The organism is Parapedobacter brassicae (genome assembly GCF_051400755.1).
Classification (GTDB): domain Bacteria; phylum Bacteroidota; class Bacteroidia; order Sphingobacteriales; family Sphingobacteriaceae; genus Parapedobacter.
Genome location: NZ_JBLFFL010000006.1, coordinates 57,672 through 115,342 on the forward strand (window position 1 = coordinate 57,672; position 57,671 = coordinate 115,342).

At 51.5% G+C, this 57,671-nt stretch carries 52 protein-coding genes and 1 pseudogene (2 of these 53 cut by a window edge); 26 read left to right on the plus strand and 27 right to left on the minus strand.

The genetic code is table 11. From position 1 onward, the window contains the following. Together ACMGDE_RS15605 and ACMGDE_RS15610 are read left to right on the plus strand one after the other, a co-directional pair. Positions 1 to 3,296 carry the 3' portion of a CusA/CzcA family heavy metal efflux RND transporter gene (locus tag ACMGDE_RS15605; RefSeq protein ID WP_436833753.1) on the plus strand. The gene continues 1,078 nt to the left of window position 1, outside the view, so 3,296 of the gene's 4,374 nt are visible here — the last part of the coding sequence; its start codon lies beyond the left edge, outside the window; its stop codon occupies positions 3,294 to 3,296. Positions 3,297 to 3,304: 8 nt separating this feature from the next. After that, complete coding sequence (locus ACMGDE_RS15610) at positions 3,305 to 4,516, plus strand: efflux RND transporter periplasmic adaptor subunit (RefSeq protein ID WP_436833754.1); 1,212 nt, start codon at positions 3,305 to 3,307, stop codon at positions 4,514 to 4,516. 18 nt (positions 4,517 to 4,534) lie between these two features. On the opposite strand, the gene ACMGDE_RS15615 is transcribed toward ACMGDE_RS15610, so the two are convergent. From ACMGDE_RS15615 to purN, 3 genes are read right to left on the minus strand one after another with little or no spacing between them, the layout of a single operon-like run. Continuing rightward, positions 4,535 to 5,410: a DUF72 domain-containing protein gene (locus tag ACMGDE_RS15615; RefSeq protein WP_436833755.1), complete on the minus strand. Its 876-nt coding sequence runs from the start codon at positions 5,408 to 5,410 to the stop codon at positions 4,535 to 4,537. A gap of 8 nt (positions 5,411 to 5,418) precedes the next feature. Beyond that, positions 5,419 to 6,945, minus strand: a complete 1,527-nt coding sequence (gene purH, locus ACMGDE_RS15620) for a bifunctional phosphoribosylaminoimidazolecarboxamide formyltransferase/IMP cyclohydrolase (protein WP_436833756.1) — start codon at positions 6,943 to 6,945, stop codon at positions 5,419 to 5,421. 56 nt (positions 6,946 to 7,001) lie between these two features. Beyond that, positions 7,002 to 7,574 carry a phosphoribosylglycinamide formyltransferase gene (gene purN, locus ACMGDE_RS15625; RefSeq protein ID WP_436833757.1) on the minus strand — a complete coding sequence of 191 codons (573 nt, stop codon included), beginning with the start codon at positions 7,572 to 7,574 and terminating at the stop codon, positions 7,002 to 7,004. 220 nt (positions 7,575 to 7,794) lie between these two features. Here purN and asnB point away from each other — a divergent pair, with 220 nt between their 5' ends. After that, entirely contained in the window at positions 7,795 to 9,486 is a 1,692-nt protein-coding gene (asnB, locus tag ACMGDE_RS15630) for an asparagine synthase B (protein ID WP_436833758.1), read from the plus strand. 109 nt (positions 9,487 to 9,595) lie between these two features. On the opposite strand, the gene ACMGDE_RS15635 is transcribed toward asnB, so the two are convergent. Both ACMGDE_RS15635 and ACMGDE_RS15640 read right to left on the minus strand, forming a co-directional pair. Continuing rightward, positions 9,596 to 10,339 carry a 3-keto-disaccharide hydrolase gene (locus tag ACMGDE_RS15635; RefSeq protein ID WP_436833759.1) on the minus strand — a complete coding sequence of 248 codons (744 nt, stop codon included), beginning with the start codon at positions 10,337 to 10,339 and terminating at the stop codon, positions 9,596 to 9,598. A gap of 81 nt (positions 10,340 to 10,420) precedes the next feature. Continuing rightward, complete coding sequence (locus ACMGDE_RS15640) at positions 10,421 to 11,593, minus strand: acyl-CoA dehydrogenase family protein (protein ID WP_436833760.1); 1,173 nt, start codon at positions 11,591 to 11,593, stop codon at positions 10,421 to 10,423. Between the two features lie 193 nt (positions 11,594 to 11,786). On the opposite strand from ACMGDE_RS15640, the gene ACMGDE_RS15645 reads away from it, so the two are divergent. After that, positions 11,787 to 12,023, plus strand: coding sequence for a UPF0175 family protein (locus tag ACMGDE_RS15645; protein ID WP_436833761.1), 237 nt, complete (start codon positions 11,787 to 11,789; stop codon positions 12,021 to 12,023). Next, complete coding sequence (locus tag ACMGDE_RS15650) at positions 11,995 to 12,474, plus strand: PIN domain-containing protein (RefSeq protein ID WP_436833762.1); 480 nt, start codon at positions 11,995 to 11,997, stop codon at positions 12,472 to 12,474. The genes ACMGDE_RS15645 and ACMGDE_RS15650 overlap by 29 nt, the downstream gene beginning before the upstream one ends. Positions 12,475 to 12,608: 134 nt before the next feature. Here the strand turns inward: ACMGDE_RS15650 and ACMGDE_RS15655 are convergent, their stop codons facing one another. Continuing rightward, positions 12,609 to 13,241: a DUF6266 family protein gene (locus ACMGDE_RS15655; RefSeq protein WP_436833763.1), complete on the minus strand. Its 633-nt coding sequence runs from the start codon at positions 13,239 to 13,241 to the stop codon at positions 12,609 to 12,611. 276 nt (positions 13,242 to 13,517) lie between these two features. Here ACMGDE_RS15655 and folB point away from each other — a divergent pair, with 276 nt between their 5' ends. Next, the gene (gene folB, locus ACMGDE_RS15660; protein ID WP_436833764.1) at positions 13,518 to 13,883 is read left to right on the plus strand and encodes a dihydroneopterin aldolase; all 366 of its coding nucleotides are present in this window, start codon (positions 13,518 to 13,520) and stop codon (positions 13,881 to 13,883) included. On the opposite strand, the gene ACMGDE_RS15665 is transcribed toward folB, so the two are convergent. After that, positions 13,884 to 14,318 carry an acyl-CoA thioesterase gene (locus ACMGDE_RS15665; protein WP_436833765.1) on the minus strand — a complete coding sequence of 145 codons (435 nt, stop codon included), beginning with the start codon at positions 14,316 to 14,318 and terminating at the stop codon, positions 13,884 to 13,886. Positions 14,319 to 14,441: 123 nt separating this feature from the next. On the opposite strand from ACMGDE_RS15665, the gene ACMGDE_RS15670 reads away from it, so the two are divergent. Next, complete coding sequence (locus tag ACMGDE_RS15670; protein WP_436833766.1) at positions 14,442 to 14,879, plus strand: Hsp20/alpha crystallin family protein; 438 nt, start codon at positions 14,442 to 14,444, stop codon at positions 14,877 to 14,879. A gap of 75 nt (positions 14,880 to 14,954) precedes the next feature. Here the strand turns inward: ACMGDE_RS15670 and ACMGDE_RS15675 are convergent, their stop codons facing one another. Further along, a complete protein-coding gene (locus ACMGDE_RS15675; protein WP_436833767.1) occupies positions 14,955 to 15,395 on the minus strand; it encodes an acyl-CoA thioesterase in 441 nt (146 codons plus the stop codon). Between ACMGDE_RS15675 and ACMGDE_RS15680 the strand changes: the two genes are divergently transcribed. The 3 genes from ACMGDE_RS15680 (at position 15,394) to ACMGDE_RS15690 (ending at position 19,185) form a co-directional block, all read left to right on the plus strand. Then, the gene (locus ACMGDE_RS15680) at positions 15,394 to 17,883 is read left to right on the plus strand and encodes a ligase-associated DNA damage response DEXH box helicase (protein WP_436833768.1); all 2,490 of its coding nucleotides are present in this window, start codon (positions 15,394 to 15,396) and stop codon (positions 17,881 to 17,883) included. The genes ACMGDE_RS15675 and ACMGDE_RS15680 overlap by 2 nt on opposite strands. 4 nt (positions 17,884 to 17,887) lie before the next feature. After that, positions 17,888 to 18,541, plus strand: coding sequence for a ligase-associated DNA damage response endonuclease PdeM (gene pdeM, locus ACMGDE_RS15685; protein ID WP_436833769.1), 654 nt, complete (start codon positions 17,888 to 17,890; stop codon positions 18,539 to 18,541). Positions 18,542 to 18,621: 80 nt separating this feature from the next. Continuing rightward, on the plus strand, positions 18,622 to 19,185 hold the full coding sequence (locus tag ACMGDE_RS15690; protein ID WP_436833770.1) for a type 1 glutamine amidotransferase domain-containing protein: 564 nt from the start codon (positions 18,622 to 18,624) through the stop codon (positions 19,183 to 19,185). Between the two features lie 7 nt (positions 19,186 to 19,192). Here the strand turns inward: ACMGDE_RS15690 and ACMGDE_RS15695 are convergent, their stop codons facing one another. The 5 genes from ACMGDE_RS15695 to ACMGDE_RS15715 are packed head-to-tail and all read right to left on the minus strand — an operon-like array spanning position 19,193 to position 24,860. Next, on the minus strand, positions 19,193 to 20,074 hold the full coding sequence (locus tag ACMGDE_RS15695; RefSeq protein ID WP_436833771.1) for an SMP-30/gluconolactonase/LRE family protein: 882 nt from the start codon (positions 20,072 to 20,074) through the stop codon (positions 19,193 to 19,195). Positions 20,075 to 20,085: 11 nt separating this feature from the next. Next, complete coding sequence (locus ACMGDE_RS15700; protein WP_436833772.1) at positions 20,086 to 22,005, minus strand: OmpA family protein; 1,920 nt, start codon at positions 22,003 to 22,005, stop codon at positions 20,086 to 20,088. Further along, the gene (locus tag ACMGDE_RS15705; RefSeq protein WP_436833773.1) at positions 22,005 to 22,784 is read right to left on the minus strand and encodes an enoyl-CoA hydratase/isomerase family protein; all 780 of its coding nucleotides are present in this window, start codon (positions 22,782 to 22,784) and stop codon (positions 22,005 to 22,007) included. Before ACMGDE_RS15705 ends, ACMGDE_RS15700 begins: the two co-directional genes overlap by 1 nt. Positions 22,785 to 22,789: 5 nt before the next feature. Then, positions 22,790 to 23,872: a mannose-1-phosphate guanylyltransferase gene (locus ACMGDE_RS15710; protein ID WP_436833774.1), complete on the minus strand. Its 1,083-nt coding sequence runs from the start codon at positions 23,870 to 23,872 to the stop codon at positions 22,790 to 22,792. Between the two features lie 22 nt (positions 23,873 to 23,894). Beyond that, positions 23,895 to 24,860, minus strand: coding sequence for a KpsF/GutQ family sugar-phosphate isomerase (locus ACMGDE_RS15715; protein ID WP_436833775.1), 966 nt, complete (start codon positions 24,858 to 24,860; stop codon positions 23,895 to 23,897). Positions 24,861 to 24,958: 98 nt separating this feature from the next. Between ACMGDE_RS15715 and recQ the strand changes: the two genes are divergently transcribed. Continuing rightward, entirely contained in the window at positions 24,959 to 27,157 is a 2,199-nt protein-coding gene (gene recQ, locus ACMGDE_RS15720) for a DNA helicase RecQ (RefSeq protein ID WP_436833776.1), read from the plus strand. Positions 27,158 to 27,177: 20 nt separating this feature from the next. Then, complete coding sequence (kdsA, locus tag ACMGDE_RS15725) at positions 27,178 to 28,014, plus strand: 3-deoxy-8-phosphooctulonate synthase (protein ID WP_436833777.1); 837 nt, start codon at positions 27,178 to 27,180, stop codon at positions 28,012 to 28,014. Positions 28,015 to 28,033: 19 nt separating this feature from the next. Here kdsA and ACMGDE_RS15730 read toward each other — a convergent pair whose 3' ends face one another. From ACMGDE_RS15730 to ACMGDE_RS15745, 4 genes are read right to left on the minus strand one after another with little or no spacing between them, the layout of a single operon-like run. After that, the gene (locus ACMGDE_RS15730) at positions 28,034 to 28,795 is read right to left on the minus strand and encodes a phosphate ABC transporter ATP-binding protein (RefSeq protein ID WP_436833778.1); all 762 of its coding nucleotides are present in this window, start codon (positions 28,793 to 28,795) and stop codon (positions 28,034 to 28,036) included. Between the two features lies 1 nt (position 28,796). After that, complete coding sequence (locus ACMGDE_RS15735; protein ID WP_436833779.1) at positions 28,797 to 29,648, minus strand: PstA family ABC transporter permease; 852 nt, start codon at positions 29,646 to 29,648, stop codon at positions 28,797 to 28,799. After that, entirely contained in the window at positions 29,648 to 30,541 is an 894-nt protein-coding gene (pstC, locus tag ACMGDE_RS15740; RefSeq protein ID WP_436833780.1) for a phosphate ABC transporter permease subunit PstC, read from the minus strand. The genes ACMGDE_RS15735 and pstC overlap by 1 nt, the downstream gene beginning before the upstream one ends. A 2-nt stretch (positions 30,542 to 30,543) precedes the next feature. Further along, positions 30,544 to 31,530 (minus strand): PstS family phosphate ABC transporter substrate-binding protein, encoded by a 987-nt coding sequence (locus tag ACMGDE_RS15745; protein ID WP_436833781.1) that lies wholly within the window; start codon positions 31,528 to 31,530, stop codon positions 30,544 to 30,546. 257 nt (positions 31,531 to 31,787) lie between these two features. On the opposite strand from ACMGDE_RS15745, the gene ACMGDE_RS15750 reads away from it, so the two are divergent. The 7 genes and pseudogenes from ACMGDE_RS15750 (at position 31,788) to ACMGDE_RS15780 (ending at position 38,736) form a co-directional block, all read left to right on the plus strand. After that, positions 31,788 to 33,896, plus strand: coding sequence for a ferredoxin-like domain-containing protein (locus ACMGDE_RS15750; protein WP_436833782.1), 2,109 nt, complete (start codon positions 31,788 to 31,790; stop codon positions 33,894 to 33,896). A 47-nt stretch (positions 33,897 to 33,943) separates the two neighbouring features. Continuing rightward, the gene (cobA, locus tag ACMGDE_RS15755) at positions 33,944 to 34,702 is read left to right on the plus strand and encodes a uroporphyrinogen-III C-methyltransferase (protein ID WP_436833783.1); all 759 of its coding nucleotides are present in this window, start codon (positions 33,944 to 33,946) and stop codon (positions 34,700 to 34,702) included. Further along, entirely contained in the window at positions 34,699 to 35,313 is a 615-nt protein-coding gene (locus ACMGDE_RS15760; RefSeq protein ID WP_436833784.1) for a precorrin-2 dehydrogenase/sirohydrochlorin ferrochelatase family protein, read from the plus strand. Before cobA ends, ACMGDE_RS15760 begins: the two co-directional genes overlap by 4 nt. Beyond that, positions 35,294 to 35,995: a phosphoadenylyl-sulfate reductase gene (locus tag ACMGDE_RS15765; protein WP_436833785.1), complete on the plus strand. Its 702-nt coding sequence runs from the start codon at positions 35,294 to 35,296 to the stop codon at positions 35,993 to 35,995. The genes ACMGDE_RS15760 and ACMGDE_RS15765 overlap by 20 nt, the downstream gene beginning before the upstream one ends. 89 nt (positions 35,996 to 36,084) lie before the next feature. Beyond that, positions 36,085 to 36,978: pseudogene (gene cysD / locus ACMGDE_RS15770) on the plus strand (sulfate adenylyltransferase subunit CysD); the annotation flags it as partial. Between the two features lie 54 nt (positions 36,979 to 37,032). Further along, positions 37,033 to 38,286: a sulfate adenylyltransferase subunit 1 gene (locus tag ACMGDE_RS15775; RefSeq protein WP_436833786.1), complete on the plus strand. Its 1,254-nt coding sequence runs from the start codon at positions 37,033 to 37,035 to the stop codon at positions 38,284 to 38,286. Between the two features lie 201 nt (positions 38,287 to 38,487). After that, entirely contained in the window at positions 38,488 to 38,736 is a 249-nt protein-coding gene (locus ACMGDE_RS15780; protein WP_436833787.1) for a hypothetical protein, read from the plus strand. Between the two features lie 242 nt (positions 38,737 to 38,978). Here ACMGDE_RS15780 and ACMGDE_RS15785 read toward each other — a convergent pair whose 3' ends face one another. Then, entirely contained in the window at positions 38,979 to 39,665 is a 687-nt protein-coding gene (locus tag ACMGDE_RS15785) for an SIR2 family NAD-dependent protein deacylase (RefSeq protein ID WP_436833788.1), read from the minus strand. Between the two features lie 68 nt (positions 39,666 to 39,733). On the opposite strand from ACMGDE_RS15785, the gene rnhA reads away from it, so the two are divergent. The 5 genes from rnhA (at position 39,734) to ACMGDE_RS15810 (ending at position 42,893) form a co-directional block, all read left to right on the plus strand. After that, positions 39,734 to 40,192, plus strand: coding sequence for a ribonuclease HI (rnhA, locus tag ACMGDE_RS15790; RefSeq protein WP_436833789.1), 459 nt, complete (start codon positions 39,734 to 39,736; stop codon positions 40,190 to 40,192). Between the two features lie 83 nt (positions 40,193 to 40,275). Next, positions 40,276 to 40,782 carry a hypothetical protein gene (locus ACMGDE_RS15795; protein WP_436833790.1) on the plus strand — a complete coding sequence of 169 codons (507 nt, stop codon included), beginning with the start codon at positions 40,276 to 40,278 and terminating at the stop codon, positions 40,780 to 40,782. A gap of 27 nt (positions 40,783 to 40,809) precedes the next feature. After that, positions 40,810 to 41,463: a hypothetical protein gene (locus ACMGDE_RS15800; RefSeq protein ID WP_436833791.1), complete on the plus strand. Its 654-nt coding sequence runs from the start codon at positions 40,810 to 40,812 to the stop codon at positions 41,461 to 41,463. Positions 41,464 to 41,473: 10 nt separating this feature from the next. After that, positions 41,474 to 42,250, plus strand: coding sequence for a sensor histidine kinase (locus ACMGDE_RS15805; protein WP_436833792.1), 777 nt, complete (start codon positions 41,474 to 41,476; stop codon positions 42,248 to 42,250). Positions 42,251 to 42,272: 22 nt separating this feature from the next. Further along, a complete protein-coding gene (locus tag ACMGDE_RS15810; RefSeq protein WP_436833793.1) occupies positions 42,273 to 42,893 on the plus strand; it encodes a response regulator transcription factor in 621 nt (206 codons plus the stop codon). Between the two features lie 13 nt (positions 42,894 to 42,906). Here ACMGDE_RS15810 and lysA read toward each other — a convergent pair whose 3' ends face one another. From lysA to ACMGDE_RS15850, 8 genes are all read right to left on the minus strand, one after another. Then, complete coding sequence (gene lysA, locus ACMGDE_RS15815) at positions 42,907 to 44,091, minus strand: diaminopimelate decarboxylase (protein WP_436833794.1); 1,185 nt, start codon at positions 44,089 to 44,091, stop codon at positions 42,907 to 42,909. Between the two features lie 23 nt (positions 44,092 to 44,114). After that, a complete protein-coding gene (locus tag ACMGDE_RS15820) occupies positions 44,115 to 45,428 on the minus strand; it encodes an aspartate kinase (protein ID WP_436833795.1) in 1,314 nt (437 codons plus the stop codon). 32 nt (positions 45,429 to 45,460) lie between these two features. Continuing rightward, positions 45,461 to 46,408 carry a D-2-hydroxyacid dehydrogenase gene (locus tag ACMGDE_RS15825; RefSeq protein ID WP_436833796.1) on the minus strand — a complete coding sequence of 316 codons (948 nt, stop codon included), beginning with the start codon at positions 46,406 to 46,408 and terminating at the stop codon, positions 45,461 to 45,463. 18 nt (positions 46,409 to 46,426) lie between these two features. Beyond that, entirely contained in the window at positions 46,427 to 47,494 is a 1,068-nt protein-coding gene (gene serC, locus ACMGDE_RS15830; RefSeq protein WP_436833797.1) for a 3-phosphoserine/phosphohydroxythreonine transaminase, read from the minus strand. A gap of 112 nt (positions 47,495 to 47,606) precedes the next feature. After that, complete coding sequence (locus tag ACMGDE_RS15835) at positions 47,607 to 48,965, minus strand: sigma-54-dependent transcriptional regulator (RefSeq protein ID WP_436833798.1); 1,359 nt, start codon at positions 48,963 to 48,965, stop codon at positions 47,607 to 47,609. 31 nt (positions 48,966 to 48,996) lie between these two features. Further along, complete coding sequence (icd, locus tag ACMGDE_RS15840) at positions 48,997 to 50,283, minus strand: NADP-dependent isocitrate dehydrogenase (protein WP_436833799.1); 1,287 nt, start codon at positions 50,281 to 50,283, stop codon at positions 48,997 to 48,999. A gap of 6 nt (positions 50,284 to 50,289) precedes the next feature. Continuing rightward, positions 50,290 to 52,422: a cation:proton antiporter gene (locus tag ACMGDE_RS15845; protein WP_436833800.1), complete on the minus strand. Its 2,133-nt coding sequence runs from the start codon at positions 52,420 to 52,422 to the stop codon at positions 50,290 to 50,292. A gap of 95 nt (positions 52,423 to 52,517) precedes the next feature. Beyond that, complete coding sequence (locus tag ACMGDE_RS15850; protein ID WP_436833801.1) at positions 52,518 to 53,738, minus strand: ABC transporter permease; 1,221 nt, start codon at positions 53,736 to 53,738, stop codon at positions 52,518 to 52,520. Between the two features lie 51 nt (positions 53,739 to 53,789). On the opposite strand from ACMGDE_RS15850, the gene fmt reads away from it, so the two are divergent. Continuing rightward, positions 53,790 to 54,710, plus strand: a complete 921-nt coding sequence (gene fmt / locus ACMGDE_RS15855) for a methionyl-tRNA formyltransferase (protein WP_436833802.1) — start codon at positions 53,790 to 53,792, stop codon at positions 54,708 to 54,710. A 350-nt stretch (positions 54,711 to 55,060) separates the two neighbouring features. Next, positions 55,061 to 55,921 (plus strand): sigma-70 family RNA polymerase sigma factor, encoded by an 861-nt coding sequence (locus tag ACMGDE_RS15860; RefSeq protein WP_257667581.1) that lies wholly within the window; start codon positions 55,061 to 55,063, stop codon positions 55,919 to 55,921. Between the two features lie 68 nt (positions 55,922 to 55,989). Here ACMGDE_RS15860 and ACMGDE_RS15865 read toward each other — a convergent pair whose 3' ends face one another. Beyond that, positions 55,990 to 57,671: the 3' portion of a M16 family metallopeptidase gene (locus ACMGDE_RS15865; protein WP_436833803.1), read on the minus strand. Its footprint extends 1,159 nt past the window's final position; only the last 1,682 of its 2,841 coding nucleotides appear in the window; its start codon lies beyond the right edge, outside the window; the stop codon is at positions 55,990 to 55,992.

The window sequence follows — 57,671 nt, forward strand, 5'->3', positions numbered from 1 at the left end:
TTTTAGGGAATCTCCGGGCCGGACTGATTGTCGCCTCGGCCATCCCGCTGGCCATGCTGTTTGCATTGGGGATGATGCGTGTATTTGGGGTGAGTGCCAACCTAATGAGTCTTGGAGCCATTGATTTCGGCCTCATTGTCGACGGATCGGTCATCGTGGTGGAAGCAACCTTGCATCATTTGGGGTTGCGCAAGTCGGCGAACAGACTTACCCAGCACGAGATGGATAAGGAGGTGTATGAATCGGCCTCCAAAATCCGGACGTCTGCCGCTTTCGGCGAAATAATCATCCTGATCGTCTATATCCCGATCCTCACGCTGGTCGGCATCGAGGGAAAGATGTTCCGCCCCATGGCCATGACCGTTGGTTTTGCGATCCTCGGCGCATTGATTCTGTCAATGACGTACATACCGATGATGTGCGCCCAGTTTTTGCCAAAACAATGGAAGGATAGGGAAACATTTTCTGATCGCATGATGCGGTATTTCCACCGGGTGTACGAACCATTGCTGGAGCAGGCCATCCGGATCAAATATTGGCTTATAGCGGTTACCCTCCTCTTGTTTGGGTGTACATTGTTGATCTTTTCGCGCATGGGCGGCGAGTTTATCCCGAATCTCGAGGAAGGGGACTTTGCATTCCATTGCATTCTGCCGCAAGGTACTTCCCTGAGCCAAAGCATCGAAACGTCCATGCAGGCATCGCGTATCCTGAAAGGGTTCGAGGAGGTAAAAATGGTGGTCGGGAAAACCGGCGCGGCCGAGGTGCCAACGGACCCCATGCCGCCGGAAGCGACAGATATGATGATTATCCTCAAACCCATGGACGAGTGGTCAACAGCCAAAAGCTACGGCGAACTTGCAGAGGAGATGCTGGAAGCACTGGAAGTGATTCCGGGTGTATTTTTCGAAGCTAATCAGCCCATCCAAATGCGGTTCAACGAATTGATGACCGGTATCCGGCAGGATGTGGCGGTCAAGATCTTCGGCGAAGATCTGGATACGTTACTGGCGTATGCCGAGCAGGTGTCGGGTGTCATCCAGCAAGTGCGGGGGACCACCACTCCGCAGGTGGAGCGCATCGCGGGGCTGCCGCAGATCAATGTCGTTTATGACCGCACGCGCATGGCAAACTATGGTCTGAATGTGTCCGAGCTCAACGATATGCTGAGTACGGCATTTGCGGGTAAAAGCGCAGGGCTGGTTTTTGAAAACGAAAGGCGGTTCGACCTGGTTGTCCGCCTGGACAGTGCGCACCGGACATCTATAGCCGATGTAGGCAACCTTTGGGTGCCGCTGCCAGAAGGCGGCCAGGTACCGCTATCTCAGTTGGCTGATATTTCGTTTAAGGTCGGACCGGCGCAGATCAGCCGCGAAGAGGGAAAAAGGCGGATCGTCATCGGGTTCAATCTGGACGGCCGTGATGTAGCGAGTGTCGTTGATGAGCTCCAGGGCAAACTGGAGCAGGCAGTGAAGCTGCCTGCCGGATATTATTATACCTACGGTGGTATGTTCGAAAACCTCCAGGAAGCTTCGCAGCGCCTTATGCTGGCTGTCCCGGTTTCATTATTACTGATTTTCATGTTACTTTATTTCACGTTCCGTTCGGTCAGACAAGCGATCCTGATCTTTACCGCCATACCGATGAGCGCCATTGGCGGCGTATTTGCCTTGTTGCTGCGCGGCATGCCGTTCAGCATTTCTGCCGGAATCGGGTTCATTGCGCTGTTCGGGGTGGCTGTTTTGAATGGCATCGTACTCATCAGCACGTTCAACCAGCTGCATAAAGACGGCATGGACGATGTGGTAAAACGGGTCATGGAAGGCACCCGTATCCGCTTACGGCCAGTGCTGATGACCGCCACCGTCGCCAGCCTTGGCTTCCTGCCGATGGCCCTGAGTACTACCGCTGGGGCAGAAGTGCAGCGGCCGTTGGCCACGGTGGTCATCGGCGGCTTGGCAACTGCCACTTTTTTAACCTTATTCGTGCTGCCCCTCCTGTACTTGATTTTCCAGGACAGAAATAAAGGCAATCGGGCTAGACCGTCGGCGATCTGGACGGTTATCCTACTGCTCCCATTAGCCGGTTGGCCCGGCAAAGCAGAAGCGCAGGCGTTCGGTGACACGGTGCTCACCGAAGAACGGGCAATTGAAATGGCGTTAGCCAATAACAAGCAACTCGCGGCATCGGAGCTGCAGGTAAGGGCTGCCCAAGTGCGGAAAGGCGCTGCCTTTGAATTGCCCAAGGCCGAGGTAACAGGGCAATACGGCAACTTCAACAGCCCGGAAAGGGACAATGCACTCGAAATATCGCAGTCCATTCCCTTTCCAACCGTATTCGGTGCCCGGTCGAAGGCCTATGAAGCCCAACGGCGGGGCGCAGTCATCCAGCGAGACGTGGTACTGAACAGCCTTCGGCAGGAGGTCCGGTCGGCTTACCAGGAAATCCGATACCTCCAAGAGCGGCAAAAGCTGTTGCGCCGGCTCGACAGCCTCTATGGCCAGTTTGTTGCCGGTGCGCGCGTCCGTTACGAAGCCGGTGAAAGCGGTCAGCTGGCCATTAACGTTGCCGAAACAAAAAAGGGGGAGGTGAACCTTCTGGTGTTGGAAAATGGCACCCGTTTGCGGAATATGATGGAGCAGCTTTTTGCGCTGATGGACACTGGTAATGCTTGGGCTGTGCCGGATAATCTGCCGTTTGACCCACTGCCGTTGCAGGGTGCGCCGGATACGGCAACGGCCGGACAGCACCCGCTTGTACAGCTGTACGAACAGGAAGCCGAAATCGCACGTGCCGACAAACGGGTGGAAGCCGCCGGTACGCTACCCGATCTTTCGGTGGGATACGGCAACCAGTCGTTGGTAGGCACCTATGACATCGGAGGCATTTCCCGACGGTACGAGACTGATAAACGGTTCAGCTACCTCGCTGTCGGCATCACGGTGCCGTTGACGTTCGGTGCTTCAAATGCCCGTATCCGAAGTCTGGAATACGAGGCCGAATCTGCGAAGGCCGCGGGTGCTAACCAGCGCTTGCTGTTCCGGACGCGTGTTGAACAGGAATTGTCAACCTATGCCTTGCTGACCGAACGTTATCGTTACCTCACGGAGGAGGCCTTGCCGAACGCGACGAAACTCCTCCAGGCGGCACAGTTAGGGTATCAGACCGGTGAACTGTCGTATATCGAATACCTTAATGCGCTGCAGACAGCGACCGATACGGAGTTGTCCCACCTGGAAACGATTCATTCGGTGAACCAATCGGTCATTACCATCCAATATTATTTAAACAATTAATGTCAGTCATGAAAACCAGGATATTTATAGTCACAATATGCATCACATTGCTTGCCGCCTGCAACAGGCAGCAGGGCGGCGAAGCTGAAGAGCATGGGCACGGCGAGGGTGAATCCGAGGGCACGGTAGCCACCATCACGGAAACGCAATTGAAGACCATCGGCGTTCAAGTAGGAACCATCGAACAAAAGGCACTGACGGCTACACTGCGCGTCAATGGCAAGCTGAAGGTTCCGAATGCCAATAAAGCGGTTATCACGTCACTTTACGGCGGTGTCATCCGGCGATTGAATGTGGATGTCGGCAACCCCGTGAGGAAAGGGCAGACGGTTGCCACGTTGGTGCACCCACAGTTTATCCAATTGCAGGAAGAGTATTTGAACCTTTCAGACCAGCTGGTGCTGGCCGACCAAGAGCGGCAGCGACAAAAGACCCTTAATGCCGGAAATGTGGGTGCTCTGAAAAACCTGCAACAGGCGGAAATGGAATATAATAAGCTGAAAACCAGGCAGACCTCCCTGCGGGAGCAATTGCAATTGATGGGGCTGGATGTGGGTACCATTCATCCCGAGCAGTTCCGGAGCGAAGTAACCATCAGCAGTCCGGTAAACGGGGTGGTCAGCGAGGTGTTTGCCAAGCAGGGTAGTTTTGTAGATGTCGAATCTCCGGTCGCGGAAGTCGTGGAAAACAGCCAGCTGCACGTGGACCTGAACGTATTTGAAAAAGACCTGCCCAGCCTGAAAGTAGGGCAGCAGATCCATTTCGTGTTGACCAACAGTCCGAGCAAAACCTACAATGCCCGCATTTATGCCATCGGCTCGGCCTTTGAAAATGAAAGCAAATCTGTACCGGTACACTGTGCAGTGGATGGCGACAAAACGGGATTGATCGATGGCATGAATGTTTCTGCGCTGATCAGCTTGGATAACGCCCTGCAGACGGCCGTTCCCAATGAAGCGATCGTAGACACGGGGGGTAAAAGCTATATCTTTGTTGTCACGGATAAGGCGCCGGAAGAAGAGGACCACGGACACGGCGAGGAAGAAGACCACGGACACGCCACTAATTTCGAACGGATAGAAGTGGTGAAGGGCATCTCGGATGTTGGATATACCGCCATTACGCCTGTCATGACATTGACGGATAGTCAAAAAATCGCGGTGAAGGGTGCATTTTTCATCAATGCCATCCTCTCCGGCACAGCCGGACACGCGCATTGAGCGATTGCATCCCCGGCGTTAAAACAGCCTGCTTTCGGGTCCCCTTACACGAAGGCCGAGGGCTTTATTGAGCTGGGCAATGAAATAAGTGGATAATAGGGGGGATTCCACTTCGATATTTTGGTGTACGAAGAAATACAGCGATCGCAATCCGGCGTTATACCACTCCTCAATCCGGGCAACCCAATCATCCAGCCGGTTTTTGTCCGTCGGGTGGTTGGCACCTACGTAGCGGACAAACGCTGAGGGCGTCGTCAGGCGCATGTGCAGCATGTCGCGGCGACCGGCCGTATCCACGAGTACATTCGCCACGTTTTCGGCTTCCAGCAGACGATATAATCGCTGGCTTGCAGCCGCATCGGCAAACCATTCCGCATTGCGTACCTCCACCGCCATGGGAGCAGCCTTGGAAAATTTTTTCACAAAAGTCGCCAAGCGTTCAAAATCCCTTGGCTTGAAATTATCATGCAACTGAAGGAAACTCATGCCCAGCTTATCTTCGAACAGGGCGATCGCATCGCAGAAAGCAGTCATTTTATCGTCCACATTCAGCAACCGGCCATAATGGCTGATGGACTGCGGTACCTTGGGGAAGAACTTGAAATCAGCCGGGGTTTTGGTTTTCCACGTTTCCACCTGCTGCTTATCGGGCGAATTGTAAAACGTGCCGTTCAGCTCAATGCTGTTGAACTGCGTGGCATAGTAGGTCAGCTCGTCCTTGGTACCGCGGGGATAAAATCCCTTGAGGTCTTGCTTATTCCATTTGGCGCAACCGACGAAAACTTCCAATTGGTCAGCCTTTTTGCCCCTGCCCAGCAAGGCCAGTGTGTCAGGATGAGTAGGGGGGAGCGTGAAATCAATCACCTCCGGGTTGTCAACGCTTCCGAATTTCATGGTATTAACTAGTGTTTAAAATGCCGCACCCCGGTAATGGCCATCGCCACCCCTTTTTTGTTAGCCATGTCCACCGACTCCTGATCGCGGATAGAGCCACCAGGTTGCGCAATAGCCGTGATGCCCGCTTCGGCCGCAATCTCCACACAATCCGGGAACGGGAAGAACGCATCCGATGCCAGGACCGCTCCATGTAAGTCAAAGCCGAAGGATTTGGCTTTCAGAATGGCCTGACGCAGCGCATCCACCCGCGAGGTCTGCCCGACACCGCTCGCGGAAAGCTGACCATCCTTGGCCAATACGATGGCGTTGGACTTCGTATGCTTCACGATTTTATTGGCGAAATAGAGGTCCGCTAATTCCTTTTCGGTCGGTTCCCGATCGGTCACCGGGCGCATCTGTTCGGGGCTTTCGATCACCGCATCCTTGTCTTGTTCGATGATGCCATTCAATAGTGTCTTGAATTGTTTACCGGGCAATAGGGTAGGGTTTCTCTTTAGTATGATCCGGTTTTTCTTGGAAGCGAGCACTCGCACGGCGCCCTCGGAATAAGCAGGAGCAATCAGCACTTCAAAGAAAAGTTTATTGATCTCCGCAGCCGTATCCTCGTCGATTTCGCCGTTGCAGATGATGACGCCGCCGAATGCGGATACCGGATCACATGCCAGCGCATCCTCCCAAGCCGACCGCAGATCCGCGCGGGAAGCGACACCGCAGGCATTGGTGTGTTTCAAGATCGCGAATGTGGGCGTATCAAACTCGTCGATCAGCGCGACGGCCGCATCCACATCCACCAGATTATTGTATGACAATTCCTTTCCATTCAATTTTTCGAACAGGCTGCTCAAATCACCATAGAAGACCCCGTTCTGATGCGGGTTTTCGCCGTATCGCAGTACCTGGGCCTGCTGCTCGCTCCGCTTGAATACCTGCAAGGGTTCCTCTAGGTTAAAATAGTTGAATATGGCCGAATCATAATGGGAAGAGACATTGAACGCACGTTTCGCAAATTCCCTGCGGTGATGCAGAAAGGTATAGCCTTCGTTTTCGGTGAGGATGTCCTCCAGCGGTTTGTACGCATCCTTGGAGGCGATGATGGTCACATCATTGAAATTCTTGGCCGCCGCGCGGATCAGCGAAATCCCGCCGATGTCAATTTTTTCGATAACCTCCTGCTCCGGTGCGCCCGATGCCACGGTTTCCTCAAATGGGTAGAGGTCTACAATGACCAAGTCGATTTCAGGGATGTTGTACTCCTGCAGTTGCTGCCGGTCGGCATCCACGGGACGGCGGGATAAGATGCCGCCGAATACGTTAGGGTGAAGCGTTTTTACCCTGCCGCCCAGTATGGATGGGTAGCCCGTCAACTCCTCCACCGGGATGACGTTATAACCCAGGTCGCGGATAAAGCTCTCGGTACCACCCGTGGAATAAAAGGTGACGCCGTATTGATTCAATAAATGGATTAAGGGACCTAGGCCGTCTTTATAATAGACGGATACCAGTGCATTTTTTATTTTAACCGGGTGGCTCATGCGTTAATTAGCTGTTAGTATTTGAGCCGCAAAGATAGGGTTTTTATAGAGGAGCGTTACATCTTCTTTAGCAGATTTTCGATAATTTTAGGGTAATGCGCATGCTCCAATTGCTGCCCCTTGAATTTGACGACTTCCAGGCTGTCGTCCGGCTCGATGCGGAATCGGCCCTGGTAGATGATCTCGCCTTCGTCAAAGTGTTCATTGACAAAATGGATGGTAATACCCGATTCCTCGTCCCCGGCATCTAATATGGCTTGATGTACTCGGTCGCCATACATGCCCTTGCCGCCATATGCGGGCAGCAGCGCCGGATGGATATTGATGATCTTATTCGGAAACTTCTGCAGCAGGTTTTGCGGCACCAGCCAAAGAAATCCGGCCAATACCACCAGATCGACTTTCAGCCTGTCCAGCACATTGACCACTTCATCGGTTTCATAAAATGCATGCCGGTCAAACACATGAGTAGGCACTTCGAAGTTATCCGCGCGCTGCAACACGTAGGCGTCGGGATTATTGCTCAACACAAGCGACACTTCTCCCTGGTCATGGTGTTTGAAATATTCCATGATCTTTTGAGCGTTTGACCCTGAGCCGGAAGCGAAAATGGCGATTCGTTTTTTCACCCCGCAAAAATAGCATTTCTGCGCCAGCCTGCCAAAAGGGACGCCATGGCTTTATGTTAGAATTGTGACAGATTATTCTTGTTTTCATTAATATTATTTCTTAAAAAATCCAGTTTCATTGAAAAAATGATTAAAAAAAATAAGAATTGTTGCAAATGTCAATATTTTATTTGTTACTTTGCATCATTATTGCAACTACTTGTATTTTAAATAATAATTTATGTGTGGAATCATTGGTGCTTTTGACCTGAAAGTAAAGGCAGAAGAATTGCGCCCCCAAGTGTTGAAGATGTCGAAACGCATCCGACACCGCGGACCGGACTGGTCGGGGATATATAGCTCAGAGCGAGCTATTTTGGCGCATGAACGTTTAGCAATTGTAGATCCAAAATCCGGCCAACAGCCGTTGTATAATCCAACCCATACCATTGTACTCGCGGTGAATGGCGAGATCTATAATCACCAGCAGCTGCGGAGTCAAATGCCTGACTATGAATTTTCCACACAGTGTGATAGTGAGGTGATATTGGCATTATATGAACAAAAAGGATACGGTTTCCTGGAAGACCTGAATGGGATCTTTGCCTTTGCCTTGTACGATGCCGAGCAGGATGCTTACCTGATTGCCCGCGATCACATTGGCATCATCCCCTTGTATATCGGTTGGGATGAGCAGGGTACCTTTTACGTGGCATCGGAACTGAAAGCGCTGGAAGGCTATTGTACCCGTATCGAAACGTTCCCTCCGGGCCACTACTTATATAGCAAGGAAGGTCATGTGCCCCGCAAATGGTATGCGAGGGATTGGGAACAATACGAGCATGTGAAAGACAACGTCACCGACATTGACATCTTGCGCAGGGGCTTGGAAGATGCCGTACACAGGCAACTGATGTCTGATGTGCCGTATGGCGTATTGTTGTCCGGCGGACTGGATTCGTCGGTTATTGCAGCGGTCACCAAAAAATTTGCGTCGCGCCGTATCGAATCCAATGATCAGGAGAAAGCCTGGTACCCGCGCCTGCACTCGTTTGCCGTTGGATTGAAGGGGTCGCCTGATCTGATCGCAGCGAAGAAGGCCGCCGATCACATCGGCACGATACATCACGAAATCAACTTCACTATCCAGGAAGGGCTAGACGCCATCCGCGATGTGATCTACCATTTGGAGACCTACGACGTGACCACTATCCGGGCGTCTACTCCGATGTACCTGCTGGCCCGGGTCATCAAGTCGATGGGCATCAAGATGGTCCTGTCGGGTGAGGGTTCAGATGAGCTGTTTGGCGGCTACCTGTATTTTCACAAGGCGCCCAATGCGAAGGAATTCCACGAAGAAACCGTACGCAAGATGGGCAAACTGTACCTGTACGATTGTCTCCGAGCCAACAAGGCCCTGGCCGCTTGGGGCGTTGAAGGGCGGGTGCCGTTCCTCGACAAAGAGTTTATTGACATCGCCATGCGCATCAATCCCGAAGATAAAATGATCCGTGCGGGTCGCATGGAAAAATGGGTCGTGCGGAAAGCGTTTGAAGATTACCTGCCAGAAAGCATCGCTTGGCGGCAGAAGGAGCAATTTTCGGATGGCGTGGGCTACAGCTGGATCGATACGCTGAAAGAACAAGCTGCACAGCGCGTTAGCGACAGCGAATTAGCTGGCGCCGCCGAGCGTTTCCCCATCAACCCGCCCCAAAACAAAGAGGAATACCTGTACCGCTCCATTTTTGCGGAGCATTTTCCGTCGGACACCGCGGCACTGACCGTACCGTCGGTAAAATCGGTCGCGTGCAGCACACCTGAGGCCCTGGCCTGGGATGCTTCATTCCAGAACCTGAACGATCCGTCCGGAAGGGCGGTGGCCAGCGTGCACAACGAAAGCTACGAAAAGACCAACGTGGTTGAACCGTTATAGTGGTGGTTGGTGATGGGTGAATGGTGATGGGTGCCAGAAACAAATAAGAAAGCCGGACGTCGTTATGACATCCGGCTTTTTGTTTAGCGTGTCTGGATGTAGTACACGGTCAAAGTGGCCTGATCCAGATATTCCGGAAGCTTACCGGATTTCCGTGATCTTGCAGAACGATCGGACCCGGTCCGTGCGCTTTATATTTGGGTATACCAATATATTCCGTCGGACCATCTAATTCGACATTATTCTGCACCAACACGCCGTTGTGGATCACCGTTATGCGTGCTTTGCTGACCAGGATGCCGTCGGCGTTGAAACGCGGGGCTGTCCAGATCACATCGTATGCCTGCCATTCGCCCGGCGGCTTGGTCGCATTGACCAGCGGGATCCGTTGCTTGTAGAGACTCGCCGCCTGTCCATTGGAATACGTGCGGTTGTTATAGCTATCCAGCACCTGTAGTTCGTACAGTCCCTGCATGAAGATACCGCTGTTGCCGCGGCCCTGACCTTCGCCCACGATTTCCGTAGGCGACCGCCATTCCACATGCAATTGATAGTCGGAGAACTCCTGTTTAGTCCGGATTTCCCCTGTGCCTTTCACCACCGTGAATGCCCCGTCGGCCACTTCCCATCCGGCGGGGGAGGATCCATCCTTGCCGCTCACCCATTGGTCAAGTGAAGCGCCGTCAAATAACACGATGGCGTCCGAGGGCGCCTTGTCAGGAGCGGTTGCAACCATCCGCGGTTCCGGTTCCCATACTTCGGTCTCTTCTGGTTTCATCGTTTGTTGCTGTGCTAAGGCCGGAAGCGCCAACAAAGCGATGGCCCCAGCTGAAATTAACGTTTTACTGTTCATTTTATTGATTGTTACTTATTACTTATTATTTATGTTATTATTTGATGACTGATGATTCGTTACTTACAACCGATACCTTCGTTATCCAAATGCGTTGATTCCCGTGATGTCCATACCAGTGATCAACAGATGAATATCGTGTGTGCCCTCATAGGTCACCACGGATTCCAGGTTCATCATGTGCCGCATGATGGGGTATTCGCCCGTGATGCCCATGGCACCGAGCACCTGCCGCGCTTCGCGGGCCACATGCAGCGCGGTGTCCACGCTGTTGCGCTTGGCCATGGAGATCTGCGCCGGCGTGGCACGGTCCTCGTTTTTCAACATCGCCAGTCGCCATACCAGCAGCTGTCCCTTGGTGATCTCCGTGAGCATCTCCGCCAGTTTCTTCTGCTGCAATTGAAAACCAGCGATCGGTTTACCGAATTGTTCCCGTTCCTTCGCATAACGTACGGCCGTGTCATAGCAGTCCATCGCTGCACCAAGCGCACCCCAAGCGATACCATAGCGGGCTTGATTGAGGCAACTGAGCGGTCCACGCATGCCTGTCACGCCCGGCAAGACATGCGTTTTCGGGATACGCACGTTGTCAAAGACCAATTCGCCGGTAGCCGAAGCCCGCAGGCTCCATTTGTTATGCGTTTCAGGCGTGGCGAATCCTTCCATGTCGCGCTCCACGATGAGTCCCTGCACCTTGCCTTCCGGATTTTTGGCCCACACGATGGCGATGTCTGCAAAGGGTGCATTGGATATCCACATCTTGGCGCCGTTGAGCACGACATGATCCCCATCATCTTCAAAACGGGTCAGCATGCCTGCTGGATCGGAGCCATGGTTCGGTTCGGTGAGCCCAAAGCAACCCATCAGTTCACCGCTGGCCAACCTGGGAAGGAAGTTCTGTTTCTGCGCTTCGCTGCCGTAGGCGTATATGGGATACATCACCAGCGATCCCTGCACCGACGCCGTGGAGCGGATGCCCGAGTCTCCACGTTCGAGCTCCTGCATCATGATGCCATAGGCGAGGTAATCCAGCCCTGCGCCACCGAATTCCTCGGGTATGGTCGGGCCGAACAGCCCGAGCTGGGCCATGCCCGGAAGCAACTGACGCGGAAACGCTGCCCGCTGTGCATGATCTTCGATGATGGGAAGCAACTCCCGGTCGACCCACTGCCTGACGCTATCGCGGATCAGCAGATGCTCTTCGCCGATCAATTCGTCCAAAAGGTAATAATCCGGGGCGCTATATTGGCTCATATAAGTTTAATGGCATATAAAGACGCGTGTTGTCCGGTACAGGACAACATGCAAGTATACCAATAAAACTGATAGCCGACAATTGAATTATCGGAAAACGTATAAACTTTTAGGGATCCAACCTACTGAGATAAATACCTGCAAACACATAATCGACGAAAAATTAGTATCTTTACAAAACAATTAATAAGTTATGACTACGATAACATTATCTGTCCCAGACAGCCTTGCGGAGTATCATAATGATACGGTAAGGTTTATAGCGGCAAAATTATATGAATCAGGTAAGCTTTCACTTGGCGAAGCCGCGGATATGGCCAAATTGACCAAACGTACCTTTGCTGAGCTAATTGGTGAGTATGGCGTTTCTGTTTTTAATTACTCTGCCTCAGACTTAACGGATGAGCTTGACAGGATCTCGGGAATATAGCGTTATTATCACGGATACGAGTTGTTTTATCGCGTTAGACAAGATCGGTGCATTTGAAATATTGCATCGAGCTTTCAAAAAAGTGATTACAACTCCTGAAATATCGGAAGAGTTTGGTGGTGAATTGCCCAGCTGGATTGAAATCAGACCCGTCGTAGACAAAACACTCCAAGAAGTTCTTAAAGAGACGGTCGACCTGGGAGAGGCGAGTGCAATAGCCCTTGCACTAGAAACTTTGAATGCAATTTTAATTATTGATGATTTGAAAGGGCGCAAGCTAGCTTCAAAAATGGCGTTGACTTTTATGGGAACGCTTGGTTTGCTTGTAAAGGCCAAAGAATTTGGCGTTATTTCAAAAATTAAACCCTATATAGACAAGATTCAGGCGACAGATTTTAGGATTTCACAAGATTTGGTGAATGTAGTATTAAAGAAGACGGGTGAAAAATAATAGCTGAATGACTACTCCCTCATCAGCTAAAAACTTCATACCGCAACCGGGTAAATCTTCGCGCCTTTAAGCGCATCAGCAGCAAAAAGGCTGTGCCGCCACGACGCTGTCCTTGGATAGCCTTGAGTAAGCGGTTAAGTCACTTCAATATAGCTGCTCGGCGAAATGTCGCTGTAGTTGTATCGGGTAAATAAAGCGTAGACGTGTACGGGTGTCCCGATATGATGTGGTCTGACCGGAACAACGTCCTGTCCTTTATTGCGCGCGGCCCCGTTGTAGTGGGCTTCGCATGTTTCATGCTCCGGAAAAAACAACAGTACATTCAAACTGTCTAAACGGCTAGCGTTGCCACCAGCATCATTGGTCCAACGCAGCTCCAAACCGTCCGCTACCCAACGGGCTGTCCCGTCTTTCACGGGTGGCACGCCGCCCATGCTAACCACGGCCTTGCTGTAATCAAATACCAGATCCGGATATTCCCCGGTGATGGCTTGTTTCTTATTGTACGACATGGCCACGTTGAAGGCACTCATGACCCGCTGCTCGGCCTCGTGCTTAAACCCGAAACGGATGAAATGGATTGCCGATTTCAGGAACTCCTGCGCAAGCGTCATCTTCTGCTGATTGGCGAGCTGCGCTGGGGTGCGTGGTTTTGATGGGAAGCGCGGCAATCCCCGTATCACATCCTTGCCACGCCATTGATAGCCGACCACGCTGCCGACTTTACCGCTGAACCCGCCATTAGGGCCGTTTTTTAGTATCGCCATTATCTGTCATCTTAAATTTCATTCCAAGGTAAGGAAAAGTTATGACCAATTCCAAAAGTTATTGATTATTTCTTGATAGGTTATACAGATATGCTAGGTATTTCCCCCTATCATGTCCCTAGAAGTTTCCTATTACTTCCCTATTATTTTTCTGTAACATGGGAAGTTAGTGATACCGAGTCTGCCAGTTGGGGTAAAGCAGCCAACGCGCCACGTGCTCGCTGGAATTACCCTAATGTGATGGGTATGGCAAAAAATATCACTAGGTTTGCATCAGTGGAAAAAATTCAACAAGTCGTGGCGCTCACCGATCTGCGCTTTTATGCCTATCACGGTTATTATCCGGAGGAGCAGGTACTCGGCAACGAGTTTATCATGACCATCCGTGTGCGATTCGACCGTCAGGAAGGGGATGGGGATCAGTTGGAGCGCACGGTCAACTACGAAACATTATACCATATCGCCAAGAGTGAAATGCAGCAGCCACGGAAGCTGCTGGAGACGGTGGCTGAGAGCATGCTCAACCGTGTTCGGAAGGAATTTCCTTTTGTGGATGAAATAAAGGTCAGCATCAGCAAAAACCATCCGCCTTTCGGAGGCGATCGCGCCAAGGCATCGGTGGCCGTGGTTTGGAATCGGTAGTTACGGGTTGAGGTCGCGCTCCATCGCCTGCCGTTGAGCGGTGGGGATGCCCGTTGGCTTCTGGGTCGCGTAATCAAAGGCCACGCATACGGTCATGCCTCTTGCGGTCAGGGTTTCCGTTCCGTCTTTTGCTACCGTTACCAGGGCATACACAACATCAAAACTAGCGTTTCCTACCCGCGATGTGCGGACGTATGCCTTTGCGGTGTCGCGCACGGTGAGCTGGCGAAGGTAATCTACTTCGGCCCGGGCGATAATGATGCCCACCGACTTCCAGTCCCATTGAATAACTTCCCGCCAGTAGTGGCTTCGCGCCACTTCGAAGTAGGTCAGATACACCGCATTGTTTACATGCCCGAACGCATCCATATCGGCAAAGCGGATTTCAACGGGCGTGGCATAATTAAACGAAGCCAAGTTTTCGATATTAGACATTATGTCATTTAATTTTCAGAGGATATGTCAAAAAGTCATCAAAATAATTCCTGTTTTTGGTTGGTATATCTTTTGGACATGACCCACCAAAGTTAACACAAAAATTCATAGGAGGATTATAAAATGACATTGGTGAAATTTTCAGAAAACAAAAACAGGGGAGTGGATAACTGGGTAAATGGCTTCTTCAACCCGATTTTTAACGATTCCTTTTTATCGGACCGCTTCATTTCGCGGGTACCTGCAGTAAACGTGGCGGAGACAAACGAAGCGTATCACATCGAGCTGGCTGCGCCGGGATTGGAAAAGGGTGACTTCAAGATTAATGTAGACGGGGATGTATTGACCGTTTCCGGCGAGAAGAAGGCTGAAACCAAAGATGAGACCAAGAAGTACAGCAAGCGTGAATACAGCTATACTTCATTTGCCCGCTCATTTACGTTGCCCGACAGCATTGACCATGGTCGGATCGACGCGAATTACAAAGATGGCGTGTTGAGCATAGACATTGCCAAAAAAGAAGAAGCGAAAGCGACTTCTCGCTTGATCGAGGTAAAGTAAGTGTTTTCTAAAAAGTAAGTACTTTCCAAAAAAGCCCGCAGGATCTGGTGATTCTGCGGGCTTTCTTTTTTGGTATCAGGCCGATACTTCCTGGTAATCTTCACTTTTGGGCAGCCGTGCGACGATGGCTTGCCATTCCGGCGGCAAAACGGTAAGCTTCCGTTTTGCGATATCCATCCAGGCCCCGTCCACTGTCACCACTGCACATTTGGTGCCATCCGACCGGTAGATCTCGTGGCGGAACGAAAACCGCGAATTGGCGGTGTTGTATCTGGTCATCATCACCGTCACCTTCACCAGCTCATTGAGGTGTATCTCACGCAGATACACCAGCTCCTCCCGGAACAACACCGGACCGATGCTGATCTCGGCAATCTTATCGAGTGAAAGGCCCGTATCATTCAGCATATTGCTCCGCGCCTGGGCACACAAGTCGGCATAGGCCGAATGCCTCAAATGCCTGTTTGCATCGATCTGAGCCCATATGATCTGCCCTTCGTAGAAAACATTTTCCATGTCCAAACTTAATAACAAAAATGGAAAAGGCAAGGAACTTTGCTATCTTCGCGATATGCCTCATACCACACAGACAAACGCATTTGCCGAGGCTTGGTTTTTCAATAGCGGGTGGCAGGCACACCGTTTCCAGCGGGAAACGTGGGAGGCCATTGCGAAAGGGGAGTCGGGACTGCTAAATGCGCCGACGGGATACGGGAAGACATTCGCACTCTGGTTTGGCATCCTCCAGCAGTATTACAGCAGGGAACGGAAACGGCGCGGACTCCACTGTCTGTGGATTACGCCGCTGAGGGCGCTCTCGGCAGAGATTCTCAACGCCACGCGGGCCGTAAGCGATGGATTGGAGCTCGATTACCGCATTGGGCTCCGCACGGGCGATACCGCGGCGGCGGAACGGCAACAGCAACGGGTTGCGCCGCCCCAGGCGCTCATTACGACACCGGAAAGCATCCACCTGCTGCTGGCCTCCAGGGGATATCCTGATTACTTCAGCCAACTGGAATTTGTGGTGGTGGACGAATGGCATGAGCTACTGAGCAGCAAACGCGGTGTACTGGTGGAGCTGGCACTCAGCCGGCTGCGTGCCATTTGTCCCAACCTCCGCGTGTGGGGCATTTCGGCCACCATCGGCAACCTCGGCGAAGCGATGGAAATCCTGCTCGGCGAGCAAGCCGGTACGTTGGTGAAGGCCGACTTAAAGAAGGATATCTACATGGAAACATTGCTCCCCGACACGCTGGAGCGGTTTCCTTGGGCAGGCCATCTCGGCATTAAGATGGCCGAAAAGGTACTACCCATCATCGATGCTCACCAGTCCACACTGCTGTTTACGAATACCCGCTCGCAGGCGGAGATCTGGTATCATCAGCTCTTGGCTGCAGCACCTCACCTGGCGGGTGCCCTGGCCATCCACCACGGTTCGCTGAGCGATGAGTTGCGGCTGTGGGTGGAGGATGCCTTGCACCGCGGCACACTGAAAGCGGTGGTATGCACCAGCAGTCTAGATCTGGGGGTCGACTTTCGCCCGGTGGACTGCGTGGTGCAGATCGGATCGCCGAAAGGGGTCGCCCGGTTTATGCAGCGCGCGGGCAGGAGCGGACACCGGCCCGGTGAAACAAGCAAGATTTTTTTCTTGCCCACTCATTCGCTGGAAATCATGGAAGGGGCGGCCATACGCTATGCGGTGGATAACGGATTGCTGGAACAGCGCTTGCCCTATGTACGGTCTTTCGATGTGCTATTGCAATATATGGTGACCCTCGCGGTGTCTGACGGCTTCCGTGCGGACGAGCTTTATGAGGAGGTCAGGGCCACGCACTGCTTTTCTTCGATCAGCCGTGCGGAATTTGACGAATGCCTGCTGATGGTGACCCAAGGCGGCCGCACGCTGGACACGTATGAAGAATTCCACAAGGTGGAGGTGGAGAACGGCGTATTCCGCGTCAACAGCAGGCGGGTGGCCATGCGCCACCGGCTCAGCATCGGCGCCATCGTATCGGATACGATGATGCGCGTGAAATTCTTGACCGGCAAGTACCTGGGCTCCATCGAGGAATGGTTTATCTCCCGCCTGCAACCCGGCGACACCTTTTGGTTTTCCGGTCGGCTGCTGGAGCTCGTGCAGGTAAAAGATATCCAAGCCATTGTGCGGCCATCGACCCGGAAGAAAGGGGCCGTGCCCTCGTGGATGGGCGGACGGTTCCCGATTTCGGATAATTTCGGGTCCGCGCTGCGGCATACCTTTTCGGAGATCCAGCGAACGGACGGCCACCAACCCGTGGAACTGCAATTCCTGCAACCGTTATTCGACTTGCAACGGCAGGTATCGGCCCTGCCGGGAGCAGAGGAGCTCTTGGTGGAGTACATCCACACGCGCTATGGCTACCACCTGTTTGTATTTCCCTTTGAGGGCAAGCTGGTGCACGAGGGGATGGCTGCGGTAGTGGCATACCGGCTGAGCAGCATCCGGAAAGCATCGTTCAGCATCGCCAGCAATGAGTACGGCTTTGAGCTCCTGTGCGATGATCCGCTGCCTTTGGATGAGGCTTTGGCAGGTGGACTGTTTTCGACGGAGGGCCTGTTTGACGATATCCGCAGCGGCATCAACCTTAGGGAGATGGCCCGCCGTAAATTCAGGGATATTGCTGGCATAGCGGGACTGGTATTTCAGGGGTATCCGGGCAAGCCGATGAAGACGAAGCACCTGCAGGCAAATTCCGGCCTGTTTTTTTCGGTGTTTGAAGACTATGATCCCAACAATCTGCTCCTGCGGCAGGCGTACGACGAGGTAAATGACTTCCAGTTGGAGGCGTCGCGGATGTATAACGCCTTTGCACGCATCAGTTCGCACCGGATCATCCTGCAACGGCCGGAGACGCTTACTCCGTTTGCTTTTCCGATATTTGCAGAATCCTTCCGCGAGCGCTATAGCAATGAAGACTGGCAAGCACGGTTGGAGAAATTGAAAATGCAACTGGAGGCTTAACGATATGGGGAAAACCGTCAACTTCATGGATACCCGGGTGGTACTGCTGCCTCAAAAGGCGCTTTTACTCCCCGAACATGATACGCTGATTGTTGCCGATTGGCACCTGGGCAAGGCCGCTCATTTCCGCAAGGCGGGTATCTTCATGCCGACACCGCCTGCCGACAGCGATGCCGTGCGCCTTCAGTCGTTGCTGAATAGCCATCCCGTTCGCACTTTGGTGTTGCTGGGCGACTTGTTTCACAGCGAACTGAACAGCGAGTGGCGGACCGTTGAACAGTTGCGTGCGGCGAACCCCTCTGTCCGGTTCGTGCTGACCCGGGGCAACCATGATGTGCTGCCTGATGACCTGCTGGAAAAAACGGGAATAGCGGTGGTGACGTCTTATTCCGTCGCGCCGCATATCCATTGCACGCATCATCCCGAGGCATCCGGCTCCCTTGGCCGCTTCAACATTGCAGGCCACGTGCACCCCGGGTGTATCATCCCGGCAAAGGGGCGTCAGTCATACCGATTGCCCTGTTTCTATTACCACCGGCAGACACTGTTGCTGCCTGCCTTCGGCACGTTGACCGGCCTGCACCCGCTGCCGCCTGTACGTGATGCGCAGGTCTACCCGATCGCGGGGGATGCCGTGTGGGAGTGGAAATCAAGGTGAAGCTTATCCTAACTTTCCAAAACATTTGCAGCCGTTGTTCTGTAAGTATTAGTGAACACTTATAATAGGAGGATAAGCTTATGGCAGATGAACTAAAAGATCGGAAAGTAGCGATTTTGACAGCAGATGGATTCGAAGAAATTGAACTGACGAGTCCGCGGGATGCCATCCAACTGGCTGGCGGGATGACCCATATCGTATCGCCCAAAACGGAAGTGGTACGGGCCAAGAAGGGCGATGCATGGAGCCTCGACTTTGATGTGGATATGCCGCTGGACCAGGCAGATCCCGATGATTATGACGCATTGCTATTGCCGGGAGGCGTGGTCAATCCGGATAAACTCCGTGTAAACGATAAAGCCATTGCCTTTGTAAAGGCTTTCTTTGATGCGGGCAAGCCCGTGGCAGCGATATGCCACGGTCCACAGGTGCTGATCGATGCCGAGGTCGTGGCAGGCCGCAAAATGACCTCTGTAAAAAACATCAGCAAAGACCTGATCAACGCAGGGGCACACTGGGAAGACAGCGCCGTAGTGGTCGACCAGGGACTGGTGACCAGCCGCACGCCGGATGACCTTCCGGATTTCAACGAGAAGGTACTGGAAGAGTTTGCGGAAGGCAAACATGCCGGACAGCATGCGTAAAGAGAGGCTATTTACCTCCCTTTACGGCCATCTTGAGGGTAAACACCTTTTCACTGGCCGTGATAAACAGCATATCCCTGTCGCGGCCTCCGAAACAGACGTTGGCCGTCCAGTTCGCAGGCACGGGGATCTGTCCGATCTGTTCGCCATCGGGGTTGTATACCGTCACGCCCTTGCCTGTCAGGTACAGGTTGCCGCGTTCGTCAATGGTCATTCCATCAGAGCCCTGCGGTGCAAAAAGCTGTTTGTCAGATAACGTCCCGTCGGCTTGGATGGCATAGCGGTAAATTTTGCTGTCACCGATGTCGGCCACGTAAAGGTGTTTGCCGTCCGGTGTACCCACGATGCCATTGGGCTGTTTGAATTGATCGTCTAAACGCGTTATTTGTCCCTCACTGTACACATAAAGCGCCTGCGCCTGCATGTCAGGCGACGTGCGCTTCCAGTAATCGCGCTGGTAATAGGGATCCGTGAAATAGATCAAACCCGTAGGGGAGACCCATACGTCATTGGGACCGTTGAAGAGGGAGTCCCGGTAGTTCACTGCGAGTTTTTCAACTTGCTTATCTTTGCTGATGCGCCATAACTGGTACGCCTCATCCGCACACGCGATCAGGTAGCCCGCGTGGTCGAAATACAGGCCGTTGGACCGTCCCGCAGGTTCCATGAAGATCGACAGCGCACCATCCACGCTATATTTCCATATCCGGTTATTGGGCTGATCCGTGAAGAAAACATTTCCTTCGGCATCGGCGGCAGGTCCCTCGGTAAAACGGAATTGGTCCGCCACAAGCTGTAATTCGGCTCCCGGCGCCACCACCTGGGCGGTGCATCCGAAACCCGAGGATATCGATAGCAAAACGGCTAAAAAAAGGATGTTTTTCGGCATGTTAGGATAACTTAGTTAATAATCTTAAAATCCGTGCGTCGGTTGAGCTGTCGACCCTCTTCCGTTTCATTGGGGGCTACCGGCTGGGAGGGACCATACCCCTGGTACCGGAGACGCGATGTGGGGATGCCCGCACCGACCAGGTAATCGTATACCGCCTTGGCTCGGTTTTCCGAAAGAGCCTGGTTGTGGGCTTCGCTTCCGGTATTGTCGGTATGCCCGCCGATTTCGACGTGCACGGTGGCATTGAGGTGAAGAAAGTCAATGAGCTGATCCAAATCGCTTTTTGACTGGGGTAATAGCGCATATTGGTCCGTTTCGAAGAAAATATTCTTGAGCGTTTCCGAATGCCCTACCTTGATCCGCGAAAGGGTGATGCGTATTTCATAGGCGTCATTGATCTTGGTGCTGTCATCAAGCGGGTAATTTTCGGAAAAAAAGAGGTAGCCCGGCTGCTTGATATGCAGTGCATACGTCCTGCCAAAGGGGAGGGGTGCGAGAAACGTGCCATCTTCATAGTCGGCCTGTTCCTCATACAGCACCTCGTCGGCCACGATGTCGGTCACCCGCACTTCGGCGGATATGGGGGTTTCATTTTCGGCATCCACAATGATCCCCCGGAGGTAGGCCACGGGATGCGGCTGGGCGGCTTCCGGCAGCTCAAAGGTGTAGATGTCCAGTCCCCCCAGGGCATCCTTGCGGCGGGTGGAAAAATGGGCCTGTTTTCCATTCATGCTGACCGTCAGCGCGCTTTGCTCATGGTGGTCGTTGATGGGAAAGCCCAAATTGACCGGTGGGATCCAGTGTCCGTCCGTGTCCTGCTGGCTCTTGAAGATGTCCTTATCGCCGAATCCCGGCCATCCGTTTGACGAAAAATAAAGCGTGCGGTTGTCGGCATGGATATAGGGTGAGCTTTCATCATCAGGCGTGTTGATGGTCGGTCCCAGTTGCTCCGGCTCACCCCATTGTCCGGAACTTTCCAAGGTGGATCTCCAGATATCGTATCCCCCCTGGCCGCCGCGCCGGTTGCTGACGAAGTAAAGCGTTCGCCCATCTGCCGCCAATGCCGGCTGGGCCTCCCAGCCCTGGCTATTGATGGGGGCGCCCAGGTTATGGGGCGCACCCCAGCGGTCGCCTTCGCGCCTCGATACATAGATGTCGCAGCTACCCAAGCCTTCCGGGCGGTTGCATCCGGTAAAGAATAGGTATTTGCCATCGGGTGAGATACAGTGTGCACCCTCATTGTACTGCTCCGAATTGATATCGCCCTGCAAAAAACGCGCGGTTTCCCAGGTACCGGCGCTATCCCGGGTACTTTCGTAGAAATTCTCCTGGTTGGCCTCTTTGCGGGTGAAGATGATGGTCCGCTGGTCAGCCGTGAGCTTTGGGAAATATTCATCATGCTCGCTGTTGATGGCGGAGCCGGAATTTTCGGGATGGAAAACCGACGGATGTTTCAGCGCGGTGATGCTGAAATGGCAGTCGGCAATATATTTTTCGGTGAGCCGCTTGCCTGCCGCGTCCAACCCGGGGGTCGTCAGGTATTTTTGCAATGCAGGCAACGCCTCCTCGTAGTTACCGGTATGAAGAAGGCTCTCTCCCAAACCAAACCGGGTAAGCGCTGTCAATGCTGTATCCAATTGCAGCACACGGGCATACTGCTGCGCTGCTTTTTCATAGGTTTTCTGCCGACGGTAGATGTCACCCAATTGCTGATATGCGGCGGCAAAACCGGTATCCAGCGCGACGGCGGCTTCCAATGAAGCGATGGCCTGGTCGTACTGCTGGTTCTTCAACTGGCTGCCCGCCCGTTCAAAAGCCTGCTGTGCTTTTCGGTTGGTGGAGTATACCTGGCTGTAAGCCTGGCGGAATGCAGACAGCGCTAAGAAGATCGCGCAAAGCACCAGGGTATATAACTTCCCGCTGCCCATTACTGTTGTTTGAACGCTTTTAGTAATGCTCTGGTATCGGGACTAAGCGCCAGACGGCCGTTGATGGCGGCCTGTTCATCAAGCAGCGTTTCCCAATGCTCGGTGCCGCGCCATAAGGTCTGGCGGAGCGCCCCGAGGGCCTCCTCGCTTTTGCTGAGCAAGGGCTCGGCAAATTGCCGGATGGCTTCATCCAGCTCGGCGATGGAGGCTTTCACTGTATGGAAGAGTCCGTGTTGCCGGGCCCAGGATGCATCAAAGAATAAGGTAGGGTGGAGGGCCAGTTCTGTCAACGCCGATATGCCGATCTTGCGTTCCAGCGCAGGCGCGATGACAAAGGGGCCGATGTTGAGGCTTACTTCACTGAGCTTGACGGCCGCATGTGCTACGGCGAAACAATAATCGCAAGCCGCAAGCAGTCCCACGCCGCCGCCCACAGCCTTGCCCTGCGCCCGCCCGATGATGAACTTCGGTGATCGGCGGATGGCGTTGATGACCGTTGCGAAACCCGAAAAGAACGCTTTGCCGCTTTCGGCATCGGTCAATGCGAGTAACTCATCAAAACTGGCTCCGGCACAGAACGTGCCTGTTCCATCGCTTTGCAGCAGGATGAGCCTCGCGGCGGGATGCCCGCCAGCGGCCTGAATGTGATCGCTTAGCTGGACCAACAGGCCCGATGGCAACGAATTATGGGCCGGATGGCCGAAGGTGATCACGGCCAGCCCATTCTCCTGTATCTCGGTGTTGACGAATCCTGGGTTTATTGGCGCGCCGTGTTCCATCACTATCAAACATACCTGTTCCCGAACTTCTCCTTGACGTCAGCAACGATCTGTTTGACGCCCTGCTCCTGGTCTTTCGGACAGATCATCAGTGTATCCTCAGACTGCACTACAATGAAATTATGCAGCCCTTTGATAATGACCAGCTTGTCTTTTGGTGCATGAACCATGCAGTTGGAAGAATCGTATACGATCACGTTGTCTGACGAGGACGATACATTGCCGAGGTAATCTTTCTCCGCCAACTCGTATACCGATGCCCAGGTGCCCAGATCCGACCATCCGAAATCGGCGGGAAGCACGTACACATTGTCTGCTTTTTCCATGATCGCAAAATCGATCGAAATATTGACACAGCGCACGAATGCTCCGGAGATAAACTTCGCTTCCTCGTCTGAATTGTATACTTCGGCGCCCTCTTTGAACACCTCATTCATCTCGGTCTGATGCTTCTGGAAAGCCCGGATGATGGATTTGGCCGACCAGATGAATATTCCGGCATTCCAAAGGAAGTCGCCGCTTTGCACGAAGGTTTTGGCCAGCTCCAAGTTGGGTTTTTCGGTGAAGGTCTTTACTTTTTTGAACCCTGGGATCGTTGCGCTTTTGCCGTATTGGATATAGCCGTACCCCGTATCAGGGCGCGCCGGCTTGATTCCCAAGGTGATGAGCCAATCGTTGCTTTCTGCACATTTGAGCCCTTTGGTGATATCGCTGACAAAGACATCGGTTTCCAGGATCAGATGGTCGGCCGGCGCAATGACCACGGTCGCGTCTGGATTGAGCTGCTGGATCTTGTGGCTTGCATAGGCAATGCAGGGTGCCGTGTTCCGCATGATGGGTTCCAGTATCATTTGCTGCGACGACAGCTGCGGCAGTTGCTCACGCAACAGGTCGGCATATGACTCGTTGGTGGCGACAAAAATATTTTCTTTGGGGACGATCTTCAGGAAGCGGTCGTACGTGGTTTGGATGAGTGTTTTTCCGGTGCCCATCATGTCGATGAACTGTTTAGGCAGTTTGGTGCGGCTTACCGGCCAAAAGCGGCTTCCGATGCCTCCCGCCATGATGACGGCATAGTAGTTGTTCATTTGTGCTCGTTTTTTTGTAACCTTAAATAATTCCTTCTTTCAACAGGTCGTGCAGATGCACGATGCCGTCGTATGTCTGATTATGTAACACCAAAAGCTGGGTAATATTGTGCTCACGCATGATATTAAAGGCGTTAATGGCCAACTCATCCCGATCAATGGTCTTTGGCGAATGGCCCATGATGTGCCGCGCCGTCAGCTGATCGATCTGCGTGTGATTTTCCAGCATCCGGCGGATATCACCGTCGGTGATGATGCCGGCAAGCTGACCCTCGTCCACCACTGCCACCGCACCCAACCGATGCTTGGTGATGGCGACGATCACTTCCCTTACCGTTGCATCCGGAGGAACGTGGGGTTTGCTATTCTGGGTAGACAGGTCGGCCACCTTCAGATACAGGCGCTTGCCCAATACCCCGCCGGGGTGAAAACGGGCGAAATCGCGGTCGCTGAACTGGCGGCACTCCAGTAGGCAAACAGCCAGCGCATCGCCCATGGCTAATTGGGCAGTCGTACTGGTCGTGGGTGCCAAGTTATGCGGACAGGCCTCCTTGTCGACCGTGACATCCAACAGGTAATCGGCATGCCGCGCCAAATAGGATTGACTGTTGCCGACCATGGCGACCAATTGATTGTGCGTTTGCCGTAGCAGCGGCACCAGTACTTTTATTTCCGGGGTGTTGCCGCTTTTGGATACGGCGATGACCAGGTCATCCGCCTGAATAATACCCAGATCACCGTGTATCGCGTCTGCGGCATGCATAAATATGGCTGGTGTACCGGTGGAATTCAGCGTGGCAACGATCTTCTGGGCGATGATGGCACTCTTGCCGACCCCGGTCAGGATCACACGTCCCCGTAAGCCTAAAATGACGTTTACCACGGCAACAAAATCGTCGCCAACTCGTTCCGTTAATTTGTTCAAAGCATTCGCTTCTTGCGTTAACACGCTTCTTGCGATATTTTTGATTTCGGAATTGCTTTTCACAAATATATTTTCTAATTTTAGATACTGATATGCGCAAAAATATGTTATTTTGGGGATTCTTTGGTTATCAGTCTATCTAAAATTTTGCGAAAGACGCAATGGAAATAGAGAAAAGATTATTTGACAATTTACAGCAATTTTTTGGTTTTGATACATTTAAAGGGGATCAGGAAGCGATAATCACGAACATTCTGCAAAAAAAGGACACCTTCGTCATCATGCCTACCGGAGGAGGGAAGTCCATTTGCTATCAGCTTCCGGCGCTCATGAGCGAGGGAACGGCTATCGTTATTTCGCCGCTTATTGCCTTAATGAAAAATCAAGTCGACCAGCTCCGGTCTTTCGGCGGCGATGACAGCATCGCCCACTTCCTGAATTCATCGTTGAACAAAAGTGAGATCACCCGGGTGAGGCAAGATGTGGTCGCGGGTAAAACGAAGCTGCTCTATGTCGCGCCGGAGTCATTGGCAAAGGCGGAGAACGTGGAGTTCCTGAGGCTGATCACGGTGTCGTTTGTGGCGGTGGATGAAGCCCATTGCATATCGGAATGGGGGCATGACTTTCGGCCTGAATACCGCAAGATCCGTTCGGTTCTCAACTCCATCGGCGACGATATACCGGTCATCGCGCTGACGGCTACTGCTACACCAAAAGTGCAGTCAGACATCCGTAAGAACCTACAGATGAATGATGCAACCCTGTTCAAGTCGTCTTTCAATAGGCCGAATCTATACTATGAGGTGCGGCCGAAGCGGAATATCGTCAAGGAAATCGTCCGGTTCATCAAAAACAACGCCGGTAAGTCCGGCATCATCTATTGCCTAAGCCGAAAGAAGGTTGAAGAGATCGCCGAAGTGCTGAACATCAACGGCATCCGGGCATTGCCATACCATGCCGGATTGGATGCGAAGACCCGGGCCGATACGCAGGATCGGTTCCTCATGGAGGATGTGGAGGTCATTGTGGCCACGATCGCATTCGGCATGGGCATCGACAAACCTGACGTGCGTTATGTCATTCATCATGATATTCCCAAGAGCATGGAAGGCTATTACCAGGAAACAGGCCGGGCCGGCCGTGATGGTGGGGAGGGACTATGCCTGGCATTTTATTCGGAAAAAGATATTGAAAAGCTCACCAAGTTCATGAAGGATAAGCCTGTCTCCGAACGGGAGATCGGCACGCAGATCCTGAAGGAGGTGATCGATTATTCGGAGTCGTCGGTATGCCGCCGGAAACAGATACTCCATTATTTCGGAGAGAACTTTGACGAAACGGGGTGCAGCAGTATGTGCGACAATTGCAGTGCGCAGCAAACGCATTTCGACGCCGAAGGCTCACTGTTAAATGTACTGCGGTTTATACAAGAGCAGGGGGAGAAGTTTGATGACCATCACATCATCAACGTGTTTATGGGGCAGAATAACCAGCCCGTATCCTCGTATAAACACGATACGCACCCGATGTTCGGCACCGGAAAAGAACACGGCGTTATTTATTGGAAATCATTGATCCGGCAGGCGGTGCTGGCCAATTTCCTTGCCAAGGATATCGACCAATATGGACTGTTATTGCTGACGGAATCAGGCAAGCGTTTTATTGAAAATCCCTATGGCATCCGGTTTATTCTGAATAAACCCATGGAAGCAGCTACCGAGGATGGGGGCGAGGAGCACAATACCCAACATGGAGGAGGAGGCGCTGTAGACACGCAGTTGCTGAAAATGCTGAAAGACCTGCGCAAGAAAATCGCCAAACAAAAAGGCTTGCCGCCCTTTGTGGTTTTTCAGGACCCTTCGTTGGATGAGATGTGCACGCACTATCCCATCACCATCGATGAACTGAAGCAGATACACGGCGTCGGTGCTGGGAAAGCCCTTAAATTCGGCGCGCAGTTTGTCGAGCTCATCAAACAATATGTGACGGAAAATGAGATTGACCGCCCGCAGGATCTGATCATCAAGGGGACGGCCAACAAATCGGCATTAAAAGTATCCATCATTCAGAATATCGACCGCAAGATCGGCCTCGAAGACATTGCGCACTCAAAAGGCATCAGCTATGAAGACCTGCTGAAAGAAGTGGAATCCATCGTCAATTCGGGGACCAAGCTCAACCTGGGCTATTTCGTGGATGAGGTGATTGACGAGGATCGGCAGGACGAGGTATTCGATTATTTCCGCAGCGCGGAAGTGGACTCCATTGATCAGGCGCTCCGGGATTTGGGGTCGGATGATTATACCTATGAAGAGATCCAACTGATGCGTATCAAGTTTATGTCCGAATTGGGAAATTGATTTTAGACAGGAGACCTCAGATGTCAGACAACAGCATTTTCGCGCTACAACGTATCCTGCCGGGTATCAAACATGCTGATTCCGGCAATTTCTTGCTGATGGCCGGTCCGTGTGCCATTGAAGGGGAAGACATGGCATTGCGTATCGCCGAGCGTGTATCGATCCTTGCCGATCGGTTGAATATCCCTTATGTATACAAAGGCTCTTACCGGAAGGCCAATCGTTCGCGCGGGGATTCATTCTCGGGTATCGGGGATGAAAAGGCCCTGAAGATCCTGCGCAAAGTCGGGGAGACCTTCGGCGTGCCTACGGTGACCGATATCCATGAAAGCGATGAGGCGGAAATGGCCGCCGAGTATGTGGATGTCTTGCAGATCCCGGCATTTCTCTGCCGCCAGACGGAATTGCTTGCCGCCGCTGCCATGACGGGCAAGGCAGTGAACATCAAAAAAGGACAGTTCCTGTCAGCCGGGGCGATGCGTTTCGCGGTCGATAAAGTGGTCGATTCGGGCAATGACCGGGTGATCTTGACAGACCGGGGCAACACCTTCGGGTATCAGGACCTCGTGGTCGATTTCAGGGGCATCCCGGAGATGAGGAGCTTCGGCGTGCCGGTGGTGATGGATTGCACGCATTCCCTGCAACAGCCGAACCAGGTTTCGGGTGTCACCGGGGGTAAACCGGCCCTCATCGAGACCATCGCCAAAGCGGCGATTGCTGTGGGGGCGGATGGCCTGTTCATCGAGACACACCCTGACCCGGCCAATGCCAAATCCGATGGCGCGAATATGCTGCATTTGGATCTGCTGGAAGGGCTGCTGGAGAAGCTGGTCAGGCTGCGGGAAGCCGTCATATAGGTTGGCCGGACCTGCCGAATCAGCTAATAAATCCTTTTACATATTGCTTGGTGAGCTCTTCCCGTGGGTTGAGCAATACTTCGTCTGTCGGTCCGAATTCAACGATTTCGCCCATATACACAAAAATGATGTAGTCCGAGATCCGGCGTGCCTGCCGCAGAATGTGGGTGACCAGTACGATGGTGTATTTTTCTTTCAAGCGCACGAAAAGGTCCTCGATCGTATGCGTGGATACCGGATCGAGTGCCGACGTCGATTCGTCACCCAGAATGATCTCAGGCTCCACGGCGAGCCCCCTAGCTAAACACAGCCGTTGCTGCTGACCGATAGAAAGCTTGGCCGCCGGGCCGTGAAGGCGGTCTTTCACTTCCTCCCAGAGACCGGTATCTTTCAATTGGGTCTCCACGATGGCATCCAGTTCACTTTTCTTCCGAATACCATGTATCCTCGGTCCATAGGCGACATTATCGTAGATGGACATGGGCAGGGGATAGGGGCGCTGCGAGAGCAGTCCCATCTTTTTGCGGATGTGGGTCACTTCGGCGTGGGGGGCATAGATGTCTTCATCATCCACCAGCACGCTTCCGGACACATCGACATTGGCCGTATCGTCCAACAACCGGTTGAAGGTTTTCAGCAAGGTTGTTTTGCCGCATCCCGACGGACCGATAATGGAGGTTACGCTCTTATCGGGTATGTTGATATTAATGTCCTTCAGGATATGCTGTCCGTCGATACGCACATTAAGATTTTTTACACTGATCAGTGGGTGCTGGGTCATATTATGAGTTACGTTTCGTGTGTTTGTTCGAAAGAAAATGAGAGATGAAGACAATGACCAGGATGATGATGGTCAGGATAAGCGCAGAAGCGTAAGCCCTTCCCTGTACTTCGGGGATGGGGCTGCCCAATTGAAAGAAGATCGCCAGCGGCAGCGTGGCAGCAGGCTCATCGATGTATTTCGGAATATTGTCGCTGAAACCGGCCGTAAACAGTACCCCGGCTACATCGCCGATGCCACGCCCAAAAGCCAATAAGATAGCCGTATAGATGCCCGGACGGATTTGCCGAAGCACCACCTGAGCCGCTTCCCATCGGGTAGCCCCCAATGACAGGGCGGCGTCTTTCAATTCCTTCGGAACCGTTGCGATGACCTCGTCCAGTGTGCGGACCAATATGGGTATGATCAGCAGGGTCACGGCGATGACCCCTCCGAGCAATGAGGCACGCACGCCCAACCAGACCATGATGCTGAATGCAAAGGCGCCATATACGATCGATGGAATGCCGAACAAGACATCATAGGCCAACTTAGCCGACTTGCTGAGGAAGCTTCCGTTTTTCAGATAAACATTGAGGTATATCGAAATGGGAATGCTGATGAGCAGTCCCAATACCGTGGCGCCGCCGGCAAGATACAGGGAACCGATGATCGCGTTGAGCACGCCGCCTTCTTTGCCGATATAAAAACCACCTTGCGGCACCTTGGACACCATGTCCCAGGTCAGATAGGGCAGTCCCTTGACCACGATGGTGCCAACGATCAGAAACAGGCTGGAACTGACCAATATGCAGGCGCCCACCATCAATGCTTTAAAAATTGCCTCTTCCGCTTTTCTTGTCTTCACGCTCATCAGGAACTGTATTTGTGTTCAATTCGATTAAGAATAATACGGGATATCAGGTTGAACAGGAAAATGATGACAAACAGCAGTAACGCCGCGAACATCAAGGCCGAATCGTATAGGGGGATGGACATCATTTCGCCAAAGTTGTTGGCAATAAGTGCCGGTAGCGGATACCCCCGATCAAACACAGATGTGGGTGCCACCGGTACGTTGCCACACACCATTAACACGGCGATGGTTTCGCCGAATGCCCGCGATACGGCCAACACTGTTGCCGCCACAATACCGGGCAATGCACGTTTGAGCACCACCTTCTTAACGGTCTCCCATTTGGTGGCGCCCAGTGATAGGGAAGCATCTTTCAACTCCTTGGGAATGGTCCGCAAGACCTCCGAAAGGATGCTCACCATGATGGGAAAAATCATCACCGCCAGCACCACACCACCGGTCAGCACGGTGTATCCACTGGACGATTCGGTAAACAGCGGCGCCAGGTATTCGCGGACAATGGGAACCACGAAGAAAATCCCCCACACCCCATAGATCACCGGCGGGATACCGGCTAAAATATTCACCAGCGGAAGAATAATGGCGCGAATGGTGGACTTGGCGTATTCGGTGAGGTAGATGGCCGTAAGGAGGCAAAGCGGCAGCGCCACCAAGATGGCAATCAGGGTGACCCATAAGGTACCCATGACAAAGGGATAGAACCCGAATTTGCCGCTAGACGGTGCCCATTCACTCATGCGGAACAAAGACCATATGGAATGCTCTTCGAACAGCGGCGCTGAACGCCAATATAAGCCGATGCTGATCAGCAGCACCAGCGAAATCGATGCCACGGAAAGGAGAAGCATGGCATTGCCGATCATTTTATCTTTTATGACTCTCCAGTTCAAGATCAATCCAGTTTAGCGAGTTCTTCTTTCAACGATTCTTCATTCAATGGAATGTATCCATTTTCCAATAAAATGCCCTGTGATTCTTTGGTGAGCACGAATTTGATAAATTCAATCAACACGATGTCGTCCGGTTTCCCCTTCATCAAAAAAGAAAGATTCCGTGAGGGAGGCGAGGGATAGTTACCCACGGCTATCGCCTGCGCCAGGCTGTCGATGCTGCCGTAAAAATCCTCTTTCGGCGAGATCAAATTGTCGTTGTCCAAATCAAGGGGGATGGCCCGGATGCCTTCGGCTTGCCTCCGTGTCTTGAGATCATATACGTAGTTGATGTTATTGAACCCGATCGCGAGCGCGTTTTTCTGTATGGCCTGTGCGATGCCCGGATCACCGAAAATCCCCACGCCTTTGAGGTGCTCCTGTGATTTGCCTAAAAATGATGCCCACGTTTCCGCGGCTCCCGCGGCATCCGAACGGACGTAAACATGCAGATCGTCCGCAGAAAAGGAGGGATCGATCTGATTCCATTTCGATATGCCGCCTTCCACAAAAATGCGCCGCAGCTCGTCTTGCTTGATGCCCCGGTCCAAAATCGCGTCCAGGTTCGGGTTCTGGCTGCTGACCGTGCCCACCACGGCATCCTTGGCTACATGGATCACATAGGCACCTTGGTCGTATTCCTGCGGATGAACATCCCGTGATACCAGTCCAACGTCTACCATTCCGTTCAACGCGTCGGCAATGCCTTTTCCAGCGCCTCCCGCTGAAATATTGAACCGGACATTGGGGTGGATTTCCCGGAACTGTTCACTCCAGAGAACGGCCAGCGGATACAGTGCAAAGGCGCCAGAAAAACTGATCATGCCCTGCAGTCCGTTTTCTTTATCCCACCGGGATGAATTTTCGGGTGCGCATCCCCATTGGGTGCATAAAAAAACGAATGCTAAAATTGACTTGGTGGATACATGCCTCAAATACTCAATCCTCATAAACCTCCATTGTTGAGCCGACAAATATATATAAAATAGGTAGACTTAATGTGGCCGTCGGAGTTTTTGCAAAATTAATTCTACTATTTCTATATGCATTCCGTATATTTGTTGCATGAAACAAACGATCATTATGACACAGTGTTGCATGGCCGGCAGGTGAGGGTGGCTGTTAGGTAGTGTGTCCGTACATCATAACGCATAACAGCCTCCACTAAAATTTAGGGGAGGTTTTTTTATTATAGCTAAACAACATCATGCAGAGTTTTAGGACCGAACTGGAAAATCCAGTTGTTGAAAAAGAAATTATCGATCTCGAACGCAAAATCAGGGAATACCAAGAGGGGAAGATTGCGGAGGAGAAATTTCGGAGCTTGCGGCTTGCCCGCGGCGTGTACGGCCAACGGCAGCCGGGGGTGCAAATGGTCCGGATCAAACTGCCGTTTGGCAAAGTGACCTTCAAGCAATTGCTCCGCATAGCGGATATATCAGATGAATATGCCATCCGCAACCTGCATCTCACCACGCGTCAGGATATCCAGATCCATTACGTAAGCCTTGACAGGACGCCCGAATTATGGGCTAAGTTGGCCCAAGACGATATCACCCTGCGCGAGGCTTGCGGCAATACCGTACGTAACGTAACGGCATCGCCCAACGCAGGCATCGATCCGGAGGAACCGTTTGATGTATCGCCATACGCCCATGCGCTGTTTTCGTATTTCCTCCGCAATCCGATCTGCCAGGAAATGGGGCGCAAGTTTAAGTTTGCCTTTTCGTCAAGTGTGCGTGATACCGCGTTTTCCTATGCCCATGACCTGGGATTCATCCCCAAAATACGGACGGTGGATGGACGTGAAGAACGTGGCTTCAAAGTGATGCTGGGTGGTGGATTAGGCGCACAGCCGATGATCGCCCATGTGGTGCATGAGTTTTTGCCCGAAGACCAACTGATTCCCTATTCCGAAAGCGTCATCCGCGTTTTTGACCGTTATGGAGAACGCAATAACCGGAATAAAGCACGGTTCAAATTCCTCATCCAGAAAATAGGACTGGAAGAAGTGCTTCGGTTGATCGACGAGGAACGCATGGCCAACAAGGTGAAGTCGTTTGCGGTGGACCGCGATGCGGTGCCGCAACCGGAGCCGCCTGCCGAACAGGAATCGGCGGCATCGCCCATAGCCGACCCGCTTGCATATACGCTGTGGGAAAAGACCAATGTCTATCCGCAGAAACAGGAGGGGTTTTATTCGGTATATATGAAGGTGCCTACCGGCGACCTGTCTACGGCAAATGCCCGAAAGCTGGTGGATGGCGTGCGCGGACACATTGCTGATGAGATCCGCATCACACAAAATCAGGGACTGCTGCTCAAGTTCGTCCGGAAAGAGTCGTTGCCGCATGTGTTCAACGTATTGCATGAGATTGGACTTTCGGCCCCGGGTTTTGACAGCGTTGCCGATGTGACCACGTGTCCCGGCACCGATACCTGCAACCTGGGCATTTCAAACAGCACGGAGATGGCCAGGGTGATCGAAGATTTTATTTATCAGGAATATGCAGACCTCGTCTACAACCGTGAACTCAAAATCAAGATCAGCGGTTGCATGAACTCCTGCGGGCAGCATGGATTGGCACACATCGGTTTCCACGGCAGTTCACTGAAAGCTGCGGGCAAGGTGGTTCCCGCCGCACAGGTCATGTTGGGCGGCGGTACGCTGGGCGATGGGCTTGGCCGGGCGGCGGACCGCGTGGTGAAGGTGCCATCCAAGCGGGTGATCGGTGTGTTGCGACTGATCCTCGATGACTATGCGGAGCATGCGGCAGCGGGCGAACTTTTCCATGATTATTATGACCGCCAGACCAAAGACTATTTTTATCGCTTGCTCAAGCCATTGGCCGACCTTGCGACCTTAACGGAAGATGAGTTTGTCGATTGGGGCCATGAGGAGACCTTCCAAACGGCGATCGGTGTCGGTGAATGCGCTGGGGTGATCATTGATTTGGTGGCGACCTTGCTTTTCGAGGCGGAAGAAAAATTGAGCTGGGCAAACGAGTCTTATCGGGAAGGCGCATATGCCGACGCGATCTACCATGCCTATAGCGTGTTTATCAGCGCGGCAAAGGCGTTATTGCTGGATAAAGGCATCAATAGCAGCTCGCAGCATGGCATTATCAAAGATTTTGACACTAATTTTGTAGAAACAGGGGAAATTGCCATCTTCGGCGGCTTTGGCGAGCAGGTCCTGCAGATCAATAGGCACGACCCCTCCGAGGCATTCGCCAAGCAATATTTGGCTTCGGCGATCGGCTTCTACGAGACAGTAAAAGCCAAGCGGGAAGTAAGGGACGCGGTGAACGCATAAGAGCGGAAAGACAAGCGGGATTTTTTTAGCACAAGCAAACTATGACAATGAACCCATATCCCAAAATAACGTTGGTGGGGGCTGGACCGGGAGATGCCGATTTGATAAGCCTCAAAGGCTTAAAGGCATTATCAACCGCCGATGTGGTGCTCTATGATGCATTGGTCAACGACGCACTGTTGGAATACGCCCGCGAGGATTCGCTGCGCGTATTTGTCGGCAAAAGGGCAGGCCACCATGCGCACAGCCAGCAGGAAATCAATGAGATGGCGGTCGCCTATGCCCGCTCACATGGCCATGTGGTACGGCTTAAGGGCGGCGACCCCTTTATATTCGGCAGGGGGGGAGAGGAACTTGAATATGCCGCCGAACACGGTATTCCCACTGCCGTGGTGCCGGGCATCTCCAGCTCCACGGCATTGGCCGGACTGCAAGGCATCCCGCTGACATACCGGGGCGTGAGCGAAAGTTTCTGGGTAATCACGGGGTCGACGACCACCGGTATGGTATCGAAAGACATCCATGCCGCGGCGAAAACCGATGCGACGGTAGTGGTGCTGATGGGACTGAATAAATTGGCTGAGATTGTGCGGATCTATCAGCAGGAGGGAAGGGGCAAGCTTCCGATTGCGGTGATCCAAAACGGTTCATTGACAAACGAAAAACTTGCCTTGGGTACCATTGACACGATTGTATCGGTAGCCGGGGAGCAGCATATCGGCGCGCCGGCAGTGATTGTCATCGGCGAGGTGGTGGCCAAGCATGAACATTTCGCGATGTTCCATCATAATTGTATAGCGGTATGAGTTCGGCCAGCGACAACCAACTGTTCCCCGTGTTCCTGCAATTGAACCAATTGCATACCCTGGTCGTGGGGGGAGGTCCCGTTGCGCTGGAAAAGCTTACCGCCCTGCTTGGGAATTGCCCCCGGGCGACGGTCACCCTGGTGGCCAAGGAAATCAGTGCTGCCGTCCGTTCGTATGTACATGATTACCCCCGTGTGCAATTGCTTGAACGTGCTTTTGAACACTCGGACCTAGCAGGCAAAGATCTGGTCGTGGTGGCATCGAACAATGCGGAACTGAATACACAGATCCGTCAGGAAAGCCGTAAGCGGCATATCCTGATCAACGTGGCGGACAAGCCGGACTTATGTGATTTTTACCTCGGTTCGGTGGTCAAGAAAGGCAACCTGAAACTGGGTATATCCACCAATGGCAAGTCGCCCACGATCGCGAAACGCATCAAGGAATTACTGAACGAAGCCCTGCCCGAAGAAATTGATGAGACCCTTCAGTATATGAGTGAACTACGGGATTTATTGAAGGGCAATTTTACCGATAAGGTAAGGGAATTGAACGCGCATACGGCTTCGCTCCTGATATCGAAGAATACAGATGAACGCATTGACAACTGAAATAACGGCGCTGGTAGCCGATAAAGCAATACCCGAGGCGTTGGGGGCATTAGCCAACAGGTTTCCGGGTAAAATCGTATTTTCGACCAGTTTCGGCATAGAAGACCAGGTGATTACACACCTCATTTTCAGCAACGATCTGCCCATCCGGGTATTTACGCTGGAAACCGGTCGGTTGTTTCCGGAGACCTACTATGTGTGGAACCGTACACTGGAGATTTATCAGAAAGATATCGAGGCCTATTTTCCGGATACCCATGCGGTGGAGCAGCTCATCAGCCAAAAAGGCCCGTCGAGTTTCTATGAATCTGTCGAAAACAGAAAGGAATGCTGCCGGATACGCAAGATCGAACCCCTGCATCGTGCGCTGGAAGGCGCGGAATGCTGGATTACGGGCATCCGGGCCGAGCAGTCTGACAATAGACAGGGCATGGCACAGGTGGAGTGGGACGAAGGTAATCAGCTGGTGAAGTTCCATCCGCTGTACCAATGGTCGCTTGACGAGGTGTGGGCGTATGCAAAAAAACATCACATCCCATACAACCCGCTGCATGACAAAGGATTCCCCAGCATCGGCTGTGCGCCCTGTACGCGGGCGGTAAGGGAAGGGGAGGACTTCCGGGCCGGACGCTGGTGGTGGGAGGATACCAGCAAAAAAGAATGTGGACTGCATGCTACATAAAACGTCGGAATACATCGATAAGATAAACTAAGGTATACAGCTGAAACTGATGGCTGATAGCGAATAGCTGAAAAAAAACACAAACAACAAACATGGATTATTTAGACCATTTAGAGGCCGAGGCGATACACATCCTGCGGGAAGTGGCGGGGCAGTTTGAAAAGCCGGCCTTGCTGTTTTCCGGCGGAAAAGATTCGATCACGCTGGTGCATCTGGCCGAAAAGGCTTTCCGGCCGGGTAAGTTTCCGTTTCCATTGGTTCACATCGATACGGGGCACAATTTTCCGGAAACGATCGCCTACCGGGATGAGCTGATTGAGCGATTGGGCGAGAAACTGATCATCGGATACGTGCAGGACAGTATCGATGCCGGGAAAGTAATGGAGCAAACCGGCAAGCACGCCAGCCGGAATGCCCTCCAGACCGTGACACTGCTGGATACCATCGCCGCCCATGGTTTTGACGCCTGCATCGGCGGTGCCCGGAGAGACGAGGAAAAAGCACGGGCCAAGGAACGGATTTTCTCGGTACGTGATGAATTTGGGCAATGGGACCCCAAAAGGCAGCGTCCGGAGCTGTGGAATAGCTATAACGGGCGCATCCATAAGGGCGAGAACGTCCGTGTGTTTCCCATCAGCAACTGGACGGAACTGGATGTGTGGAACTACATCCGGCGGGAAAACATCCAATTGCCATCCATTTATTTTTCGCATGAGCGGGATGTCATTACCCGCAATGGACAACTGATGGCCGCTGCCGAATTTCTGAATATCGACCATGAAGATGTAGTGGAATACCGCAGGGTGCGGTTCCGCACGGTGGGGGACATGACCTGCACCGCGGCGATACTGTCGGAAGCTTTCCACATCGATGACATCATCGAAGAAATCCGGCAATCAAACATCAGCGAACGGGGCGCCCGCATGGACGACAAGGTGTCGGAAGCGGCCATGGAAGACCGTAAGAAAAGCGGGTATTTCTGATGAAACAGCGTAAATCGAACATCGCAAATCTAACATCGTAAATCATAAATCCACATGGATCTATTAAAATTTATCACTGCAGGCAGCGTAGACGACGGCAAGAGTACCCTGATCGGGCGGCTACTGTATGACACCAACTCCGTATTGGACGATCAGCTGGAGGCCATACAACGCACTAACCGTAAAAATAACGACGGCACATTGGATTTGGCCATATTGACCGATGGGCTCAAGGCCGAGCGTGAACAGGGCATTACCATCGATGTAGCCTACAAATATTTCCAGACGGAAAAACGCAAATTCATCATTGCGGACGCACCTGGGCATATCCAATACACCCGCAATATGGTAACAGGGGCGTCCAATGCCGATCTGGCCATCATCCTGATCGACGCCAGAAAAGGTGTCATCGAACAGACACGGCGCCACTCGTTTCTGGTTTCGCTGCTGGCGATCCCGAATGTGTTGGTTTGCGTGAACAAGATGGATATGGTCGACTACGACCAGGCAGTATTCAGCAAAATAAAAGCGGATTATGATCACCTGGTTGAAAATTTGACCATCCAGCAAGTCGACTATATCCCGGTAAGCGCATTGAAGGGGGATAACATCGTGGCGCCGTCGGTCAACATGCCCTGGTATGCCGGTAAGCCATTGCTTGACTTCCTGGAAACGGTGGATGTACACCGGCAAGTGGATGTAAAACCGGGGCGTTTCCCGGTGCAATGGGTCATCAGGCCGCAAACGGAAACCCTGCACGATTACCGGGGCTATGCCGGCCGGGTGGTTAGCGGTTCTTTCAACGTCGGCGATGAGGTGACGGCGCTGCCTTCCGGATTCAGCAGTACCATCAGCCGGATTGAACTGGCATCAAAAGAGTTGACCACGGCAGAAGAATTGGCGTCTGTGGTCATCCATTTGGCTGACGAAATTGATATCAGCCGGGGAGACGTATTGGTCAAACGACATGAACAACCGCCGGTAGCGCAGCAATTCGAAGCAGAGATCTGCTGGATGGATACGAAACCCCTGGACATGAGTCAAGTTTATTTGCTCCAGCACCACGGAAAGATAACCAAAATAAAGGTGCAGGATGTGATCTACCGGGTCGATATTGAAACGCTTGAGAAAAAACAAGCCGACGAGCAACTTGGCCTGAATGACATTGGCAAGATCCAATTTAAATCGGCGGACCGGTTAGCATTCGATCGGTACGTATCCAATAAAGCGAATGGCGGCGCTATTCTGATCGATGCGCGGAATAATCTTACCGTAGCGGCGTTGATGATTACGAAATTCGAGGACTGACTAAGCCCGAAGACCGATAGCCGGTAAACGTATCAGGGGAATCAGGGTTTTGAAAGGCATTGCGAAGGTGACTGGGGAGGGAATGCATAAATTCTATTTAACATAACGTCAATTATAGTAATAATATCGGATTATTTTTAATATTGAACCTCGGGACTTTTTGGTTTATTTGATGTTGTAAATATACAAATTTTTTTCTTCATGAGAACAATCGCCGAATTGCCGCATCCTGATTTCAAGATCAGTATTTTTTCAATGAACCAAAAGTTCATCATTAAATTCGAGCAAGGAACGCTTGAGCAGGTTTATAAAATTGCCGAAATCGATGTCGTTGATGGCGTCAATGGCGTATTCCAGCTGATCGATGATACCTTTAAGGCGACCGTTTCCAAACGGTTCACGGAAATGCGCCAGTCCTTCATTGAGGCCTATAAAAGGCATGATCATTAGTTTACTTATTTTATATAACTATCTTATTAATAATATCTTATAATATTATATAATGGTATACAGAATATCATTTGGTGTAACGCCTTGCTCGCCTGCTGACCGGCAGATTACAATGGCTATCATTACTTTAGTTATTTAAATTAATGATCTGAAATACAGTATATTATTAATGTAAACAAAATAATATTTGGCGGAAAAAACCAGCCAAATAATTGCAAAGTACTCGCCTTGAAGTGTCGCTATCAGTCTTGAAGCAATTGTGAGACAATCCACGGCACGGCGATGCCCGCCTGTTCGTCCACGCAAATAACATCCGGGTGTTTCGACAATCGTGAAGCCTGGGGATCTGCAAAATACTTGACAGCGTCGGCCGGCACTTCGTCCAGCAATCCAGCTGCGGGATAGACTTGCAGCGAGGTGCCCACAACGATAAAAATGTCGGCGAGTTGACAGACACGTATGGCCTCTCCCATGGCCGGAACCGGCTCTCCGAACCATACAACGTGCGGCCGCAGCTGGCTGCCCAGTTCGCATCGCTCACCCATCCTGATTTCATGCCCGTTAATCGGATAAGTCAATTTCGGATCAAGGCTCGATTGCGACCGCGTGATCAGTCCGTGCAGATGCAGCACGTTGCTCGAGCCTGCCCGCTCATGCAGGTCATCGATATTCTGGGTGACGACAGTCACCTGAAACTGTTTTTCTAAGGCTACCAATGCCAGGTGTGCCGCATTGGGCGCCGCGTCCAGCACCGCCTTGCGGCGGACATTGTAAAAGTGCTGCACCAGCTGCGGGTCCCTCGACCAAGCCTCTGGCGTGGCGACATCTTCCACCCGATACCCTTCCCACAGGCCATCATCGCCTCTAAATGTTTTGAGTCCGCTTTCCGCAGAAATTCCCGCGCCGGTAAATACTACAATTCGCTCCATACGCACAAAATAAATAATTTCCATTCATATACAGACGATTCCAGCGCGATGGCTTACCTTTGTTGCCCATGATTGAACTGTATACCGACGGCGCATCAAGCGGCAATCCGGGTCCGGGCGGATACGGCGTTATCCTGCGGTCCGGTTCCCATTATAAAGAACTATCCGAAGGTTTCCGCAAAACGACCAATAACCGGATGGAGCTGCTGGCCGTCATCAAGGGGCTCGAAGCCCTCAGGAAGCCCGGACAGGAAGTTGCCATTTACTCCGATTCAAAATATGTCATTGATGCCATCGAAAAAGGATGGGTACATGGCTGGCTCCGGAAGGGGTTTGCAGGCAAGAAAAACAAGGATCTCTGGCTACGTTTTCTCGCCATCCACAAGCAGCATAAGGTACGTTTCATTTGGGTGAAAGGGCACGCGGGGCATCCGGAAAACGAGCGCTGCGACCAACTCGCTGTACAAGCTTCGCTCAACTCGGCCAACTGGCAAATAGACAGCGTGTTTGAGTGCGGAAACTATTAAAATACCCATTTTGGTGTATTGTGTTTTTGGGCCGCTTTTGCCAGTTTAGCAAAAAGTTTTTAACCCATTAAACCCGTACTCCAATGAAAGATTCAACCAATCAAAAGAAAAGCAGATTGAACCTGATTCCGATTGAATTGGCCCAGCAAATGGTTAATGCATATGACAAGCAACGGCGGGTGCCCGCTGCAAAAAAACGAAGCAAGGAGCTTGGGCGAAACGTAGAAGAACCGCGATCGTTTTGGGTATGCAAAGATGCGCTGTTGGAACTGCTGGAATTGAACAAAGCAGACGGCATCCGATTTTACTATGCCGTTGCCGATGATTACCCAGGGTTCACGCTCAAAAAGCCCGATCACAAGAAGGCGCATACGGTCGTCATGGTGGCCACCAAATCGGATGATCCGGATAACGTGACGATGGAAAACAGCGTCGATTGCCTGAACATGCCCAGCAAAGCCGCCACCGGAACAGGAAATAACGGAAAAATAGGTCCAGTGGTGTTGCCGATTGCGCCGTCAAGAGCGGGCATGCCGGCCGACGATATCGATATGTGCCCTCCCCCATCACCTACCGGCCAACTGCTCTGATGGGCGGTGCGTCGTAACCATCTACCTATGAATTTCATTACGTTCTTTTTGCTGGGTCTCATGCTGATAAGTGCCTTGACTGGACTCTATCAGCGGAAAAATCTCGGATCCTGGGTATTGAAATTCTTTCCTTATTTTCTGTTATTTCAATTTTTTTATCAATTGGCGGCGTCCTTATACTCCTTTGTGCTGACCGATCATGCATCCAATCATTTTATTTTTAACTGGTCGCTGCCAATAAACATTCTATGTTTTGGCCTATTGTTTTACGGCATCATCAAAGATACCGGCAAACGAAAACTGATTCTATTCGGCTCCCTGCTGAATATCCTGTTTTTTTTCGTCAATTGGGGTTTCATACAGGGAATGTCTTTTTTGATGACGTATTCCCGCACGGCCATGGCAGTTTCGCTGATTTTATATGGGCTGTTGTATTTCCATGAAATCATTACGTCGGACGATGAATACGAAATCAATCCGGCGCGGAATGCAACGTTTTGGATTGTCACCGGCATTTTTTTCTTCTATCTCAGCAGCACACTGACCATTATTTTTTGGAGTTATTTTGTCGTAAATGACGAGTATTTCGGTTCGGTAATGCTGCGTATTTTCGCGTTTGTATTATACGCCATGTATATCGCCGGCTTCTTATTGCACAAACCCAAAACAACAACTGATTGAGTATAATGTGATGCAAATCGAGGACTCAATAGACGCCTCAGGTGACGAAGTGGTAGTCGCCATCCTATTCGGAAGCCTGGTGCTTGCGCTGATCGGCGCATTTATCTTCGGTATGGTCATTTTTTATCAGAAGCGGAAAATCAAGAATATCCGGGAACAGCAGCGGCTCATCGTTCAATATGAACAGGCGGTGCTAAAAGCCAAGGTGGAAATGCGGGAAGCGACGTTGAAATACGTGGGACAAGAACTGCATGATAATGTCGGTCAGGTATTGTCGTTGATCAAACTCTACCTTTCTCACCCGAGTACACAAGAGAAAAAGGATGTCCGGCCGCTCATCGATCAGGCCATCATGGATATCCGGTCGCTCTCGCAGGACCTGAATATCAACCGTGTTGAGCAGTATTCCCTGGTTGATTTCATCGAACAGGAGCTTAATAAAGTGCAGAAAGCCGGCATCGTGAAGGCATCTTTTGAGAAAAAAGGTGACTGCGGACCGTCCAATACGCATAACCGCGTGATGGTCAGCCGAATTTTTCAGGAATGCATTAACAATATTTTGAAACATGCCGAAGCGAAGCATATATTTGTTAAGTTAGAAACGGAGAACCATCACTGTAAGCTGTCAATCGCAGACGACGGTGTAGGTTTTGAAACCGATGCAATTCGTAGGGGATCAGGACTGATTAATATGTATGACCGCGTGAAACTGATTGGCGGCGAGATTCGCGTGCACTCTACCTTGGGCAGCGGTACCCGGATTGAGCTTTGTATTCCGGATAGTTGATCCTATTCTTTGATGTAAACCGATGATAACGATTGCTATAGCCGATGATCATAAATTGATGTCTGAAGGCATCGCATCCATCCTGCAGTCCGATCCGGACCTGGCAGTGGCCAAGATCTGTACCAATGGCAAGGAGTTGATCGAATACCTCAAAACGAAACGCGTAGATGTGGTATTGGTCGACCTGAATATGCCGATCCTGAACGGGCCGGATACCATCCGGATCTTAAGAAACCATCAAATAGCCAGTAAAATTATCGTATTGAGCATGTATGCCGACGAACACGTGTATGCCAAATGCAGGGAAATGGACATCAACGGTTATTTGCTGAAAGACTCCGATGCCCAGCATTTGATCGATTCGATCAAGACCATACATGAAGGCAAAAACCGGTATGATTATGACCAAAGTCCGAAATCGGGTGACACCTTGTTTGAAGATAAATTCCTGAATAAATTTAAACTCTCCCGGCGGGAACTGGAGATCATCGGATTGGTGCGCAATGGACACACCAATCAGGAGATAGCGGACACGCTATTCTTATCCATCCATACGGTGATGACGCACCGTAAAAACATCCTCCACAAGTTGGGTGTACGCAACACAGCCGAAATGCTTGCGTTGGTGGTGAAGGTTGACTAAGGGCGGATTCGCATCAGCGTTTGCCTGCGATCTGATCGCTATACACATAACGGATCTCATCACGGAGGTTATAATGGGAAGCCATGACTTCGCCATAGGCACCAGCAGAACGGATGGCAATGAGGTCGCCACGTTCCGACCGCGGCAGCGGTACTTCTTTGCCAAAGCAGTCGCTGCTTTCGCACACGGGTCCGACGACATCATAATTCAACTGATCTCCCCCGGCCTCTCCTACCGGGCCTGCGCCAAGCCGTTCGATCTGATGGTATGCTTGGTATAATGCCGGACGCATCAATTCCGTCATGCCTGCATCCAGGATGAGGAAATTTTTCTTGATACCGTGCTTGACGTACAACACGCGGCTGACCAGGTTTCCGCACTGCGACACCAGCGCGCGCCCTAATTCGAAATGGACTTGCTGTCCCGGTTTGCGTTCGAGGAAATCGGCGAATACGGTAAAATAGGATTTGAAATCGGGGATTGGGTTAGCGTCCGGACGGTGGTAATCGACCCCCAAGCCACCCCCTACATTGAGCACCCGCAGACGGAAGCCCCGTTCGTCAAACCAATTATTCAGCTCATTCACCTTGATGCACAGACTTTTGAATACATTGAGGTCGGTTATTTGCGAACCGATATGGACGTGTATACCGATCAGTTCGATGTGCTGGCATTGGCGCAGGGTCTCGATCGCATCGCTTAATTCCCAGTGTGCGATACCGAATTTATTCTCATCCAGTCCGGTCGTGATATAATGGTGCGTCTGGGCGTCCACGTTCGGGTTGATCCGGAGCGCTACCTTCGCATTCTTCCCTTGGGCAGCAGCCAGTCGGTCGATGATTTGCAACTCCTGCACGGACTCGACATTAAAGGCAAAAATGTCACGGCTCAGCGCGTAGTTGATCTCCTTGTCCGATTTGCCTACACCGGCAAACACAATGTCGCCAGGAGCAAAACCCGATTCCAGGGCCTTTTTTACCTCATTGCCGCTGACGCAATCGGCACCGAACCCCGCATCCCGGATGCAACCGAGTACCCGGTCATTGAAATTAGCTTTCAGCGCATAGTGCACATGGAAGCCGTGTGAGGCCGAAGCCTGCTTTGCTGCTTCCAGGGTTCGTTGCAACAGTGCTAAGTCATAATAATAAAACGGGGTTTCCTGTTGAGCGAGTGCGGCGGTGAGTCGTGCATCAAACATGTTCGGTCTCTTGCGTTGGTGATTTAAAAAAGTCTGTTGTGCAATGACCGTAGGGCCTCCACTTTATGTGCCGTCTGCATGAGCATGGATATGTTATAGTCACTTCCGCCGTAGGAGATCATGCGGATCGGTATATGCTTCACGGCATCCAGCACACGTGCAGCATAGCCATGCGTATCCAATCCGAAATCACCTACCACGCACACAATCGTTTGATCCCGATCGATCTCTACCGAACCGAAATCGTTCAGCTCACCTTCAATTTCGGCCAGGTACCTGGTGTCATCTATGGTCAGCGAAATAGCGACTTCTGACGTGGTGATCATATCGATCGGTGTCTTGTAGCGTTCAAAAACTTCAAAGACCCTGCGTAAAAAACCATAAGCCAGCAGCATCCGCGAGGAATGAATGCGTATGGCCGTAATACCGTCTTTTGCAGCAATAGACCGTACCACGCCTTTTGCGGCCCCTCCTTTGCTGATCAATGTGCCCGGTGCTTGCGGTTCCATGGTATTAAGCAAACGTACCGGAACGTTGTACCGCTGCGCCGGAAAAACGCTTTGCGGATGCAGGATTTTGGCACCGAAATAGGCTAATTCAGCCGCCTCATCAAAACTCAGGTTTGCGATGGGTTTCGTGTCCTTGACGACGCGGGGATCATTGTTATGCATACCATCGATATCCGTCCATATCTGAATTTCATCTGCCCCGATGGCTGCACCGATGAGCGACGCGGTATAGTCGCTCCCTCCTCTCCGGAGATTATCAATTTCGCCGAATGCATTTCGGCATATATAACCTTGGGTAATAAAGAGATTGTGATCGTTTGACTGAAGCAGCAATTCATTCAGGTTTTCTTGAATGAACGGAACGATCGGCTCGTTGTCTTCGTCGATCTTCATAAAATCAAGGGCAGGCAACAACTTGGACCGGATACCGAGTTCCGTGAGGTAAAAATGGAACAGGGTCGTCGAAATCAATTCACCCTGCGCCAAAATGATCTTTTCCTCGATGGGGGTAAACAAGTGGTTGGAGAAAGAATCAATCAGGCCGAAATGATAATCAATCAGCTCTTTGCCATTTTGAAGTCCCTCGTCTGTTGTGAACAGGTCGGCGATCAACACATTATATTGACCACGGAGCGATGCAATGAGGGCAGATGCTTTATCCCGATGCCCTGCAACGAACGCTTGGGAAATTTCGACCAGCGCATTGGTCGTGCCTGCTACGGCAGACAACACCACGATTTGACGTTCCCGGGTGTCGATGATGTCCAATAATGCTTTGACACGTTCGGCACTGCCTACGGATGTTCCTCCAAATTTTAGTACTTTCATGGATGGTATGCTGATAAAGGGCACAAAGATAATTATTTCGTCAGGTGCTCAATAATCAAATTGGCCAATTCTTCTCCGATCCGTTCCTGCGCTTCGTCAGTGGCGGCGCCGATATGCGGCGTCAGGGAGACCTTCGGATGGGTCAGCAATGCTTTCCGCGGAGTGGGTTCGTTATCGAAAACGTCCAATCCTGCGAATGCAACCTTGCCGCTATCCAGTGCGTCGATAAGCGCCAGCTCGTCGATGACACCGCCCCGTGAGGCGTTGACAAGACCCACGCCGGGTTTCAGCAACTCGAACTCCGCCTTGCCGATAATCGGTTTGTCGGTAAACGGTACGTGCAGGGAAATAAAATCTGCCCGTTGCAACAGTTCAGAAAGCGCTACCTGTTGAATCGGCACATCAACTGTAATGCCGCCGGAAAGCGCCAACGGCAGGCTTTTCGGCGCCTCAAAGAGGTCGCTGACGATCACATCCATCCCCAGGCCCAGGCCTACTTTGGCCGTTTCGCGGCCAATCCGGCCGATGCCGATCACGCCAAGGGTTTTCCCCCGCAATTCAGTCCCCTTCGCATACGCCTTTTTGAGTCCGCCGAAATTCGTATCGCCTTCTACAGGCATTTTGCGCTGGGCATCATACAGAAAGCGAACCCCTCCCAACAGGTGGGCGAACACCAGCTCGGCAACCGACAACGAAGAGGCGGCGGGAGTGTTGACCACCACGACCCCTTTGGATTTGGCATATTCCACGTCAATGTTGTCCATGCCTACCCCACCCCTTCCGATCAATTTCAGGTTTGGACATACGTCAATCAGTCCTTGACGGACCTTGGTGGCGCTGCGCACGGTGATGGCATCGTACGCCTGCAGGCGGTCGGGCAGTTCATCTTGGGGTATATGCGTTGTATCTACGGTAAATCCAGCGTTTTCAAGCAATTGCTTGCCCAGTGGATCTATTCCATCATTGGCTAATATCTTCATTTTTCGTAAGTCTCCGTGCTAAGCGTGTCTTTCTTTAAATTCTTGCATGGCATCAACCAATGCATTCACACCGGTAATACTCAATGCATTGTAGATGGATGCCCGGAAGCCCCCCACACTTCTGTGGCCTTTGAGCCCCACCAATCCGCGCTCCTTTGCCAGTTCCAGAAAGGCCGCTTCGTGGGCCTTGTCCTCGGTGACAAAGGTGACATTCATCCGGGAGCGATCTTCCGGTGCCGCTGTCCCCTTAAATAAGGGATTCCGGTCAATCTCATCATACAGTGAGCGCGCCTTGATGACGTTTTCCTGTTCGATCACCTCGACCCCGCCTTTTGCTTTCAGCCAGCGGAGGTTGAGCATCGACACGTAGATCGAAAATACAGGAGGCGTATTGTACATGGATGCCGCTGCGATATGCGGCTGGTAATCAAAGATGGTAGGCAGTGTGCGTCCGGTCTTTCCGAGCAGTTCATCTTTTACGATGACCACGGTTACCCCGGCAGGTCCCATGTTTTTCTGGGCTCCCGCGTAGATCAGTCCAAAATCAGCCACATTGATCCTGCGGCTGAGTATATCGGATGACATGTCCGACACCAGGGGCACGGCGGTCCTGGGTGCATCAAAAAGTTCCGTCCCGAAAATGGTATTGTTTGAAGTATAGTGAAAATATGCGGCATCCGCGGGGATTTCATAATCCTTCGGGATATAGGTATAGTTCGCTTCGGCCGAGGAGGCCACTACCGCCACTTCCCCGATCTTCTTTGCCTCCTTGATGGCTTTGCTTGCCCAGGTTCCTGTATCCAGGTAGGCCGCTTTGCCGCCCGTCGGCAGTAAATTCAGCGGCACCATGGCAAATTGTGTACTCGCGCCCCCCTGTAAGAAAAGGATCGAATAATCGCGGGGTACTGAGAGTAAATCGCGCACCAGCTGTTCGGTCTCTGCCATGACAGCCTCAAACTCCTTGCTCCGATGGGAAATTTCCAGGATGGATAATCCCGTATCATTGAAATTGATGACCGCCTGAGAAGCTTCCTGAAAAACCTCCTGTGGCAATATACACGGCCCAGCTCCAAAATTATGCTTCATGTTAATTGATCTGAAAGAATATACTTCGTTAAATTGGCTGCAAAAATAACAATTACTTATTGAAATTCATTCAAGCTTTTCAATAATTTATTGCGAATAATTCAACAAAGAATCATTCAATCCCGTATTTCTCCATTTTGTTGTACAAGGTCTTGCGGTCAATATTGAGCATCTGTGCGGCCTTACTCTTGTTATATTTTGCTTTTTGCAAAACATCCAGAATCAGCTTGCGCTCATGCGCTTCGCTGTGAAGCCGCAGATCGGGATTATCGGTGGTTGGAATAGGTTCATCAGTCAATGGGTTTTTAATCGCAAAGACCATTTCTTCGGGCAAAGCCGATGCTTCCGCGCTGCTGTTTGGCGAGAGCAGCACCATGCGTTTGACGACATTTTTCAGCTCCCTAAGATTTCCCGGCCAATCATAGGCATTAAAGATCTCCCATACCTCGTCGGATAATTCCTGCACATCACGCCCGAGCTCCACGTTGGCTTTCCTGACAAAGAAATCGACAAATTGACGGAAGTCCGTCCGCCGGTCCCGGAGCGCCGGGACGATAATCTCAAACTCATTGATGCGATGATACAGGTCTTCGCGGAATTTACCCGAGTTCAACAGATCCTCGTTAGTCGCGGCGATGACGCGTACGTCGACATTAATGGTCTTGTTGGCCCCCACAGGCTGGATCACTTTTTCTTGCAGCGCCCTGAGCAACTTGACTTGCACATCATACGAGAGGTTGCCTATCTCGTCTAAAAACAACGTGCCGCCGGATGCTTCGACGAACTGACCGGTCTTATCGTTCAGTGCACCGGTAAATGAACCTTTGATGTGGCCGAAGAGTTCGCTTGAGGCCAGCTCCTTGGAAAGCGTACCGCAATCAATCGAGACAAACGGCTGATTTGATCGCTTGCTCATCTGGTGAATCGATCGGGCTACGTACTCCTTGCCCGTGCCGCTTTCGCCGCGGATCAGCACCGACATATCAGTAGGTGCCACCAGTGCGATATACTCATGCAACTTATGAGCCGCTGTACTGCTGCCTTCCACAAAGTCTGGGTCTGAGGCGTCTACATCAGTCTTCCGGATACGCGATACGGTACTTTCGGTAGACTTACCCTCCAGCGCTTCATTGACCACCATGAGCAATTCATCTGGATTAACCGGCTTGGTGATGTAGTCAAATACACCCTGGCGGATGGCTTTGACAGCCGTCCGGACGTCATTGAAACTGGTCATAATGATCGAGGGGATCACCTTGTCCTGCACGCGGAGTGCTTCCACGATATCCAAGCCGATGCCATCTCCCAATCGGTAGTCCAACAGCACCAGGTGGAAGGTGTTGTTATTAAGTGCCGCTATACCGCTCTTCACACTGTTTTTCACTTCCACTTCAAATCCCTTTTTTTTCAGGAAGTTTTCCAGTATTGCAGCAAATGTGCTGTCATCTTCTACCAACAAGATATTGGCCATGGAGTATTGATTAAAAAGTTGAATGTCTGCTTTATATCGAACGGTCAAAGCCCGATTTTATTTTATCGATAATGGCCGAGGCAAATTCGCTTGTTTTCAGCAATTTTCCATCGTCCATTTGATTATAAAAATCAACGGTGACCGTTTTCGCTAAGATGGTTTGCTGCAGCGCTTCGATAATCAGCGAGGCGGCCTCCTGCCATCCGATGTATTCCAATAACATGACACCGCTGAGGATCACCGACGAAGGGTTCATGCTATCGGTGTCGGCAAACCTCGGAGCTGTGCCATGGGTTGCTTCGAAGACCGCATGTCCGGTACGGTAGTTGATATTCGCCCCCGGAGCGATGCCGATGCCGCCCACGATGGCTGCCAGCGCATCCGAAATATAATCACCATTCAGGTTCAGTGTGGCAATCACGGAATAATCCCGCGGGTTTAACAGGATCTGCTGCAGGAAATTGTCGGCAATGACATCCTTGATGATTACTTTTCCGTTAGCCTCCGCTTCTTTCAGCTCCTCATTGGCCTGCTGCTCACCCTGGCTCGTCTTGGTCTCTTCCCACTGGGCCCAGGTATAGGTAGCGGACTTAAACTCGCGATCGGCGACTTCATATCCCCAGTCCTTAAACGCACCCTCGGTATATTTCATGATATTTCCTTTGTGCACCAGGGTGACCGATGGGCGCTTATGGCGGATGGCGTATTCGATCGCGGCACGGACCAGTCGCTTGGATCCCTGTTCAGAAACGGTCTTGATGCCGATTGCTGTATCGGCGGTAAAGGCAAAATCTACCCCCACCTCGTGTTGGAGAAAGGTCTTTACCCGTGCGCCGTCCGCCGAATCCGCCGGAAACTCGATGCCGGTATAGATGTCTTCGGTATTTTCCCTGAACATGACCATATCGACATATTCTGGGTGCTTTACAGGAGAAGGCACCCCCGTAAACCAACGGGTGGGCCGTTGGCACACATACAGATCGAGCGCTGCTCGTATCGCGACGTTGAGGGAGCGAATACCGCCCCCGATGGGCGTGGTCAACGGACCCTTGATCCCGACCACGTGTTCCCGTATGGTATCCAGTGTCTCGGCTGGCAACCATTCGCCCGTAAGCTGAAAAGCCTTTTCGCCTGCAAGCACCTCTTTCCAATTCACCTTGCGCGTACCGCCGTATGCGGTTTCTATGGCGGCATCAAATACCCTCACCGATGCGCGCCAGATGTCTGGACCGATACCGTCGCCGATGATAAACGGGATATCCACCTGATCGGGCACATGCAGGCTGCCCGCGGAATCCTTTGTGATCTTTGTTGTCATGCGATATTACTGTTTGTCTTTGTTAAACATGTTGCCGATACCCCTCCCGATCCGCTGCAAGATCGGAGCGGCCGATACATCTTCATATTCATCTAATGAATGTCCACCTCTCCTACTCGGGAATATCAGTATGCGGTTATGCTGTGCATATACTTTGCCAAGTTTCTTCGGGATGCCATCAAACGAATGACGATAGGATACTTCGCCTTGCCTTGCCGAGAAAAAAACGATCAGGTCATTATCCTTCACTAACTGATGCAACGTCGCGAGGTTGTCCCACTCGGTGTGATTGGAAAATAACAAGCGGGTGCCGTTCTTGTTTCGCGCGATGTATTCATTGATCGCCCGTTTGCTGCGCATATCGCAAACAAATAAAATGGGAAGGGTCAATTCCTGTGAAAGGCGGAATATTTTCTCCATGCAGTAATCAAAGCCCAGTGCTGATTCGGTGAGCGAAGGGCAGAATACGACGATGCGCTTTTGCATGATCAGCGGCTTATCCACATGACACATAAATAAGCTGGCATCTGTCTGGTTGAGGATGCTCTCGGTCTTCTCACCTACCATTTTTTCAATGATGCCGGGTTTACTGGGCCAGCCCAGCAAAATGCCATCTGCACCGACTTCGCGGGCGGCTCTGCTGATGCCGCTGGCAATGTTATGATCAATGGTTGCCACGATGCTCACAGCCGTTTCACTGCCGGATGCATATTTGGCAGTGGAGTCCAAGTTCTTACGGGCACGTTGCAGGTTTTGCTCCGCCATTTCGTTATTCGGCACCACCGTCAGCACCGCAATGGGATGTGGCGAGTAGTTGCTCTTAATGAGCGTAGCGAAATCCAATAAAGATTCCATGTTGTTCAAGTTGGCAATGGGCAGCATCAATTGCTCTTCCCGCGCGACATTCTTTTCGCTGATGATCTCATCCTGATCGCCCGCCAATATCACCTTCTTAGAGGCCGATTCAGTAGCCAGTGATGCGACGATACAGGTAACGAGGATGAGCACAATCGTGCCATTGAGTACATTTTCGTCAATGATCCCGTATCGGAATCCGACCATGATGACGGCCAACGTTGCGGCGGCATGTGCGCTGCTTAAGCCGAAGATCACCTGTCGCTGAGCGGATGAATAACCGTACGTAAGTTGTGTAAACCAAGCAGCTATCCACTTGCTGAAAATGGCAACGATGGTCAGGGTAGCGGCAATGAGCAAAGCCATCGGCCCATTTAGCAGCACGCTGACGTCTACAATCATCCCCACACTGATTAAAAAAAAGGGGATGAATATGGCATTGCCGATGAATTCGATCCGGTTCATCAGCGCGGACGAATGCGGGATCAGCTTGTTCAATGCCAGTCCCGCAACGAAGGCTCCGATGATGGGCTCCAAACCGGCGATCTCCGCTAAAAAGGCGGCGAAGAAGACCACGGATAGCACGAAGATGTAGTGCGCGGTTTTTTCACCTTCAACCTTCTGGAAAAACCATTTGGCAATTCGCGGGATGATGCCGAACATGATCAGCAGAAAGACCACAAACGAAACACCGAGGGTCGTCCAAAACGCTTGGTCCAATTGACCTTGAGAGGCTCCGATAATAATGGCCAGGATAATCAAGACGGCCGTATCCGTGAGGATGGTACCGCCGATGGTAATGGCCACGGCCTCATTTTTCGATATGCCGTAGCTGTTGACCACCGGATAGGCCACCAACGTGTGGGTTGCAAACATGCTGGATATCATAATGCTGGCCAGCGTGTCATATTCAAGGATATAACGACACACCGGATAGCCGATGACGATGGGGATGATAAAGGTAAAGAAGCCGAACAAGACACTTTTATGCCGCGTCTTCCTGAATTCATTCATGTCCAGCTCCAGTCCGGCGATAAACATGATATACAACAGGCCAATGGTGGAAAATAGGTCTACCGCTGAACTTTTTTCAAGCAGATTGAACCCATATGGACCGATGACTACACCGGAAAGAATGAGGCCAATGATCCCCGGAATCTTGATTCGGCGGAGCAATATAGGGGACAACAGAATGATAAAGAGAATAAGGGCAAAAATGAGCACGGGGTTGCTCAAAGGCGTTTCAAATGCATCGCTTAAATGGTCGAAAATGCTTTTGGCCATAAAATGACAGTATATACGTCCAATTTTTTCACTTCGGTTGAACCTGCCTCAAAGATAACTAAAATAAGCCGTTTCTGCGTGACAGGCCTGCAAGTTTATTGGAATTGGATGGCCTTGATGGGACTGATCCGGCTGATCAGGTATGACGGGAGCAACAAGATCGCCAACGTGATCAGGACCACTCCTGCATTCAGCATCACGACGTCCAACACAGTGATGTCGACCGGGACATACGATACGTAATATGATGCTTCATCCAATTTGAAGAAATGCGTCTGTTGCTGAAAAAAATAAAAGCCCAAGCCCAGGGCATTGCCGATCAGCAGTCCGAGACCGACCAAATAAATCGCCTGGTAGAGAAATACTTTCCGGATATCCACATCCGTATCGCCAAGGGCCTTTAGTATGCCGATCATGGAGGTCCGCTCCAGAATAATAATCAACAGGGCAGATACCATGTTTACGACTGCCACGACCATCATTAAAATGAGAATGATCACCGTGTTGACGTCTAAGAGGTCTAACCACTGGAAAATTTCAGGCAGCTGATCCCGCACGCTAATTGCATCCACCTGTATGGGCAATACATCCTGTATTTCAGCGGTCACCTGATTCAGCCGATCGAAATGGCTGATGGAGATTTCATAGCCACCGACCTCCTCTTCGCTCCAGTCGTTTAACCGTCTCACCAGAGAAAGCGCGCCGACGACATACGTCTTATCCAGTTCCTCAACTCCGGTATGAAAGATACCCGCAATTTGAAACTTACGCTTCCTTACGGGCTGCTGCACGAAATACATAATGAAGTCATCACCCACCGAAAGGCGCAGCCGACTGGCCGTATATTGAGAGATCAAGATCTGACTGATAGCTTTTGTACTGTCCGTAAAATCAATGGGATGTCCATCTACCAGCACATCCGTTAGGAAACGCTGGTCGTATGTGGTATCGATCCCTTTGAACAGGACGCCCTCTACTTCATCATTGACGTTGATGATGCCAGCTTTCGTGGCGTAATATTGAATAGATGACACCCCGGATACGGCGGTCAATTGCTGAACTTCCGCTTCCTTCAGTGCAAATGGGGAAGATTCGTAGGAAGCGTTGAGATCATATTTATTAAGGGTGATATCACCGAAGAAGCCGCGCTGCTTAGCGGTTACTTCGCCCTTAAAACCTTTCAAGACGGCCACAGACAGCATCATGGCTGCCACCCCCAGCGCGATCGCCCCGATGGCTACGCGTATGATGAGCCCGGAGAATGTCCGCTTGCCGTTGATGGCTACCCGCTTTGCGATGAAGTAAGGAAAATTCAAGCTGCCCGATATATTTTGTAACTTCGCAAAGTTAACAGGAATTGCCGAATTATGCGTATCGTATTCATGGGGACACCCGAATTTGCAGTAGCTTCGCTGAAGGCGTTGCTCGAAGCCGGCGAACAGGTGGTGGCTGTGGTGACTGCGCCGGACAAGCCGGCTGGCCGCGGACAAAAGCTGCAGCAGTCGCCCGTAAAGCAATATGCCATTGCCAATGGCCTACCGGTGCTCCAACCTGAGAAGCTGCGGAATGCGGACTTTTTGGCCGAATTGAAATCAATTGGCGCCGACTTGCAGGTGGTGGTCGCCTTCCGGATGCTGCCCGAAGCGGTTTGGAGCATGCCTCCCCGCGGGACGGTCAACCTGCATGCCTCCCTCCTGCCCCAATACCGTGGCGCTGCGCCCATCAATCATGCGATCATCAATGGCGAATCCGAAACCGGAGTCAGTACGTTCCTCTTGCAGCATGAGATCGACACCGGTCATATCCTGTTTTCGGATACCGTATCCATCGCACCCGATGATACCGCGGGGGAGCTGCACGACCGGCTGATGTCGGTGGGTGCTAACCTATTGGTTAAAACCGTAAAAGCCATCGCCAGCAGCACTATTGCCCCCATTCCGCAAGAACGTTTGGCTGCTGGGACTGAGCTCAAGCATGCGCCGAAAATCTTTAAGGAAGATTGCGTGATCGACTGGAACAAGCCGGTTGCGCAGGTATACAACCTGGTGAGGGGACTGAGCCCCTATCCTACTGCATATACGCTGTTGGATGGAAAAACCTTAAAGCTTTTCAAGGCCGACTACGTGGAAACAGCGCCCCGGCATGCGCCGGGCACCTATGACACCGATGGCAAAAGTTTCCTGAGATTTGCTTGTCCTGATGGCTATCTTGCTGTAAAGGAACTGCAGCTCGAAGGCAAAAGACGGATGGATGTCACCGAGTTTCTAAAGGGTTATCGCTTTGCATAGGTGGCAGACCTGCTCCTAATTGGCATTAGTGATTAATTATCAGCACATTAGCATAAATCAGTTAAACAGGTTTCGTCACAATTATCTCACAATTTGGCCATGAAATAATGGTTTTTTTGTTAAAAATAAAGATTTATCGATTGAAATACAGTTATTTACAGTCACACCCACCATCAACCCCCTATTAACTAGTTGGTATATTTTGGAACACTTTTTGAGGGTTAATTTCCTGCAAAAACACCGGATAATTTCCTCTAAATCAGGCAACTTTTTCCAAAAAAAACAGTTAATATAAATTAGAAGTCGTATTTTTGCACACTTTTTAGAAAGGAAGGCACTTAATAGGTTAAATGAGACAGCTCAAAATCACACAATCCATTACCAATCGGGAGTCGCAATCGTTAGACAAATACTTGCATGAGATTGGTAAAGTAGACTTAATCACTGCCGAAGAAGAAGTTATACTCGCCCAGAAGATCCGGGAGGGAGATCAAGCAGCATTGGAACGGTTGACGAAGACGAATTTACGTTTCGTGGTATCCGTGGCCAAGCAATACCAAAATCAAGGACTGACCCTTGGCGACTTGATCAACGAGGGCAACCTTGGTCTGATAAAAGCGGCAAAACGCTTTGATGAGACAAAAGGGTTTAAATTCATCTCTTATGCGGTTTGGTGGATTCGGCAGTCTATCCTACAAGCCATTGCAGAGCAATCCCGTATCGTACGTCTTCCATTGAATCAGGTCGGTTCGTTAAGCAAAATCAGTAAAGCCTTCTCCAAATTGGAGCAGGAATATGAACGGGAACCTTCACCTGAAGAATTGGCAGATATTCTGGAAACCACGGTTGATAAGGTGTCCGATACCTTGAGCAATTCAGGGCGTCACGTATCCATGGACGCACCTTTTGTGCAAGGCGAGGAAAATACGTTATTGGACGTGTTGGAAAACAGCGATCCGGATACAGACAGCTCGCTGATCGACGAATCGCTCTCCGAGGAAATCAAGCGCTCGCTTGCGACGTTGACCGAACGGGAGCGGGAGATCATCGTATTGTTCTTTGGACTCGGCTCCAACCACCAATTGTCGTTGGAAGAGATCGGTGAGAAATTTAACCTCACCCGTGAACGGGTCAGACAGATCAAGGACAAAGCGTTGCAGCGGCTCCGCCATACCTCGCGCAGCCGGATCCTGAAATCTTATTTAGGCTGATGTAATTTTCAAGGCTATAAAAAAACGCCCCGCATCAATCGGGGCGTTTTTTTTGGATGCCATCCTCATTACTGTGCTTCCGGCATCAGGATAAATTTAAATAGCCGCTCCTCTACGAGGTATTTGTTTGCCACGGCTTTTACGCTTTCAGCCGTGACGTTTTTCAATTCATCGACGTAGTGTAAGATATAAGCCGGATCTTCCCCGTTTTGATAAGCATTGGATAAGTGTCCCAACCAAAATCCATTTTCCCTGAGCTGTACTTCCAATAGCCGCTTCTGTTCACTGACAAATTTATCAATATCCGTCTGTTGGGGACCCTGTTGCTTGATCTTGTTGATTTCATCAAATGCCGACTCCATCAGGGGTTCTACTTTGTCAGGAGTCGTTCCATAGGCCACGCTGAACGAATACCGGTGGCGCGGAGATTTCGAATACGACGCACCGGCCGACACACCGTATACACCGCTTTCTGCCTCCCGCAACCGTTCCAATAGCTTGATGTTCAAGATACTCTCCAATGCATCCAGTTGCAAGTTTTCGTCTTCCGAATAATCATAGTCGCCGAAATAATACAGCCGTACGCTCGATTTTTGCTCCTTTCCGCGGGATACCGTACGTTGAAGCCCTTTTTCCGGAGGGTAGATGCCCAGATCCGGGGCTTGTTCTTCCCTACCCTTCTTAGGCAATCCACCCAGGTATTGCGCGATCAGCGGCAGGACCTCCTCTTCGGTAAAACTGCCCACGATGGTCACCGTGAAGTCCGACGCGTCCGCAAACCGCTCCTTATAAATCTCATAGGCCCGTTGCGGGTTGATGAGATCAGCCTGCTCTACCGTCATGCTGGTCCGGCGGATGTTATTGTTATATAGCACCGCGTTGATGGTATCCGAAAACACCGCATCAGGATCATCCAGGCGATTGGCCAACGACGCCTTTATCCGCTGCATGTAGCCCTGGAATACCTCCATATCCAATCGCGGCACGGTGAAATAAGCATACACCAGCTCGAAAGCTGTCTTTAAGTCCTTCTTGCCGCTGGAAGCATTGAATCCTTCAGCGCGCTCCGCAATGTACGGGCGCACGGATACCTTCTTGCCGCTCAGGAATTTGGTCAGCTGCGTGGCGTCGTAGGGGCCGAGACCGCTTCCGCCCACGATGGTCGCCGCGTACGCCGCCGAGAGAAAGTCGTCATCATCATACAGCGCCGTCCCTCCCGGACTGAATGCCGCCATGCTGATTTCATCGTTTTTGAAATCCGTCGGTTTCAGCACGACCTTTACGCCGTTGCTCAGCGTCAGTTCAGTCACCTCAAGTTCGGATGTTTCCACCCGGTCTGTCACCGTTCCGGCTTCGGGTTGTTTCTCCAACAATGGCGCATCCTGTACATTGTCGTCATAAGGTGCGATATCCTGCTCCTCAATGGCCTCCAGCCAACCGTTTACGGTGTTTTCATCCGGCAAGCTATCCCTGTCTTTTTCCGGTGCCATGATGAGGACATCACGGTTGCTGTCTACGTAATATTGCCTACCCACGGCATTCACCTCTTCCAGCGCAATGGTGCCGGTGAGTTGCTTACCGAGGCGGTAGCGGTCTTCATTGCTCAGCACGTTTTCCCCTTCCAGAAAGTGGTTAAGGTAGCTGTCTACATAACTTTCCGATTTGCGCTTATCACGTTCGGCATACGCCGATTCCACGCCGGTGAGAAAATTATTCTTGGCCCGTTCCATTTCGGTAGCGGTGAAGCCAT

Excerpts from the sequence above, each read along its gene's own strand:
- ACMGDE_RS15775 (WP_436833786.1), top strand. The coding sequence starts at position 37,033 with ATGGATCTATTAAAATTTATCACTGCAGGCAGCGTAGACGACGGCAAG.
- serC (WP_436833797.1), bottom strand. The coding sequence starts at position 47,494 with ATGAAGCATAATTTTGGAGCTGGGCCGTGTATATTGCCACAGGAGGTT.
- ACMGDE_RS15835 (WP_436833798.1), bottom strand. The coding sequence starts at position 48,965 with ATGGCCAATATCTTGTTGGTAGAAGATGACAGCACATTTGCTGCAATA.
- ACMGDE_RS15705 (WP_436833773.1), bottom strand. The coding sequence starts at position 22,784 with ATGGAACACGGCGCGCCAATAAACCCAGGATTCGTCAACACCGAGATA.
- purH (WP_436833756.1), bottom strand. The coding sequence starts at position 6,945 with ATGAGCCACCCGGTTAAAATAAAAAATGCACTGGTATCCGTCTATTAT.
- ACMGDE_RS15695 (WP_436833771.1), bottom strand. The coding sequence starts at position 20,074 with ATGCCGAAAAACATCCTTTTTTTAGCCGTTTTGCTATCGATATCCTCG.
- ACMGDE_RS15785 (WP_436833788.1), bottom strand. The coding sequence starts at position 39,665 with ATGGAGCGAATTGTAGTATTTACCGGCGCGGGAATTTCTGCGGAAAGC.
- ACMGDE_RS15825 (WP_436833796.1), bottom strand. The coding sequence starts at position 46,408 with ATGAAGATATTAGCCAATGATGGAATAGATCCACTGGGCAAGCAATTG.
- ACMGDE_RS15640 (WP_436833760.1), bottom strand. The coding sequence starts at position 11,593 with ATGAGCCAATATAGCGCCCCGGATTATTACCTTTTGGACGAATTGATC.
- ACMGDE_RS15670 (WP_436833766.1), top strand. The coding sequence starts at position 14,442 with ATGACATTGGTGAAATTTTCAGAAAACAAAAACAGGGGAGTGGATAAC.
- ACMGDE_RS15650 (WP_436833762.1), top strand. The coding sequence starts at position 11,995 with ATGAGCTTGACAGGATCTCGGGAATATAGCGTTATTATCACGGATACG.
- ACMGDE_RS15690 (WP_436833770.1), top strand. The coding sequence starts at position 18,622 with ATGGCAGATGAACTAAAAGATCGGAAAGTAGCGATTTTGACAGCAGAT.
- ACMGDE_RS15710 (WP_436833774.1), bottom strand. The coding sequence starts at position 23,872 with ATGAACAACTACTATGCCGTCATCATGGCGGGAGGCATCGGAAGCCGC.
- kdsA (WP_436833777.1), top strand. The coding sequence starts at position 27,178 with ATGTCAGACAACAGCATTTTCGCGCTACAACGTATCCTGCCGGGTATC.
- ACMGDE_RS15610 (WP_436833754.1), top strand. The coding sequence starts at position 3,305 with ATGAAAACCAGGATATTTATAGTCACAATATGCATCACATTGCTTGCC.
- lysA (WP_436833794.1), bottom strand. The coding sequence starts at position 44,091 with ATGTTTGATGCACGACTCACCGCCGCACTCGCTCAACAGGAAACCCCG.
- ACMGDE_RS15675 (WP_436833767.1), bottom strand. The coding sequence starts at position 15,395 with ATGGAAAATGTTTTCTACGAAGGGCAGATCATATGGGCTCAGATCGAT.
- ACMGDE_RS15810 (WP_436833793.1), top strand. The coding sequence starts at position 42,273 with ATGATAACGATTGCTATAGCCGATGATCATAAATTGATGTCTGAAGGC.
- icd (WP_436833799.1), bottom strand. The coding sequence starts at position 50,283 with ATGACAACAAAGATCACAAAGGATTCCGCGGGCAGCCTGCATGTGCCC.
- ACMGDE_RS15800 (WP_436833791.1), top strand. The coding sequence starts at position 40,810 with ATGAATTTCATTACGTTCTTTTTGCTGGGTCTCATGCTGATAAGTGCC.
- ACMGDE_RS15730 (WP_436833778.1), bottom strand. The coding sequence starts at position 28,795 with ATGACCCAGCACCCACTGATCAGTGTAAAAAATCTTAATGTGCGTATC.
- ACMGDE_RS15845 (WP_436833800.1), bottom strand. The coding sequence starts at position 52,422 with ATGGCCAAAAGCATTTTCGACCATTTAAGCGATGCATTTGAAACGCCT.
- ACMGDE_RS15805 (WP_436833792.1), top strand. The coding sequence starts at position 41,474 with ATGCAAATCGAGGACTCAATAGACGCCTCAGGTGACGAAGTGGTAGTC.
- ACMGDE_RS15745 (WP_436833781.1), bottom strand. The coding sequence starts at position 31,530 with ATGAGGATTGAGTATTTGAGGCATGTATCCACCAAGTCAATTTTAGCA.
- cobA (WP_436833783.1), top strand. The coding sequence starts at position 33,944 with ATGAACCCATATCCCAAAATAACGTTGGTGGGGGCTGGACCGGGAGAT.
- pdeM (WP_436833769.1), top strand. The coding sequence starts at position 17,888 with ATGGGGAAAACCGTCAACTTCATGGATACCCGGGTGGTACTGCTGCCT.
- ACMGDE_RS15765 (WP_436833785.1), top strand. The coding sequence starts at position 35,294 with ATGAACGCATTGACAACTGAAATAACGGCGCTGGTAGCCGATAAAGCA.
- rnhA (WP_436833789.1), top strand. The coding sequence starts at position 39,734 with ATGATTGAACTGTATACCGACGGCGCATCAAGCGGCAATCCGGGTCCG.
- ACMGDE_RS15700 (WP_436833772.1), bottom strand. The coding sequence starts at position 22,005 with ATGGGCAGCGGGAAGTTATATACCCTGGTGCTTTGCGCGATCTTCTTA.
- fmt (WP_436833802.1), top strand. The coding sequence starts at position 53,790 with ATGCGTATCGTATTCATGGGGACACCCGAATTTGCAGTAGCTTCGCTG.
- ACMGDE_RS15615 (WP_436833755.1), bottom strand. The coding sequence starts at position 5,410 with ATGAAATTCGGAAGCGTTGACAACCCGGAGGTGATTGATTTCACGCTC.
- ACMGDE_RS15795 (WP_436833790.1), top strand. The coding sequence starts at position 40,276 with ATGAAAGATTCAACCAATCAAAAGAAAAGCAGATTGAACCTGATTCCG.
- ACMGDE_RS15780 (WP_436833787.1), top strand. The coding sequence starts at position 38,488 with ATGAGAACAATCGCCGAATTGCCGCATCCTGATTTCAAGATCAGTATT.
- asnB (WP_436833758.1), top strand. The coding sequence starts at position 7,795 with ATGTGTGGAATCATTGGTGCTTTTGACCTGAAAGTAAAGGCAGAAGAA.
- ACMGDE_RS15735 (WP_436833779.1), bottom strand. The coding sequence starts at position 29,648 with ATGAGCGTGAAGACAAGAAAAGCGGAAGAGGCAATTTTTAAAGCATTG.
- recQ (WP_436833776.1), top strand. The coding sequence starts at position 24,959 with ATGGAAATAGAGAAAAGATTATTTGACAATTTACAGCAATTTTTTGGT.
- ACMGDE_RS15645 (WP_436833761.1), top strand. The coding sequence starts at position 11,787 with ATGACTACGATAACATTATCTGTCCCAGACAGCCTTGCGGAGTATCAT.
- ACMGDE_RS15665 (WP_436833765.1), bottom strand. The coding sequence starts at position 14,318 with ATGTCTAATATCGAAAACTTGGCTTCGTTTAATTATGCCACGCCCGTT.
- ACMGDE_RS15750 (WP_436833782.1), top strand. The coding sequence starts at position 31,788 with ATGCAGAGTTTTAGGACCGAACTGGAAAATCCAGTTGTTGAAAAAGAA.
- ACMGDE_RS15860 (WP_257667581.1), top strand. The coding sequence starts at position 55,061 with ATGAGACAGCTCAAAATCACACAATCCATTACCAATCGGGAGTCGCAA.
- ACMGDE_RS15655 (WP_436833763.1), bottom strand. The coding sequence starts at position 13,241 with ATGGCGATACTAAAAAACGGCCCTAATGGCGGGTTCAGCGGTAAAGTC.
- ACMGDE_RS15635 (WP_436833759.1), bottom strand. The coding sequence starts at position 10,339 with ATGAACAGTAAAACGTTAATTTCAGCTGGGGCCATCGCTTTGTTGGCG.
- ACMGDE_RS15760 (WP_436833784.1), top strand. The coding sequence starts at position 34,699 with ATGAGTTCGGCCAGCGACAACCAACTGTTCCCCGTGTTCCTGCAATTG.
- ACMGDE_RS15820 (WP_436833795.1), bottom strand. The coding sequence starts at position 45,428 with ATGAAAGTACTAAAATTTGGAGGAACATCCGTAGGCAGTGCCGAACGT.
- ACMGDE_RS15680 (WP_436833768.1), top strand. The coding sequence starts at position 15,394 with ATGTCCAAACTTAATAACAAAAATGGAAAAGGCAAGGAACTTTGCTAT.